Source organism: Geodermatophilus amargosae (assembly GCF_900116515.1).
Lineage (GTDB): Bacteria > Actinomycetota > Actinomycetes > Mycobacteriales > Geodermatophilaceae > Geodermatophilus > Geodermatophilus amargosae.
Window position 1 is genome coordinate 1 of the sequence record NZ_FPBA01000025.1, and the last position, 57671, is coordinate 57671.

48 protein-coding genes, 1 tRNA gene, 1 other RNA gene, 2 pseudogenes and 1 riboswitch (1 of these 53 running past the window's edge) are annotated in these 57671 nt (G+C 73.2%); of the genes and pseudogenes, 24 read left to right on the forward strand and 28 right to left on the reverse strand.

The features are described from left to right. The first annotated feature begins 167 nt into the window (after window positions 1–167). From BM414_RS23270 to BM414_RS23285, 4 genes and pseudogenes are all read left to right on the forward strand, one after another. On the forward strand, window positions 168–992 hold the full coding sequence (locus tag BM414_RS23270) for a transposase family protein (protein ID WP_175551767.1): 825 nt from the start codon (window positions 168–170) through the stop codon (window positions 990–992). A gap of 54 nt (window positions 993–1046) precedes the next feature. Next, window positions 1047–1370 (forward strand): annotated as a pseudogene (locus BM414_RS23275) (ABC-three component system protein); the annotation flags it as partial. Beyond that, complete coding sequence (locus tag BM414_RS23280; protein WP_139246009.1) at window positions 1367–1840, forward strand: ABC-three component system middle component 2; 474 nt, start codon at window positions 1367–1369, stop codon at window positions 1838–1840. The pseudogene BM414_RS23275 and the gene BM414_RS23280, both read left to right, overlap by 4 nt. Window positions 1841–1842: 2 nt before the next feature. Next, the gene (locus BM414_RS23285) at window positions 1843–3675 is read left to right on the forward strand and encodes an AAA family ATPase (RefSeq protein WP_093583460.1); all 1833 of its coding nucleotides are present in this window, start codon (window positions 1843–1845) and stop codon (window positions 3673–3675) included. Window positions 3676–3885: 210 nt separating this feature from the next. Here the strand turns inward: BM414_RS23285 and BM414_RS23290 are convergent, their stop codons facing one another. From BM414_RS23290 to BM414_RS23315, 6 genes and pseudogenes are all read right to left on the reverse strand, one after another. Further along, a complete protein-coding gene (locus tag BM414_RS23290) occupies window positions 3886–4851 on the reverse strand; it encodes a toll/interleukin-1 receptor domain-containing protein (RefSeq protein ID WP_175551763.1) in 966 nt (321 codons plus the stop codon). Between the two features lie 299 nt (window positions 4852–5150). Beyond that, window positions 5151–5498 (reverse strand): hypothetical protein, encoded by a 348-nt coding sequence (locus tag BM414_RS23295; RefSeq protein ID WP_093583464.1) that lies wholly within the window; start codon window positions 5496–5498, stop codon window positions 5151–5153. Further along, on the reverse strand, window positions 5495–5911 hold the full coding sequence (locus tag BM414_RS23300; protein ID WP_093583466.1) for a hypothetical protein: 417 nt from the start codon (window positions 5909–5911) through the stop codon (window positions 5495–5497). Before BM414_RS23300 ends, BM414_RS23295 begins: the two co-directional genes overlap by 4 nt. Window positions 5912–6024: 113 nt before the next feature. Next, a complete protein-coding gene (locus BM414_RS23305) occupies window positions 6025–6234 on the reverse strand; it encodes a hypothetical protein (protein ID WP_139246011.1) in 210 nt (69 codons plus the stop codon). A gap of 197 nt (window positions 6235–6431) precedes the next feature. Continuing rightward, window positions 6432–6661: pseudogene (locus BM414_RS23310) on the reverse strand (IS5/IS1182 family transposase); the annotation flags it as partial. Between the two features lie 335 nt (window positions 6662–6996). After that, complete coding sequence (locus tag BM414_RS23315; protein WP_175551764.1) at window positions 6997–7668, reverse strand: nuclease-related domain-containing protein; 672 nt, start codon at window positions 7666–7668, stop codon at window positions 6997–6999. Between the two features lie 369 nt (window positions 7669–8037). On the opposite strand from BM414_RS23315, the gene BM414_RS23320 reads away from it, so the two are divergent. Continuing rightward, the gene (locus BM414_RS23320; RefSeq protein WP_093583472.1) at window positions 8038–9147 is read left to right on the forward strand and encodes a tyrosine-type recombinase/integrase; all 1110 of its coding nucleotides are present in this window, start codon (window positions 8038–8040) and stop codon (window positions 9145–9147) included. A 24-nt stretch (window positions 9148–9171) separates the two neighbouring features. On the opposite strand, the gene rnpB is transcribed toward BM414_RS23320, so the two are convergent. Then, an RNA gene (gene rnpB / locus BM414_RS23325) (RNase P RNA component class A) lies at window positions 9172–9583 on the reverse strand. Window positions 9584–9784: 201 nt separating this feature from the next. Further along, window positions 9785–9946, forward strand: a riboswitch (cyclic di-AMP (ydaO/yuaA leader). Between the two features lie 268 nt (window positions 9947–10214). On the opposite strand from rnpB, the gene BM414_RS23330 reads away from it, so the two are divergent. Beyond that, complete coding sequence (locus BM414_RS23330; RefSeq protein WP_093583474.1) at window positions 10215–10829, forward strand: VldE C-terminal domain-containing protein; 615 nt, start codon at window positions 10215–10217, stop codon at window positions 10827–10829. A gap of 101 nt (window positions 10830–10930) precedes the next feature. On the opposite strand, the gene BM414_RS23335 is transcribed toward BM414_RS23330, so the two are convergent. After that, the gene (locus BM414_RS23335) at window positions 10931–11650 is read right to left on the reverse strand and encodes a PIG-L deacetylase family protein (protein ID WP_093583568.1); all 720 of its coding nucleotides are present in this window, start codon (window positions 11648–11650) and stop codon (window positions 10931–10933) included. Window positions 11651–11728: 78 nt separating this feature from the next. Next, window positions 11729–12088 carry a DoxX family protein gene (locus BM414_RS23340; protein WP_093583476.1) on the reverse strand — a complete coding sequence of 120 codons (360 nt, stop codon included), beginning with the start codon at window positions 12086–12088 and terminating at the stop codon, window positions 11729–11731. 24 nt (window positions 12089–12112) lie between these two features. On the opposite strand from BM414_RS23340, the gene BM414_RS23345 reads away from it, so the two are divergent. Beyond that, complete coding sequence (locus BM414_RS23345) at window positions 12113–12865, forward strand: sulfite exporter TauE/SafE family protein (RefSeq protein ID WP_093583478.1); 753 nt, start codon at window positions 12113–12115, stop codon at window positions 12863–12865. A gap of 27 nt (window positions 12866–12892) precedes the next feature. Here BM414_RS23345 and nadA read toward each other — a convergent pair whose 3' ends face one another. Together nadA and BM414_RS23355 are read right to left on the reverse strand one after the other, a co-directional pair. After that, window positions 12893–13924: a quinolinate synthase NadA gene (gene nadA, locus BM414_RS23350; protein ID WP_217644903.1), complete on the reverse strand. Its 1032-nt coding sequence runs from the start codon at window positions 13922–13924 to the stop codon at window positions 12893–12895. Window positions 13925–14061: 137 nt separating this feature from the next. Continuing rightward, window positions 14062–14652, reverse strand: a complete 591-nt coding sequence (locus tag BM414_RS23355; RefSeq protein WP_093583480.1) for a dihydrofolate reductase family protein — start codon at window positions 14650–14652, stop codon at window positions 14062–14064. A gap of 159 nt (window positions 14653–14811) precedes the next feature. On the opposite strand from BM414_RS23355, the gene BM414_RS23360 reads away from it, so the two are divergent. Genes BM414_RS23360 through BM414_RS23370 form a run of 3 tightly spaced genes read left to right on the forward strand, consistent with a single transcriptional unit; the run spans window position 14812 to window position 17305 of the window. Continuing rightward, window positions 14812–15687: an ABC transporter substrate-binding protein gene (locus BM414_RS23360; RefSeq protein ID WP_093583482.1), complete on the forward strand. Its 876-nt coding sequence runs from the start codon at window positions 14812–14814 to the stop codon at window positions 15685–15687. Next, window positions 15648–16565, forward strand: coding sequence for an amino acid ABC transporter permease (locus BM414_RS23365; RefSeq protein WP_217644904.1), 918 nt, complete (start codon window positions 15648–15650; stop codon window positions 16563–16565). Before BM414_RS23360 ends, BM414_RS23365 begins: the two co-directional genes overlap by 40 nt. Further along, window positions 16562–17305 carry an amino acid ABC transporter ATP-binding protein gene (locus tag BM414_RS23370; protein ID WP_093583484.1) on the forward strand — a complete coding sequence of 248 codons (744 nt, stop codon included), beginning with the start codon at window positions 16562–16564 and terminating at the stop codon, window positions 17303–17305. Before BM414_RS23365 ends, BM414_RS23370 begins: the two co-directional genes overlap by 4 nt. An 84-nt stretch (window positions 17306–17389) precedes the next feature. Here BM414_RS23370 and BM414_RS23375 read toward each other — a convergent pair whose 3' ends face one another. The 6 genes from BM414_RS23375 to BM414_RS31065 form a co-directional block, all read right to left on the reverse strand. Next, the gene (locus BM414_RS23375) at window positions 17390–18484 is read right to left on the reverse strand and encodes a bifunctional RNase H/acid phosphatase (protein ID WP_093583485.1); all 1095 of its coding nucleotides are present in this window, start codon (window positions 18482–18484) and stop codon (window positions 17390–17392) included. Further along, a complete protein-coding gene (locus tag BM414_RS23380) occupies window positions 18481–19221 on the reverse strand; it encodes a zinc ribbon domain-containing protein (protein ID WP_093583574.1) in 741 nt (246 codons plus the stop codon). The genes BM414_RS23375 and BM414_RS23380 overlap by 4 nt, the downstream gene beginning before the upstream one ends. A gap of 157 nt (window positions 19222–19378) precedes the next feature. Then, window positions 19379–21031 carry a monocarboxylate uptake permease MctP gene (gene mctP, locus BM414_RS23385; protein ID WP_245784931.1) on the reverse strand — a complete coding sequence of 551 codons (1653 nt, stop codon included), beginning with the start codon at window positions 21029–21031 and terminating at the stop codon, window positions 19379–19381. A gap of 3 nt (window positions 21032–21034) precedes the next feature. Next, window positions 21035–21316 (reverse strand): DUF3311 domain-containing protein, encoded by a 282-nt coding sequence (locus BM414_RS23390; RefSeq protein ID WP_217644905.1) that lies wholly within the window; start codon window positions 21314–21316, stop codon window positions 21035–21037. A 71-nt stretch (window positions 21317–21387) separates the two neighbouring features. After that, window positions 21388–22236: a Nif3-like dinuclear metal center hexameric protein gene (locus BM414_RS23395; protein WP_093583489.1), complete on the reverse strand. Its 849-nt coding sequence runs from the start codon at window positions 22234–22236 to the stop codon at window positions 21388–21390. Between the two features lie 11 nt (window positions 22237–22247). Beyond that, window positions 22248–22394, reverse strand: coding sequence for a hypothetical protein (locus tag BM414_RS31065; protein WP_245784932.1), 147 nt, complete (start codon window positions 22392–22394; stop codon window positions 22248–22250). 13 nt (window positions 22395–22407) lie between these two features. Between BM414_RS31065 and BM414_RS31070 the strand changes: the two genes are divergently transcribed. From BM414_RS31070 to BM414_RS23435, 8 genes are all read left to right on the forward strand, one after another. Continuing rightward, on the forward strand, window positions 22408–22611 hold the full coding sequence (locus BM414_RS31070) for a hypothetical protein (protein WP_245784933.1): 204 nt from the start codon (window positions 22408–22410) through the stop codon (window positions 22609–22611). Window positions 22612–22710: 99 nt separating this feature from the next. Further along, window positions 22711–24663, forward strand: a complete 1953-nt coding sequence (locus BM414_RS23405) for an FUSC family protein (protein WP_093583491.1) — start codon at window positions 22711–22713, stop codon at window positions 24661–24663. Between the two features lie 63 nt (window positions 24664–24726). Continuing rightward, complete coding sequence (locus BM414_RS23410; RefSeq protein ID WP_245784934.1) at window positions 24727–25698, forward strand: alpha/beta fold hydrolase; 972 nt, start codon at window positions 24727–24729, stop codon at window positions 25696–25698. A 103-nt stretch (window positions 25699–25801) separates the two neighbouring features. Beyond that, the gene (locus tag BM414_RS23415) at window positions 25802–27208 is read left to right on the forward strand and encodes a WS/DGAT/MGAT family O-acyltransferase (protein ID WP_093583493.1); all 1407 of its coding nucleotides are present in this window, start codon (window positions 25802–25804) and stop codon (window positions 27206–27208) included. A 59-nt stretch (window positions 27209–27267) separates the two neighbouring features. Next, window positions 27268–28275 (forward strand): NAD-dependent epimerase/dehydratase family protein, encoded by a 1008-nt coding sequence (locus BM414_RS23420; RefSeq protein WP_093583495.1) that lies wholly within the window; start codon window positions 27268–27270, stop codon window positions 28273–28275. 133 nt (window positions 28276–28408) lie between these two features. Further along, window positions 28409–30661: a glycerol-3-phosphate 1-O-acyltransferase gene (locus tag BM414_RS23425; RefSeq protein ID WP_093583497.1), complete on the forward strand. Its 2253-nt coding sequence runs from the start codon at window positions 28409–28411 to the stop codon at window positions 30659–30661. Continuing rightward, window positions 30658–33612, forward strand: a complete 2955-nt coding sequence (locus tag BM414_RS23430) for an HAD-IB family hydrolase (RefSeq protein WP_093583499.1) — start codon at window positions 30658–30660, stop codon at window positions 33610–33612. Before BM414_RS23425 ends, BM414_RS23430 begins: the two co-directional genes overlap by 4 nt. A gap of 70 nt (window positions 33613–33682) precedes the next feature. After that, window positions 33683–35212: a long-chain-fatty-acid--CoA ligase gene (locus BM414_RS23435; RefSeq protein ID WP_093583501.1), complete on the forward strand. Its 1530-nt coding sequence runs from the start codon at window positions 33683–33685 to the stop codon at window positions 35210–35212. Here BM414_RS23435 and BM414_RS23440 read toward each other — a convergent pair. Next, the gene (locus BM414_RS23440) at window positions 35187–36107 is read right to left on the reverse strand and encodes an alpha/beta fold hydrolase (protein WP_245784935.1); all 921 of its coding nucleotides are present in this window, start codon (window positions 36105–36107) and stop codon (window positions 35187–35189) included. The genes BM414_RS23435 and BM414_RS23440 overlap by 26 nt on opposite strands. Window positions 36108–36342: 235 nt before the next feature. Between BM414_RS23440 and BM414_RS23445 the strand changes: the two genes are divergently transcribed. Next, on the forward strand, window positions 36343–37143 hold the full coding sequence (locus BM414_RS23445) for an esterase/lipase family protein (RefSeq protein WP_093583503.1): 801 nt from the start codon (window positions 36343–36345) through the stop codon (window positions 37141–37143). 115 nt (window positions 37144–37258) lie between these two features. Here BM414_RS23445 and BM414_RS28685 read toward each other — a convergent pair whose 3' ends face one another. After that, window positions 37259–38185 carry a hypothetical protein gene (locus BM414_RS28685; RefSeq protein ID WP_139246012.1) on the reverse strand — a complete coding sequence of 309 codons (927 nt, stop codon included), beginning with the start codon at window positions 38183–38185 and terminating at the stop codon, window positions 37259–37261. 541 nt (window positions 38186–38726) lie between these two features. On the opposite strand from BM414_RS28685, the gene BM414_RS23455 reads away from it, so the two are divergent. Then, complete coding sequence (locus BM414_RS23455) at window positions 38727–41225, forward strand: Hsp70 family protein (RefSeq protein WP_093583505.1); 2499 nt, start codon at window positions 38727–38729, stop codon at window positions 41223–41225. Between the two features lie 18 nt (window positions 41226–41243). On the opposite strand, the gene BM414_RS23460 is transcribed toward BM414_RS23455, so the two are convergent. The 5 genes from BM414_RS23460 to BM414_RS23485 form a co-directional block, all read right to left on the reverse strand. Beyond that, window positions 41244–41450: a hypothetical protein gene (locus tag BM414_RS23460; protein WP_139246013.1), complete on the reverse strand. Its 207-nt coding sequence runs from the start codon at window positions 41448–41450 to the stop codon at window positions 41244–41246. A 398-nt stretch (window positions 41451–41848) separates the two neighbouring features. After that, window positions 41849–45004: a glutaminyl-peptide cyclotransferase gene (locus BM414_RS31075; protein WP_245784936.1), complete on the reverse strand. Its 3156-nt coding sequence runs from the start codon at window positions 45002–45004 to the stop codon at window positions 41849–41851. 166 nt (window positions 45005–45170) lie between these two features. Further along, the gene (locus BM414_RS23475) at window positions 45171–45461 is read right to left on the reverse strand and encodes a hypothetical protein (RefSeq protein ID WP_093583509.1); all 291 of its coding nucleotides are present in this window, start codon (window positions 45459–45461) and stop codon (window positions 45171–45173) included. A 110-nt stretch (window positions 45462–45571) separates the two neighbouring features. Then, window positions 45572–45871 carry a hypothetical protein gene (locus tag BM414_RS23480; RefSeq protein WP_093583511.1) on the reverse strand — a complete coding sequence of 100 codons (300 nt, stop codon included), beginning with the start codon at window positions 45869–45871 and terminating at the stop codon, window positions 45572–45574. A gap of 124 nt (window positions 45872–45995) precedes the next feature. Further along, complete coding sequence (locus BM414_RS23485) at window positions 45996–46292, reverse strand: hypothetical protein (RefSeq protein WP_093583513.1); 297 nt, start codon at window positions 46290–46292, stop codon at window positions 45996–45998. Between the two features lie 760 nt (window positions 46293–47052). Here BM414_RS23485 and BM414_RS23490 point away from each other — a divergent pair. Both BM414_RS23490 and BM414_RS23495 read left to right on the forward strand, forming a co-directional pair. Further along, window positions 47053–49827: a helix-turn-helix transcriptional regulator gene (locus BM414_RS23490; protein WP_093583515.1), complete on the forward strand. Its 2775-nt coding sequence runs from the start codon at window positions 47053–47055 to the stop codon at window positions 49825–49827. Window positions 49828–50471: 644 nt separating this feature from the next. After that, a complete protein-coding gene (locus tag BM414_RS23495) occupies window positions 50472–52043 on the forward strand; it encodes a hypothetical protein (RefSeq protein WP_093583517.1) in 1572 nt (523 codons plus the stop codon). Between the two features lie 193 nt (window positions 52044–52236). Here BM414_RS23495 and BM414_RS29680 read toward each other — a convergent pair whose 3' ends face one another. From BM414_RS29680 to BM414_RS23510, 4 genes are all read right to left on the reverse strand, one after another. Further along, window positions 52237–52380 (reverse strand): hypothetical protein, encoded by a 144-nt coding sequence (locus tag BM414_RS29680; RefSeq protein ID WP_175551765.1) that lies wholly within the window; start codon window positions 52378–52380, stop codon window positions 52237–52239. 154 nt (window positions 52381–52534) lie between these two features. After that, window positions 52535–52606, reverse strand: a tRNA-Val gene (locus BM414_RS23500). 67 nt (window positions 52607–52673) lie between these two features. Beyond that, window positions 52674–53135 carry a peroxiredoxin gene (locus BM414_RS23505; RefSeq protein WP_093583518.1) on the reverse strand — a complete coding sequence of 154 codons (462 nt, stop codon included), beginning with the start codon at window positions 53133–53135 and terminating at the stop codon, window positions 52674–52676. 49 nt (window positions 53136–53184) lie between these two features. Then, complete coding sequence (locus BM414_RS23510) at window positions 53185–53610, reverse strand: DUF3052 domain-containing protein (RefSeq protein ID WP_093583520.1); 426 nt, start codon at window positions 53608–53610, stop codon at window positions 53185–53187. 316 nt (window positions 53611–53926) lie between these two features. Here BM414_RS23510 and aceE point away from each other — a divergent pair, with 316 nt between their 5' ends. Next, window positions 53927–56725 carry a pyruvate dehydrogenase (acetyl-transferring), homodimeric type gene (gene aceE / locus BM414_RS23515; protein WP_093583522.1) on the forward strand — a complete coding sequence of 933 codons (2799 nt, stop codon included), beginning with the start codon at window positions 53927–53929 and terminating at the stop codon, window positions 56723–56725. Between the two features lie 13 nt (window positions 56726–56738). Continuing rightward, on the forward strand, window positions 56739–57671 hold the 5' portion of the coding sequence (locus tag BM414_RS23520; RefSeq protein WP_245784937.1) for an FAD-dependent oxidoreductase. 78 nt of this gene lie beyond the right edge of the window; the window shows 933 of its 1011 coding nt (coding positions 1–933); it begins with the start codon at window positions 56739–56741; the stop codon falls past the right edge of the window.

Below are 57671 nucleotides of genomic sequence, written 5' to 3' on the forward strand. Positions count from 1 at the left end.
ACAGTGAGCCTTTCCCGGTAGCGGGTGATCCGCAGGTCAGAAGCGACACGCCGACGGCGGCCAGATGACCGGAGACGACGCAGGACCTCGGTAGGAGGGACGTCCTCTCACAGATCGTCTTCCTCACCCGAGGTCCTGCTGTGTCTGATCCTGTCATCTACACCGCCGTGCTCCCGGTCGATGAGGACACCGTGCAGTTCGTGTCGGCGCTGCTGGCCGCCGACCGGCGCCGACGTCGCACCCGGCCCAAGCGCCGAGCGCTGGGCTGCTACCGGCAGGCGGTGCTGGTGCTGCGCTGGTTGCTCGACGGCACCCGGCTGGCGCAGCTGGCCGCCGACAACGCCATCGGCCGCTCGACGGCCTACCGCTACCTGCACGAAGGCATCGACGTGCTCGCCGAGCGCGCACCCGGGCTGCGCGGAGCGCTGCTGGCCGCCCGCGCCGCCGGGTATGCGCATGTCACCGTGGACGGCACGCTTATCCGCACCGACCGTTGCCACGTTCCCGGCCCGACCGCCCGGACCGACCGATCCGGCCGCCAGGTGGATCTGTGGTGGTCGGGCAAGCACGCCGCCCACGGCGGCAACGTGCAGGTCATCGCCGCGCCCGACGGCTGGCCGATCTGGACCTCGCCGGTGCGGCCCGGCCGCGAGCACGACACCACCGCGCTACGCACCCATCCCGAGGCGTTACCGCTGCTGGCCGAGTGGACCGACGCCGAGCACGCCGCCCTGGCCGACCTGGGCTACGAAGGCGAGCGGGAGGCGCTGACCACCCCGATCAAGCACTCCGCCGAGCGCCGGCTGACTGCGGACGAGCGCTGCGTCAACCTGCTGCACGCCGCGGTCCGGGCTCCCGCCGAACGCGGCAACTCCCTGCTCAAGACCAGCTTCAAGGCGCTGCGCCGGGTCAGTCTCTGCCCCTGGCGCATCGGCGCCATCACCGCCGCCGCTCTGGTCCTGCTCCACCACATGCACGACCGCACGACATGATCAACACGCCGTGGAGACCGTTACTGGGAATGGCTCAGTGGCACGCTCTCTGCGCATCCAAAGTTCGGTGGGCACTTCAGGCGGCAGCGGTTCAGCTTCTACTCGGCCGAAGCACTGCGCATGGACGTGCGTGACGCCGTCCCGGAAGGGACGTTTGAGCGTCTCCAGGACGATATTCACGCGGGCGTCATCGAAACGGTCGAAAGCGAGCACGCCTCCGGCATGTTGCGGCTGACCGCAGCCTTGAACCACGCAACCCTACTCGACCTCAGCGCCCATCCACTGGTGTCTCTTGCCCGTCCCGACGACCGCAAGGGAATTTGCCACCAACTCGCGAACGACCACAAGATCGCGTGGACGTCAGGCGCGACGACATGAAACCGCTCAACAGCTCGCTCGAAGTTGGCCTTCGTGTGCTGCTGATTTTGCAGAATGCATTCCCCGAGCACCTCGATCTCAATCAGCTCGTCCTGCTCGATCACAGCGTCTTGCACAGCGCTGACCTTGGAGGCCCGGAAAGCCTGCATCCACCGGTGCCGGTCCGCGCGAGCGAGCTCGGCGTGAAACGTCAGGCAATCGAAGCGGGATTAGAGGTCATGATTCGCGCGCACTTGGCCCACGTCGGCGTCGGCGACGGCGGCATCGAGTTTTGGGCCGGCGAAGCAGCCGACGGCTTCATCAAGCTGCTGGAGACGGAGTACGCGGCTCAGCTAAGCACCCGCGCCGCCTGGGTAGTGCAACACTTCGGCACCCTAGACGAGCAGACGCTGCGTGCAGCTCTCTCCACCGTCGCTCAACACTGGTCGGAGGAGTTCGCCACGGCAGCTGCCCCAGAAGAGTTGCACTGACCATGGCCCAACTTAAGCTCACCCACCTAACGTTTATTGGCACGTCAGTTGAGCCCGCCCAGGTGGAGTTTGGTCCGTCGGTGACCATCGTGCGCGGCCCCTCCGACACAGGAAAGTCCTTCATAGTTGACGCACTGGACTTCATGCTCGGCGCTAACGCGTTGAAGGAGATCCCTGAGCGCGAGGCGTACTCGACGGTGCTGCTTGGTCTGGAGATGCCTGACGGCGAAGCGGTGACCTTGACGCGGTCGGTCAACGGTGGAAATCTCGGGTTGTATCTGAGCGATATCCGGGACGGTCCGCTCACCATCCCTGACCAAACGCTCACACCCAAGCACAATGCTGCCTCAGTCACGAACATCTCGCGATATCTGCTCGGTGCCATCGGCATGGACGGAAGGCAGGTCCGAAAAAACGTCCGGAACGCCACGGATAGCCTGAGTTTCCGGAATGTGGCGCACTTGTGCGTCGTCGACGAAACTCAAATGCAGGCTGAAACGCCGCCCGCGCTCACTGGCAACTACGTGACGAAGACTAAGGAGGTCTCGGTCCTGAAAATGTTTCTTCAGGACGAGGATGACTCAGGGTTGGTTGAAGTAGAATCACAGTCGGAACTTGTAAAGCTCAGCAAGGCCAAGATTGACGTCGTCGAGCGCCTTCTGCGGGAGCTAGAGGCTCGGCTCGCGGATGAACCGGAAGCCTCCGAGCTTCGAGACCAGCTTCGACGACTCACTGCCACGATTGAGGAGCAGAGCAGCCCCATCAGCGATCTTGTTGAGTCTCGTACTGCGCTCAGCGCTGCGCTTCAGGACCGACAACGCGAGTTAGCGCAGCTTGAGACCGAATGGGGCGACACCGGCGCCCTCCAGAACCGGTTCGATATCTTGCGACGAAAGTATGACTCTGACCTAGCTCGCCTCGACACCGTGCGCGAAGCTGGCAACCTGCTCGGGTACTTCACCGCTGGCACCTGCGCATTCTGCGGCGCCGAGCCGGAAAATCAACACAACAACACCGAATGCGATGGCGATACCACAAGCTTCGGCGCTGCTATCGACGAGCAGGTGCGCCGCACACGTGCATTGGCAGACGACTTGCAGTCGACTATTGCCGACGTGGCCGAGCGCCGCCAAGAGGTCCGACGGCTAGCGACATTGTCGATCGGCGAGCGCGAGCGGCTGATACGAAACCTGGCCGAGGTCGAAAAAACCTTGACTCGGAGCAACACCGCTCTCAAGGACCTGCTCAGCAAGCGAGCTTCCATCGAGCGTTCCTTGGGACTTTATGACCAGATCGAGGCCCTTGAGAAGATGAAGCGAGTTGTGGTCGACGAGGCCACCGCAGAGACCGCGGCCGTGGCGGCCTCTGTAAACCTTCGGGCGCAGCGGGAATTCTCTCGCGAGCTAGTCGAACGGCTAGCGGCCTGGGGCTTCCCAAATCCTAACGACGTCCGCTACGACGCCTCTGCCCAAGACATTGTGGCCGGCGATCAGCTCAGGTCCGCCCATGGCAAAGGTGTGCGGGCAATCTTGCATGGCGCGTTCACTCTTGGGTTAGCGAAGTACTGCTCCGACCGGGATATTCCGCACCCCGGTTTCGTAGTTCTCGACAGCCCGCTTGTCACCTATCGGCCGCCTGATCAAATGCAGGCCGAGGACGGAGAACCGCCAGCAGACGTAGTCACGGCGTTCTACCAAGACATCCAGCGCCACGCCATCGGCCAGGTGATCGTCATGGAGAACACGGATCCCACTGAAGCGCTCGACGCACAGACAACCGACATTATCTTTACCGCCAGTGGCTTCGGACGATACGGTTTCTTCCCAGTCGAGTGAGGTGCGAGCCGCTCCGTGGTTCAACACGCGCATCTACATCTTTGACCCACTGTCCTTCTAACGCATGCGCCTCCCTCGGGCGTCACTCACCCATCTGTCAGGGCGTCGACGGTTGGCAGCAGTCTTCTAACAGTTCTCATCGCGCGGCGGAGTAAACAAGATCACGGACCCTGTGCACGGGACCCGGCGGCCCTCTTGCCAGCGACTGCGCTAGGAAGCGGCCGCCTTGTCCTTGCCTTGGTTGCCCCCGAGAGCACGAAGCGCGCTGTCCAGCATCTCGACTAACTTGGGATCAAAGTCGGATGCCGACGTGTCGACGAAAGCGGAAGGGCGATCGATGTTCCAGTTCGCGAACGCCTCCTTAAGTTCAGGCCAGGTCGCGCGCTGCCCGTAGACTCGGAGGTAGAACCGACCAAAAGCGATGGCATGAAGGCGGTCGGCGCACTTCAGAGCCTCGACCGTGAAGGACCTGCCCAGGGAGAATGTGTACTTCGCGCAAGCCCCTAGAAGTGCGATGACAACCACCGCACGAAGGGTGGTGTAGGCAAATTCTACCCACCCGCTCGTGGCGGCTGGCGTTCGCCCCAGAACAGTCACGACGAATCCGAGTGCGCCGATCAAGGCCAGTAAACCAAGGATGTACCAAGTCATGCCGAGGACTCGGTAGCGGCGTTCGGACCGTTCTTGAGCCGCAATGGCCTCACCAACGTACTCTGCTGCATTATCCTCGATAAACTTTCGGGTCTCTTCTTCCTTCTCTTCTGCCGCCGCCCTGTTGCCGAGGAAGGTAGCAACGGCGCTCGCAACCTTCAGAGCGGTTCCCTCGGCGTCGTCGCTAAGGTCCCTGATCACCTGCACGGTTTGAATCGGCGGTGGGATTCGGATGTCGCCAAGAATGATTGGGACGACAAGCATCCGACCCGAGTCGCGTGCGTAGGCTAGGGCGGCTCCAAGTTCCGTCATCACGAACGGAGACTGAGTGGAGTTTGTCGAGAGAACCGAGACCAGCACTTCCGCCGAGCGCAGCGCCTCGTTTAACACCTCCTGCCAATCCTGACCAGGTGTAAGGATAGCGTCATCAGTAAGGACGGTGTGCCCCAATGTCTGCAAGGACGAGGCCAGCGTCTCGACATACGAGACATCGGAACGGCTGTAAGAGATGAAGATTTTCGCCATAACCCTACTCATTCGCAGAAGCCACGCGTCTCTGGGCGCGGCGCGCGTAGCCTAGCGACTTGAGCTGAGACTCCCGCTAAACGATCTCCGCCCGGCTCGATTGCCAGTCCCCCAAGATGTTCTCTTGGCCAGGCGGGGCAACCTGGCCTTGATGTTCCGTCGGTCAAGATGCAAGGCGTGACGGGGACGATCCACGCTGTCCCGCAGGTCGTCGGGGTGCTTCCTCGATGCCGCCATGCCTCTCATCCTCACGTGCATTGGGAGCCTCCATCGGACCCGGGGCGGGACAGACTTGCGGATTACCGGAGCTCCAGGACGTCGGGGTTCGGTCCCAGGCACCACTGCCACAGCGGGACGATGTAGCGGCCGGGGGTCGTCTGGTGGCGCCGCCAGTAGCCGTGCAGAGCGCAGATGCGCCACTGGTAGGCCGGCGGCGTCTCGTCCCACTCGTCGGCGGTCAGACGGGTGTAGCAGCGCGGGCAGCGGTCCTCCAGCAGCGCGGCGATGACGTGCAGGCTGTACATCTCCTCGGCGTCGACCCATGCGGGCACGTACACCGTCACCACCGGCCGGGCCGGGGAGCGCACGGGCGGGTCCGGTGGGGACGTGGGCAAGTCGACCCACGGGCTCGGGGACCAGGTGGTCATCGGGGCGGCTCCTCGCGGATAGCGGCGGTCACGGCGTCGGGGTCCGGGGCGAGCAGGTGCCGGTTCCGGGTGAGCACGTCGGCGTAGGCGGCGTCGTCGGGCCGGTAGTCCGCGACCCGCGTCGCCCAGGGCATGAGTTCCGCGGGGTCGTTGGCGCACCAGTCGCTGAACGCCCCGTCGGACGAGTCGGCGTAGATCGCGAGCAGCACGTCGGCGGGGATGGTGTGGCAGGCGGCGGTGCGCTCGTCGAGGTGGGCGAACAGCTTCCCCAGGTCGGTGAACTGGATGCTGACCGAGCTGGAAGGGAGCGCGCAGCCGCAGCACTCGATGCAGCCGGCGACGTGCTCGTACACGTACACGTCCTCGTACACGTACACGTCGGAGCCGTCCCAGCCGAACCGGGCGTAGCTCATGCGATCACCTTGACCGCGGACGGCGGGATGCCCCGAGCGCGTATGTCGGGTTCTGACGCATGCGGACTAGGAGAGCAGGCCTAATGGGCTTACGTCGCGCCCTGTAGCTCGTATCAGTCGTGGAAGCGCAGCACTGGCTCGCGGAAGCCGCCCTGCGGGCCGCGGTCCAGGCGCAGTGACGTCGACGCGCCGGAGCGCAGCTTCTCGACATGCTCGTCGCACAGCGCGAGCTCGACCTCCCGGGCGACGAAGTTCAGAGACCCAATTTGCGTCGCCGGCTGGTCGCAGGCGTCGGCGTTGCACGTGCGCCCGAGGTCGGTCATGAAGCCCAGCATGCAGGAGGGCGAAGTCAGGGGCGCGCTGCGCGGACGGTCACAGCGTGTCGAGGAGGGTCGCCCGGTGAGCGGGCACCCAGTGCAGCCGATCTTGCCACCGGCCGGGCGCTCACTCGACCTCGAGGAGGCACAGCCCCCACCAGCCGTCCTCCGGCGCGGCGGCGACCGACCAAGGAGACGTTGCATTAGTCGGTGGGGAGCCTGCGAGCGCAGATGAGGGTGACTGCCAGACGGACCAGCGCGGCGATAGCCATGGCGGAGCGGGTCGTAGCGCAGCGCCAGGCGTTTGTAGGACAGCAGCCAGCCCCAGCGTGTGCTCGACGACCCAGCAACGACCAAGCTGAGTGCTGGAGTCCCGGCCGATGCGAGAGATCCGCTCAGTGATGCCGCTCTGGCGCAGGTAGAGGCGGACTCTTCCGACGCCTCGGCATACCCAACGCCGCTCCCCCCTCAGCCAACGAACCTTCCCGCGCCTGGAGAAGCCAAGATTGCGAGCCGACACCTCTTGCATCTCGGCGACACGGCGCCGACCCAGGCAGGGCTTCTTCATCCGCGGGCACCAACCTCACTCGCACGTCATGGCTGCCTCGATTCACTCGTCACAACGAGTTGCTGGCCCGACAGTGCATGAGGTGTGTCGCCTCGTGATCATGAATGCTCCAGTTGAGTTGGAACGGCGACTCCGGTCAGGCGGAGCCGCCAGCGCTGCAGCCTCAGGACACGAGCGGACGCGGCAGCCCTACGGCTGGCTCACGAGCGACGAACGGAGATCTGCAACAGGTCGTCGTCCGCCGCTGCCGCCAACTGAGCCACCTGATCGCGGTGCAGCCTCTGCGGCCGGCTGATGAGCCAGTCGGCCAGGTGCTCTCCCTCGACGTAGGTCACCCCGCCGGCGCTCTCGACGCGCTGCGGGAACCGAGCCCACACCACGACCACTGGTTCGGGCTGAGGGACGGCCAGGCCGCTCCGGAGCGCAAGGGCACGGGCTACCGCAGTCCCGGCGCGTGCCTGCCTTCCGCGCTGTCCACGGGCGGTCCACGCCGCGTCCGGGTTGTCCCTCGGCGTGATGGTCGCTCCGGCGTCGTCGACGTTCACCACGCCGCTCCACGCCTTGCTGTCGAGCACGAAGACACCGGCGGGCCCGACCACCAGGTGGTCGACGTTGCCGGCTCGAGGCCAATCGAGGTCGTGCACCACATGCCAGCCCGACCGCAGGAGGGGCCTGAGCGCCCGCGCGGTGTGCCGCTCCCCTTCTGCGCCTGTCCCCCATCGCTCGATGTGCTGGGGCGGCGACTTCCAGGCGACGACGAAGAGCGCCAGGCCTGCACCGAGCACGACGCCACCGTTCCAACGCAGCCAGCCGTCCGTGAACGCGGTGAGGGCGATCGCCGCAACCAGGAAGGGCGACACGATCAGGAGCAACGGTCCGAGGACCCGTTGCCGCCACCGACGGCGCAGCCGTCGGTAGTGCTGCTCGGCGTACCGACCGGCTCGGGACGAGCGCTTCCACGAGCTCACGACGTCACCATCGGCCAAGCGGCGCCCGACAGCAGTCGGGTGGCCTCGTACCTCACCACTGCAGGGGAACTGGAGGCTTTCTGCAGTCCCGTCTTGAGGCTGACAAGGCGGCCTTGAGCCACCGGTCCGGCTGCGGTGCACGGAACTCCGTCCGTCCACAGGCGCCGCCCGCTCCACAAATCCCGCCGGACGCGTCCACTGCCTGCGGCTCCGCGCTAGTCCGTGGGATTAGCGGCTGGAGATCCCGCCCGCTCGGTCTGGCGAGGAGACGGCATGGCCAGCATCTCGAGGCGACCCAACGGCACTTGGCAGGCCCGCTACCGCGCCGCCCCCGGCGGCCCGCAGCGGTCCCGCGTCTTCACGCGGAAGGTCGACGCCCAGCGCTGGCTCGACGAGGTCCGCGCCAGCATCGTCACCGGCCAGTACGTCGATCCCCGCGCCGGCCGCCAAACCGTCCGCGAGTACGCCGAGCAGTGGCGCGCTGCCCAGGTGCACCGGCCGACCACGGCCGCCCACGTGGAGACGATGCTCCGCCGGCACGTCTACCCGAGCCTCGGCGACAAGCAGCTGTCCGCCGTCCTGCCGAGCGACGTCCAGGCCCTCGTCAAGCGCCTGTCGAAGACGCTGGCGCCGGGCACGGTCGGCGTCGTCCACCGCATCCTGTCCGCGGTCTTCAAGGCCGCGGTCCGGGACCGCCGCATCATCGCGTCGCCCTGCACGGGAACACGACTGCCGAAGGTCCACAAGCAGCGCATCGAGCCGCTGCCCATCGAGGCCGTCCGCGCGCTCACCGAAACCGTCCCCGAGCGCTACCGGGCGCTGATCACCCTCGCCGCCGGCACGGGTCTGCGGCAAGGCGAAGCCCTCGGGCTGACCGTCGACCGGATCGACTTCCTCCGCCGGCAGCTGACCGTCGACCGGCAGCTGGTCACCATGCCCGACCGCCCGCCCTATCTGGCGCCGCCCAAGACCCAGGCCTCGGTCCGGGTGGTGCCGCTCCCCCAGGTCGTCGTCGACGCCCTCGCCGCCCACCTCGCGCGGTGGCCGAGCGACGGCTTCGTCTTCACCACCGACCTCGGCAACCCGATCCGCCGGACCGCCTTCTCCGCCACGGTGTGGCGCCCGGCCGTCCGCGCGGCCGGCCTGGACGACACCGTGACCTTCCACGGCCTCCGGCACTTCTACGCCAGCCTGCTCATCCGGCACGGGGAGTCGATCAAGACCGTCCAGGCCCGACTGGGCCACGCGAGCGCCTCCGAGACCCTCGACACCTACAGCCACCTGTGGCCGGACTCCGACGACCGCACACGGGCCGCGGTGGACGCCGTGCTGGCTCCCGCGGCTGAGGAACATCTGAGGAACGGGGACGCCCGCCGGACCTGAAACCGCAGGTCAGGCGGAGGGCGACGGACGAGTCGGCCTGTACGCCGGGTTCTGTCCTCGGGCGCCTCGCGGCCTCCCGATGGGCGGTCATCCATCTAGGCCCGCCGTTGCCGGCGGGCTCGAGCGGTCCACCCGCAGGCTCGGGCGGGCAGCCCTCGAACGCCTGCGCAGGACGACGTCCGGTTGCCCAGCCGCCGTCCCTTCTCGACCTTGCTCCGGGTGGGGTTTACCGAGCCGCACCGGTCACCCGGTGCGCTGGTGGTCTCTTACACCACCGTTTCACCCTCACCAGCGGCGAGCCGCTGGCGGTCTGTTCTCTGTGGCACTGTCCCGCGGGTCACCCCGGGTCGCTGTTGGCGACCACCCTGCCCTGTGGAGCCCGGACGTTCCTCGGCGACGGGGTCTCCCCCGCCGACGCGACCGCCCAGCCGACTCGTCCGTCGTGCCGGTCATCCTACGGCCCCGCCGAGGCTGCCGGACGTAGCCCACGGCCCGTCGACACGCTGCCGTCCGAAACGACACGCCGGGGATGACCAGGCAGATAACCAAGAGGACCGGCTTCGGATTGTCACAAGCCGATAACACCCCTACGGTTTCGGCGTCCGGCAGGTCGTCACCGCCCCACCCGGGGAAGCCGTGCCGGACGCCGCCGAGTCGTGATCCACCTCGTGGACGCGAGCCGGGGACCCACCGAACCACTGGGGTGAGTCCCGCCTCCGAGTTCGCTCGGAGGTGGGTAGGGCGCAACCTCCCGCCCGAACCCGTCAGCTGACCCGGTAGGCGGCACAGGAGAGAACGGAGATCCGCACACGGGGTGCGCCGCCGGCGCCCTTCCCGGCGTGCCCGCACCCCCACGAACCTCCGCCGCGACCCGCCCTGCACATCTGCCGGTCGCCGCGTGGACGGGAACGGACCTCGACGGCCTCCGCGTCGGCCTGCCACCCAGCGGGTCCTCCGCCTGGCCCTGTGTCCGGCTGCCCGTCTCGGCCTCGTGCCGCCCCTCGATCACGACAGGCCCCGCCGATCCACGGCGGCCTCGGAAACACTCGTCAGGAGCTCTCTTCGTCATGCCCTCGAACACCCACCGGCGCACCCTGCGCCGCTCGCTCACCGCCGGCGCCCTCGCCGTCACCTTCGGCCTGGCCGGGCAGTCCGCCGCCCAGGCCGATCCCGGCCGCGACTGGGACCGCGGCGGGGACCGCTGGGACCGGACCGCCAACACGGCGCCCGCCCAGGAGGCCGCCCCCGCGGCGGCTCCGGCAGCAGCGGCTCCGGCGGCAGCGGCTCCGGCGGCGGCAGCCGCCACCGCGGTGGTCGCCGTGTCGGCCGACCTCACCGGCAAGCCCACGCCGACGTCGACCGCCTACAGCGCCTGGGCTGCGCACGTCCGCCCGGTCGTCGCGGAGGTCACCCAGACCTTCGGGGTGTCCACGGTCCTCACCCGACCCGGGCACTCCCCGACCCAGCAGCTCGCCGCGGACTTCATGGTCTACGCCGACTCGGCGAAGGGCGACGCCGTCGCGCAGTACGTCATCGACAACGCGGCGCGGTTCAACGTGGAGTACGTCATCTGGAAGCAGCGGATCTTCATGATCGGCGGCTCCGGCTGGCGGGCGATGGAGGACCGCGGGTCCGTCACCGCCAACCACTACGACCACGTGCACGTGAGCTTCAACCCCTGATCGGCCGGGACGCGGCCCCGGGTCCTCCGGGGCCGCGTCCCCTCGACCCACGCCCCCTCGACGCACGCCCCCTCGACGCACGACCCTCGACCCGCGCCCCCTCAACCGGCGTAGAGGGCGAACCCGGCCACCCGCCGGCCGTCCACCTCGGGGGTCGCCATGTCGACCTGCCGGCGCGCCTGCTCCTCGACCGGGTCGTCCGACAGCGCCTCGAGGTAACGCCGGTGCTCGGCGAGTGAGGCCACCGCACGGTCGACGACGCCCGTGACGTCGACGGTGTGCGTCACCTCGAACGGCGTCGAGACGGCCGTCCAGCGCACGCCGCGCCACGGCTCCTGGGCGGAGATCTCGGGGAAGATCCACTCGTTGGCCGCGTCGCCGACCGCGTCGAGCGCGCAGCGGCCCAGCGCCCGGTGGTCGGCGCTGTTCCAGTACGCCGGCGCGATCCCCGGCGGCGTCCACGTGTCACCGGGGTGCATCGTCACCACCAGGTGCGGCCGGTGCCGCCGGATCGCCGCGGCGAGCGACCGGCGCAGGTCCAGGCCCTCGGTCAGCCGGCCGTCGGGGTGCCCGAGGAACTCGACCACCGACACACCCACCACCGCGGCCGCGGCCCGCTGCTCGCGTTCGCGCAACGGCCCGGCCTCCTCCGGCGGCAGCCCGGCGATGCCGGCCTCGCCGCTGGTGGCCAGCACGTACCGGACGTCGCGTCCGGTCGCCGTCCACGCGGCGACGGCGGCAGCGCACCCGTACTCGACGTCGTCGGGGTGGGCGACGACGACGAGCGCGCGCTCCCAGTCGTCGGGCAGTGGTTCGGCCATGCGGGCAGTGTGCCCGGGCCAGCGCGCCGCGGCGGGCTCGGGACGCGCGGCGGCGACGACCCCGACCTCCACCGCTCCTCAGCGCCCGCGGGCCACCCGCAACGCGGCGGCGATCATCGGCGCCTGCAGCGGCAGCCGCACCGCCGCGGCCGCCAGGAGCGCCGGCCGGCCGCGCGCCACGCGGAAGTGGTGCAGGTGCGCCGGCAGGAACGAGGCCAGCAGCCCGGCCGCCGCCCATCCCCCGGCCCGCCGGGTCGCCGGTGCCGCCAGCAGCGCTGCGGTGCCGACCTCGGCCACGCCGCTGCCGAACACCCAGGCGCGCGCGTCGCCGAGCTCGGGCGGGACCAGCCACTGGTAGGTCCGCGGCCGCACCAGGTGCAGCACGCCGGAGCCGCCGAGGGCGGCGGCCAGCCAGGTCGCCGGGGCGGGGAGGCGCATGGCGTCACCGTAGGCTGCCGCTCCGTGCCAGCCGCCGACCTGCTCGTCGCGGCCGCGGTGTCCCTGGCCGCCGGTGTCATCAACTCGATCGCCGGCGGCGGGTCGCTCATCCTCTTCCCCACCCTGGTCGCGCTGGGGCTGCCGACGGTGGCGGCCAACGTCACCAACTCGGTGGCGCAGTGGCCCGGCTACCTCGGCGGCATGGCCGGGTTCCGCCGCGAGTACGTCGGTCAGGGCGGCCGGATGGTGCGCCTCGGCGCCGTGTCGGTCCTCGGCGGCACGGCCGGCAGCGTGCTGCTGCTGACCACGCCGAGCGAGGCCTTCGACGTCGTCGTCCCGGTGCTCGTGCTGCTCGCCAGCCTGCTGCTCGCGCTCCAGCCCCTGCTGACCCGCCGGCTGCGCGACCGTGACGACGGCACCACCCGCGACCCCTGGTGGCTCTACCTCGCGCTGTTCCTCGCCACCGTCTACGGCGGCTACTTCGGCGGGGCGCTGGGGGTGATCCTGGTCGGCGTCCTGGGGACCGCGCTGCACCGGCTGCAGCTGGCGAACGCGCTCAAGTCGGCGTTGTCCGCGGTGACGGCGAGCGTGACGCTCGTCGTCTTCGGCCTCTTCGGACCGGTGGCCTGGCAGGTGGTCGCCGTCGCGGCGCCGGCCAGCCTGGTGGGTGGCTTCGTCGGCGCCCGGATCGCCGGCCGGATCCCCGTGACGCCGCTGCGAGTGTTCATCGTCGTCTTCGGCGTCGCGGTGTCGGTCTACCTGTTCACCCGGATCTGAGCCGTCGGCCGCTGTCCGCCCGGCGGCTCACTCCCCGCCGCGGCCGGGCTCGCCGATGGCGACCATCGCCTCCACGGCGCGGCGCGCGCGGGCCGCGGTCTCCGGGTCGACGTCGATGGCGCCCTCGCCGGTGCGCAGCGTGTGCAGCAGCTTCGCCGGGGTGATCATCTTCATGTAGCGGCAGGCCGCCCGCTCGTTCATCGGGATGAACGCCGTCCCGGAGTTGAGCGAGCGCAGCTGGTGCAGGATGCCGACCTCGGTGGCCACCAGCACCTGCGAGGCGCGCGTGGTCGCGGCCTCCTCGACCATCCCGCCGGTGGACAGCACGCGGGTGCGGTCGGCGGGCAGGTCGCCGTGGCTGACCAGGTCGAGCACCGAGGTGGTGCAGCCGCACTCGGGGTGCACGAGGATCTCCGCGTCCGGGTGCGCGGCCACCTGCGCGCGGACGTCGGCCGGGCTGATGCCGGCGTGCACGTGGCACTCCCCCGCCCACACGTGGATGTCCTCGCGCCCGGTCACCCGCTTGACGTGCGCGCCGAGGAACTGGTCGGGGCAGAAGAGGATCTCCCGGTCGGCCGGGATGGAGCGGATGACGTCGGCGGCGTTCGACGATGTGCAGCAGATGTCGGTCTCGGCCTTCACCGCGGCGGTGGTGTTCACGTAGCTGACGACGACGGCGCCGGGGTGCTCGGCCTTCCACTCGCGCAACTGCTCGGCGGTGATCGAGTCGGCCAGCGAGCACCCGGCGGCGTGGTCGGGCAGCAGCACCGTCTTGTCCGGCGAGAGGATCTTCGCCGTCTCGGCCATGAAGTGGACGCCGCAGAAGACGATCTCGCGGGCGTCGGTCTGCGCGGCGACCCGCGACAGGTAGAGGGAGTCGCCGGTGAAGTGGGCGACGTCCTGGATCTCGGGCACCTGGTAGTTGTGCGCGAGGACCACCGCGCCGCGCTCCTCGGCCAGCCGGCGGACCTCGGCCGCCCAGGTCTCGTACTCGGCGGGCGACAGGGTGCGCTCGTCGCCGACGACGGCGGAGGTGGCGGGCGCGATGGTCGCGGTCACGGGGGCTCCTCGTGGGATGGCGCGGGGGGCTCATCGTCCCCGTCCTCCCACCGGCGGCGGGAGCGGGGTGCTCCGTGCAACGCTCCCCCGCCCCTGCCGCATCCCGGGGCCCCGGCGCCGGACGTCACCGCCGGACGTCACCGCCGGATGTCGTAGACCAGGTGGGTCACCCTGCTCCCCTGGACGACCTGCGGGTCCTCGAACTGGAGCTCCGGCGGCCCCCCGGCGCCGAAGAACGGCCGGCCCGACCCGAGGACGACCGGGACGAGGCAGAGCGCCAGCCGGTCGACCAGGCCCTCGCGCAGCGCCTGTCCGCCGACGTCCCCGGCCGAGACCGTCACGTCCCGGTCGCCGGCGAGCTCCCTCGCCCGCTCCATCCCGGTCCGCACGTCGGGCACGAAGCTGAACGGCGCCGTCCCGAGGTGCGCCCAGTCGTCGGCGGGCCGGTGGGTCACGACGACGACGTGCTCACCGTTCGGGGGGACGCCTCCCCAGCCGTCGGTGATGTCGAACAGCCGGCGACCGCAGACCATGACGGCCATCCGCGACCTCGTCGCGCGCAGGAACTCCGCCGTCTGCGGGGTCACGTGGAAGCGCCGGTCCTCGTCGCTGAAGGTCGTCTCGACGTCGCCGTTCTCGTACCAGTCGAACAGCGGCCCCGGCATGTCGTCGTCCCGGGCCACGTACCCGTCCAGCGACACCGCCGCGAACACCACGACAGCACCCATGGCGCACCTCCTCGATGCCGGCTCCCCGGTGGAGCCGTCTACCAGGGGAGACGGGTCCCGCGTCTTCAACTCATCGGTTGAACATGCCAGGTGAGGCCGGACACACGGGACCCGGTCCTACGATCTGCGCGCCGATCCCACCCAGCAAGGGACTCCCCGATGCACCGTCGTCCGCTCCCCCTCGTCCTCGCCGCCACCGCCGCCCTGGCCCTCGTCGCCTGCGCGCCGCAGGAGGAGTCGACCGACGCCGGCTCCACGAGCGGCGGCTCCTCGGCCACCGGCGCCTGCACGCCCGACGAGCTCGACACCCTCGAGCCGGGCACGCTCACCATCGCCACCGACGAGCCGGCCTACGAGCCGTGGTTCGTCGACGACGCCCCGGAGAACGGGGAGGGCTTCGAGTCCGCCGTCGCCTACGCCGTCGCCGAGCAGCTGGGCTACGCCGAGGACGACGTCACCTGGACGCGGGTGCCGTTCAACGCCGCCATCCAGCCCGGCGCCCGGCCGTTCGACTTCGACGTCAACCAGTTCTCCATCACCGAGGAGCGGCGGCAGGCCGTCGACTTCTCCTCGCCCTACTACACGGTCAGCCAGGCGGTGATCACGACCGCCGGCTCGGCGGCCGAGGGCGCGAGCAGCCTCGACGACCTGCGCGGCCTGCGCCTGGGTGCCCAGGTGGCGACGACGAGCCTCGACGTCCTCACGGACGTGATCGCCCCCGAGAACGACCCGGTCGTGTTCAACACCAACGACGACGCCAAGCTCGCCCTGCAGAACGGCCAGGTGGACGCGATCGTGGTCGACCTGCCGACCGCCTTCTACATCACCGCCGCGGAGCTGGACGACGGCGTGATCGTGGGCCAGCTGGAGGACTCCGGCGAGGGTGGCGACCAGTTCGGCCTGCTGCTGGCCAAGGACAGCCCGCTCACCGACTGCGTCAGCCAGGCCGTCGACGCGCTGCGCGAGGACGGCACGCTCGACGAGCTCGAGCAGCAGTGGCTCTCCGACGTCGCCGACGCTCCCGTCCTGTCCTGAGCACCGTCCTCTCCGGCGGCGGGAGCCCCGCGCTCCCGCCGCCCAGCGAGCTCGAGCTCGGCCGCCGGGCCTGGCGCCGCAGCCGGGCCCGGCGCTCGACGCTCGTGGCACTGGCCTCCACGCTGCTGTTCGCCGCCGTCGCCTACCTGGCGGTCACCAGCTCACCGGGCTGGCCGCGGGTGCAGGCCACGTTCTTCTCCCCGTCGGTGGCCCTGGAGTCGCTGCCCGACATCGCCCGCGGGCTGCTGGTCAACCTGCAGGTGCTCGTCGTCGGCGGGTTGCTCGTGCTGCTCGTCGGCCTGGGCACCGCGGCCCTGCGGACGCTGCGCGGGCCGGCGTTCGCCCCGCTGCGGCTCCTGGCCACGGCCTACGTCGACCTGTTCCGCGGGATGCCGCTGATCATCGTGCTGTACCTGGTCGGCTTCGGGTTCCCGGCGCTCGGCCTGCAGGGCGTGCCGACGTCGCCGTTCGTCCTGGGGACGGCGGCGATCGTGCTGGTCTACTCCGCGTACGTGGCCGAGGTCTTCCGCGCCGGCATCGAGTCGGTGCACCCGAGCCAGCGCGCCGCGGCCCGCTCGCTGGGGCTCACGCACCGGCAGACCATGCGGATCGTGGTGCTGCCGCAGGCGCTGCGCACGGTCACCCCGGCGCTGCTCAACGACTTCGTCGCGCTGCAGAAGGACGTCGGGCTGATCTCGGTGCTGGGCGCGGTCGACGCGGTCCGCTCGGCGCAGATCCAGGTCGGGCAGAGCTTCAACTTCACGCCCTACGTCGTCGCCGGGCTGCTGTTCGTCCTGCTCGCCGTCCCCTCGGCCCGGCTCGCCGACGCCGTCACCGCGCGCGCCCGCCGCCGCCAGCAGAGCGGGAGCCTGCTGTGACCGTGCTGGAGCTGCGCGGGATCGTGAAGGCGTTCGGCGACGACGTCGTGCTGCGCGGGGTGGACCTCGCCGTCGACGAGCACCGGGTGGTCGCGCTGATCGGCGGCTCCGGGTCGGGCAAGTCGACGCTGCTGCGCTGCGCGTCGCTGCTGGAGACCGTCGACGACGGGCAGGTGCTCCTCGACGGCGAGGACGTCACCGACCCGCGGGTCGACGCCGACCAGGTGCGCCGCCGGATGGGCGTCGTCTTCCAGGCCTACAACCTCTTCCCGCACCTGTCCGTGCTCGACAACGTGACGCTCGCGCCGACGGTCGTGCACGGGCGCTCGAGGGCCGAGGCGGTCGAGGAGGCGCGGGCGCTGCTGGACCGGATCGGGCTGGCCGACAAGGCGGCCGAGTACCCCGACCGGCTCTCCGGCGGGCAGCAGCAGCGCGTGGCGATCGTCCGCGCCCTCGCCGTCCGCCCGCGGGTGCTGCTGCTCGACGAGGTGACCAGCGCCCTGGACCCCGAGCTGGTCGGTGAGGTGCTCTCGCTGGTGCGCGAGGTGGCCGCGCAGGGCATGACGATCGTGATGGCCACCCACGAGATGGGCTTCGCCCGACAGGTGGCCGACACGGTGGCGTTCCTCGACGGCGGGGTGCTGCTGGAGTCCGGCCCGCCGGCGCAGGTGCTCGGCGAGCCGCAGCACCCGCGCACGCGCCAGTTCCTCGCCCGCGTGATCGACGCCGGCCGGCTCTAGAGGGCCCCTCCCCATCGGCGAGATCGGCGATCTCGTACGCCCTGGGCCGTCCAGCCGTGCGAGACCGCCGATCTCGCCGGGCCGCTACCTCAGGTGCGACGTGTCGTTGACGACGCGGACGGAGGTGCGGCCGTCGGAGCTCCACGCGACCGTCGACAGCGACGCCGCCTCGAGGAACACCCGGTGCACGACCTCGTCGCCGACGCCGAGCCCCGCGGCCAGGAGCAGCTTGATCGGCGTCACGTGGCTGACCACGAGCACCGTCTGCCCGGCGTACCGGTCGAGCAGCCGCTCGCGCGCCCGGGCCACGCGCTTAGACACGTCGGCGATCGACTCGCCGTTCGGCGCGGCCACGGTGACGTCGGCCATGAACCGGCGGGCGGCCAGCGGGTGCTTCTCGCGGGCCTCGGTGGCGGTCAGCCCCTCGAGGTCGCCGAAGTCGAGCTCCACCAGGTCGTCGTCGAGCTCGACCTGCAGCCCCAGGGCGGCGGCCACGGCCTCGGCGGTCTCCCGCGTGCGGCGCAGCGGCGAGGCGACGACGACGTCGATGCCCAGCTCCTTGGCACGCGCGGCGGCGGCCTCCGCCTCCGCCCGCCCCGTGGCCGACAGCGGCAGGTCGTTGCGGCCGCTGTAACGGCGCTCGGGGGTGTGCTCGGTCCGCCCGTGCCGCAGCAGGTGCGTGACCGTGGTGACGACGGGTGCCGGCTCGGCGGTGGGCTGGACGTCGTCCTCGGTGACCGACGGCTCCGCGGCCACGTCCCGGTGCACCGGCCGGCCGTCCATCGCGCTGTTGGCCAGCGCGTCGGCGGCGCCGTTCTGCGCGCGCGGCACCCAGGTGTAGCGGACGCTGCCCAGCTGCCGGGCGATGGCGCGGGCCTGGACGGCGAGCTTCTGCATGTCCGGGTGCTTGATCTTCCAGCGGCCCGACATCTGCTCGACGACGAGCTTGGAGTCCATCCGCACCTCGACGTCGGCGCTCGCGTCGAGGTCCAACGCCGCCTGCAGCCCGGCCACCAGCCCGCCGTACTCGGCCACGTTGTTGGTGGCCCGGCCGACCGAGGCGGCCCGCTCGGCGAGCACCTTCCCGGTCCGCGCGTCGCGGACCAGCGCGCCGTACCCGGCCGGGCCCGGGTTGCCTCGCGATCCCCCGTCCGCCTCGACGACGAACCGGCCGCTCACAGCCCGGACTCAGCGGTGCGCACCAGGATCCGGCCGCAGTTCTCGCAGCGGACCACCTCGTGCGGGTCGGCGTTGCGGACGGCGGCGAGCTCCCGGCCGTTGAGCTCGATGCGGCAGCCCTGGCACGCGCGCGCCCGCAGCATCGCCGCGCCGGTGGTGCCGGTCTGGGTGCGGATGCGGTCGTACAGCGCCAGCAGCGGAGCCGAGAGGCCGGCGGCGACCTCGTCGCGCTTGGCCCGGTGCCGGGAGGTGGAGTCGGCGATGTCGGCCAGGGCGTCGTCGCGCAGCTGCTCGGCCCGCTCCCGGTCGGCGACGGCCGAGGCCTTGCCCGTCTGGGCGTCGGCCAGCGCGGCGTCGGCGGTCTCCCGGCGCTCCATGAGCTCGAGCACCTGGTCCTCGAGGTCGGACTGCCGCCGCGCCAGCGACTGCAGCTCCGACTGTAGCGAGGTGATCTCCTTCGGCGTCGCCGCCCCGGAGTCGATCCTCGACTGGTCGCGGGTGGCCCGCTGCCGGACGGTGTCGACGTCGGCCTCGAGCCGCTTCTGCTCCCGGTCGAGGTCACGCACCTCGGTCCCGGCGCGGACCTCGGCCTCCGCGAAGGTGCGCTCGGCCTCCGCCGCGGCCTCGACGGCGGCCACCTCGGGCAGCGTGCGCTGACGGTGGGCGAGCTGGGTGAGCGCGACGTCCTCGTCGGCCAGGGCCAGGAGCTTCTGCTGCTCGAAGTGGTCGGCCTTCACCACCTCAACCTACCGGGGCACCGCCCCGACCTCTGGTCCTCGGCCCCCGTGCAGGGCCCCGTCGCGAGCCTGCGAGCGGTGGGGGGCACGGGGGTCCTCCGGCTACCGGGACACCGCCCGACCCCCGGCCCACGGCCGGGGACCGGGGGTCCTCCCGCTACCGCCGACCGCCGGACTCCCCCACCGTCTTCTCCAGACCCGGAGGCGTCGACTGCAGCGGGTCGGGCAGGTCGCGGAAGGTGGGGTCCTCCCGCTCGGCGGTGTAGTCGGACTGCGCCGTCGCGTCGACGCCGTCGGGCACCTTCATCGCCCGCAGCAGCAGCGTGACCAGCACGGCCACCACCAGGTTGGCCAGCAGCGCGAGCAGGCCGGTGTAGACGCTGGAGGCGACGTCGAGGCCGAGCTTCGACAGCGCGAACGACGAGCCGCCGAAGTGCTCGCGGACGACGGTGCCGTCCGGACCGATGCGCGGGATGTTGTAGAGCATCACCAGGCCCGCGAGCATGCCGGCGAACCAGCCGGCGATGAGCCCGCCGCGGTGCAGCCAGCGGGTGTAGAGGCCGAGCGCGACGGCGGGCAGCGTCTGCAGGATGATCACGCCGCCGATGAGCTGCAGGTCGATGGAGAACTGCGGGTCGATGAAGAGGATCGCCGCGACCGCGCCGAACTTGACCACCAGCGAGACGATCTTGGCGACCTGCGCCTCCTGCCGCGGGGTGGCGTCCTTCTTCAGGAACTCCTTGTAGATGTTGCGGGTGAACAGGTTGGCCGCGGCGATCGACATGATCGCGGCCGGCACCAGCGCGCCGATGCCGATGGCGGCGAAGGCGACGCCGGCGAACCAGCTCGGGAACATTTCCTGGAACAGGACCGGGACGACCGTGTTGCCGTCGCCGCCGATCGGCGTGACCCCGGCGGCGATCGCCATGAAGCCCAGCAGCGCGATGAAGCCCAGCGCCAGGCTGTAGACCGGCAGGGCGCTCATGTTGCGCTTGAGCACGTCGCGGTTGCTGGCGGCCAGCACGCCGGTGAGGGAGTGCGGGTAGAGGAACAGCGCCAGCGCCGAGCCCAGCGCGAGGGTGGCGTAGCCCAGCTGCCCGGTGGCCGGCAGCAGCACGCCGGCCCCCGTCCCGGCGGAGAACTTCTCCTCGGCCGCCCCGAAGATCGCGTCCCAGCCGCCGAGCTTCACCGGGATGACGATCACCGCGACGATGATCGTCAGGTAGATCAGGGTGTCCTTGACGAAGGCGATCAGCGCCGGCGCCCGCAGCCCCGAGTTGTACGTGTACAGCGCCAGGATGACGAAGGCGACGATGAGCGGGAGCTCGCCCTCGACGCCCATCGCCTTGAGGATCGCCTCGATGCCGACCAGCTGGAGGGCGATGTAGGGCATCGTCGCGACGATGCCGGTGAGCGCGACGAGCAGCGCCATCCCCGGGGAGTCGAACCGGGCGCGCACGAAGTCGGCCGGGGTGACGTAGCCGCGCACGTGGCTGACCGACCACAGCCGGATCACCACGAGGAACACCAGCGGGTAGATCACCACGGTGTACGGGACGGCGAAGAAGCCCGCGGCGCCGGCACCGAACATCAGCGCCGGGACGGCGACGAACGTGTAGGCGGTGTAGAGGTCACCGCCGAGCAGGAACCAGGTGATCCAGGTGCCGAAGTTGCGCCCGCCCAGGCCCCACTCGTCGAGGTGCATGAGGTTCTCCGCGCGCCGCCAGCGCGAGGCGACGAACCCCATCACCGTCACGACGATGAAGAAGAAGATGACGATCGACAGCTCGACGACGTCGACCCCGTCCACGGCTCAGTGCCCCCCGTCCCGGTCGTGGGTCCTGCGGGCCGCCGCGTCCCGGGCGTCCCGGCTGATGGCGTCGCGGGCGGCGGCCTGGTCGGCCGGGCTGCGCCGCGTGGCGCGGTACACGATCACGGTGGTCAGCACGCCGAGCCCGACGAACACCAGCTGCACCCAGTAGAAGAACGGCCAGCCGAAGAGCGTCGGCTCGACGCGGTTGAACAGCGGGACCAGCAGCGGCACCACGATCGGCACCAGCAGCAGCCAGTTCCACGGGCTGCGGTCGCTGCGCACGGGCGCTCCGTCGGTCCTCCCCGGCGTGCCCGCGGGCGGTGTCGCTGCGCTGGCCATCCCCGTCCCCCTCCTCAGCCGGCCCGTCCGGCCGGGTCCTCCGCCGTCGAGCGGCCCCGGTGCACCGTCCACGGATCGGTGCGCACCCGCGAGGCGGAGGCCGCGACCCGCCCGGACAGGTCCGCGGTCAGCACGTCGGCGACCACGGGCACCCAGGGCCACTCGGACGCGAAGTGTGTCACGTCGCACAAGGCCGGACCGGACACCTCCTGCGACTCCGACACCGGGTGGTGGCGCAGGTCGCTGGTGAGGAACACGTCGGCACCGGCGGCCGCGGCCTCGGGCAGCAGCGAGCCGCCGCTGCCCCCGCAGACGGCGACCGTGCGCACGGGCCGGCCGGGGTCGCCGGCCGCCCGGACGCCGACCTCGGTGGCCGGCAGCACCGCGGCGGCGTGCGCGGCGAAGGCGGCCAGCGTCGTCGGCTCCGCCAGCTCCCCCACCCGGCCGAGCCCCTCGCGGGAGCCGGGGGCGGCCGGCTGCAGCGGGCGGGTGCCGGTCAGCCCGAGGACGGCGGCCAGCGCGTCGTTGACGCCCACCCCGGCGGCGCGGTCGGCATTGGTGTGCGCGACGAACAGCCCGCAGCCGGCCCGCACCAGCCGGTGCACCAGGCGCCCCTTCGGGTCGTCGGCGGGGACGCCGTGCACCGCGGTGAGGAAGAGCGGGTGGTGGGTGACCAGCAGCCCGGCGCCGGTCTCGACCGCCTCGTCGACGACGGCGGCGACCGGGTCGACGGCGACCAGCACGCGGTCCACCGGATCGGCCGGGTCGCCGCAGACCAGCCCGACGGCGTCCCAGCCCTCGGCGAGCGCGGGGTCGTAGCGGGCCTCCAGCGCGGCGACGACCTCGCCCAGGGTGGCGGTCACGGCCGCCGACCCTAGGGCGTGCGCCCCATCAGGACGCGGCGGTCGTGGACCTCGAGCCCCAGGGCCGCCTCCCGGGCGGCGAGCGTGGTGAGCTCCGAGCCGGGGTCGGTGACCGGGGTGGAGCCTCGGGCGGCGTACCAGGGCCCGTTCCACGGCACGTCGGCGTAGGTGGTGGGCGCGACCCGGTGGGCCCCGGCGGCGCGGGCGACGCCGACGACGGCGTCGGCGGGGCGGCAGGTCGGTGGTCCCGAGCGGCGCGAGGAGCGTGTCGGCGGCGGACTCGACGTCCGGCAGCCGGTCGAGGTCGGCCGGCTCGGCGTCGCGCACGTCGGCGTCCACACCGTCGTGCTGCCGCGGCGTCCCGGCTCACCGTGACGCGTCCTGGCTCGCCGTCGACGGTGAGCCAGGACGCGGCACGATCAGGTCAGCTGGTCATCCGCACCCTCCCGCGCGCCGGGTGGCAGGCTGCGGGGCGTGGCGGACAGGTCGCTGCGCGCACCGGCGTGGCTCGAGGAACTGGTCCGCACCACTCCCCCGCCGGTGCCGTGGCGCGACGTCGCCCGCTTCGCCGTCACCGTGCCCGCGCCGCTGGCGGTCGCCCTCGTCGTCGGCGGCTCACCGGCCCTCGGCGCGGGCGTCTTCGCCACCACCGGGGCGCTCGCGGCCACCCTCGCTCCCCAGGGCGGACCGCTGCGGGACCGGCTGCGGCGCACCGCGGCCGCCGTCGGCTTCGGCGCGGTCGGCCTGGTCGCCGGTCAGTTCGCCAGCGGCGGCGGGGTGCTGCCGGTGGTCCTGGTGGCGGTCCTGTCGGCGGCCGCGGCGGTGATCAGCTCGGTCAACTCGGCGATGTCGCTGGGCGCGCTGCAGCTGCTCGTCTACACCGCACTGGCCTCCGGGCTGGTCACGCCGCTGCCACAGTGGGCAGAGGTGTCCTTCTTCGCCGCCGGCGCGGCCTGGGCGGCGCTCACGACGCTGGTCCAGGCCGCCACCGAGCCCAGCGACCCCGACCGGACGGCGGTCGCGGCGGTGTTCACCCGCATCGCGGAGCTGCTCACCGCCGTCGGCACGGAACACACCGACGACGCCCGCCGCGACCTGACCACCGCGCTCAACGCCGCCTACGACCGCGTGATCCGCACCCGCAGCCTCGCCGCCGGCCGCAACCGGCAGCTGTCGGAGCTCGCCGGGGTCCTCAACGCCGCGGCGCCGCTGGTGGAGGCGGCGGTCGCCTCGGCCCGCGCCGGGGTGCACGCCGACCCGCACGACGTGACGGCGGTGCACGCGCTGGCCGCCGCCGTCCCGGGGGGGCGGGAGCTGCCCGCCGAGCGGCCGCCGGCGTTGGAGGACGGCCCCGCCGCGCGCCGCGCGGTGCGCCACGGCGTGCGGCTGGTCTGGTCCGTCGTCGGCGACCCCGAGGAGCGGGCGGGCGCGGCGGTCGCGCTCCCCCGGCCGCCGCTGGGGCAGCGGCTGCGCGACCTGGCCGACCGCACCCTCGGCAGCGCCGACACCCGCGACTTCGTCCTCCGGCTGACGCTGTGCATGACCGTCGCGGAGATCGCCCGCCAGCTGCTGCCCATCGAGCGGCCCTACTGGGTGCTGCTCACGGTCGCGATCGTGCTCAAGCCCGACTTCGGCTCGGTGTTCACCCGGGCGGTGCAGCGCGGCGCGGGCACGCTGCTCGGCGTCCTCATCGGCTCGCTGCTGCTGTCGTTCCTGCCGCGCGACGGCTGGGTGGTCGTGGCCATGGCGATCGCCGCGGGGCTGCTGCCGTGGGCCCGCGGCGCCAACTTCGGCCTGTTCTCGGTGTTCCAGACGCCGGTGATCATCCTGCTGCTCGACCTCGCGGTCCCCGGCGGTCCGGGACTGGTCGGTGCCCGGCTGGCCGACACCCTCATCGGCTGCGCGATCGTGCTGGTGTTCGGCTACCTGCTGTGGCCGCAGACCTGGCGGGCGCCGCTGGAGGACGCCCTGCGCGCGGCCGCCCTCGCCCTCGACGGCTTCGTCGGCGCCGCCTTCGACGGGGACCCGACCGCGCGCCGCCGCGCCCGCCGGGCCACCTACCGCGCGCTCACCGAGCTGACCACCCAGCTGCAGCGCCGGCTAGCCGAGCCACCGCCGATCAGCACCCGCGCCGTGGCCTGGTGGCCGGTGATCGTGCAGCTGGAGCGCACCGCCGACGCCGTCACCGAGGCGGTCATCGCCGTCCGGCACGGCGGAGAGACCCCCGAGCCGGGCCAGGTGGCGGTGCTGCGCCGGGCGCTGCGCGAGCTGGAGGACGACGTCCGCGCGCACCGGCTCCCCGACGACGCCGAGATCCACGCCGAGGGCGTGCTCGCCCCCGTCGCCCGGGAGGTCGACGCCGCCCGCCGGCTGGTCCGCGACGCCGCGCCGGGACGGCGCCCCGAGCCAGCGGCTCCGGGGAGCTGAGTCGCCGGTACCCGGGAGCTGCGCTGTCATGGACGGGTGCCGCTCCGACGACGTCCCGCCCCCGTGCCACCCCGCATCCCGGTCGTGCCGGGCATCGACGGCCCCCCGCCGCCGGGCTCGCGCACCGTCCGCACCGACGACGGCGTGGACCTGCACGTCGAGTTCGACGGACCCGAGGACGCCCCGGTGACCGTGGTCTTCTGCCACGGCTTCACCGCCCGGCTCGGCGAGTTCGAGCTGCAGCGCGCGGCGATCCGTGACCGCGCCCGGATCGTCCTGTGGGACCAGCGCGGCCACGGCCGGTCCCGCTGGGTCGACCCGCGGACGGCGACCATCGACCGCACCGGCCGCGACCTGGGCCAGGTGCTCGACGCCGTCGTCCCCACCGGTCCGGTGGTCCTGGCCGGGCACTCGATGGGCGGCATGACGATCATGGCGCTGGCGCGGCAGCGGCCGGAGCTGTTCGGCACCCGCGTCGTCGGCGCCTTCCTGCTGGCCACCTCGGCCGGCGGCCTGGTCGCGAGCGGGCTGCTCGGCAGGGCGGTCGAGCTGATGCGCAAGCTCCACCTGCTGCGGCTCTACCTGTGGTGGCTGCGGCTGCTGGCGCCGGGGCTGGAGCGGCTGCGCCGCCGCGGCACCTGGCTCGGCCACCGGTTCACCCGCCGCTTCCTGTTCGGCCGCGACGACGCCACGCGCGAGGCGGTCCGGGTCGTGCAGGCGATGCTCGAGGAGACGCCGCTGACGGTGACGCTGGCCTTCTACGGCACGTTCCTCGACCACGACGAGACGGCGTCGCTGGCGGTGCTGGGCCAGGTGCCGTGCACCGTCGTCGCCGGGCAGTACGACCGGCTGACGCCCGCCGCCCACGGCCGCCGGCTGGCCGAGGGCATCGGCGAGCGCGCGGAGCTGGTCGTCGTCCCCGGTGCCGGGCACAGCGTCAACATGACCCGCACCGCCGTCGTCGACCGGGCGCTCGCCGACCTGCTCGACCGGGTGGCGGCCGCTGGCCCCGAGTCGGCCCTGCGGGCAGGCTGACCACGGGCGCCTACTGTGTCCGGGACCACACGACCGCGTTCCGTCGGCCGGGTCGCTGGATACAGAACCGGCCGTCACCGAATCGATGAGCAGAGGAGCGACCGTGGACCGCCTGAGTGCGACCGACGCCGGGTTCTACTACGCGGAGACCGAGAACGCGCCGCTGCACGTGGGCTCGGTGGCGGTGTTCGAGGGGCCGGCGCCGTCCTACGGCGACCTGGTGCGGCTGCTGCTGAGCAAGCTGCCGCAGGTGCCGCGCTACCGGCAGCGGGTGCGCGAGGTGCCGTTGAACCTGGGCCGCCCGCTGTGGGTCGACGACCCGCACTTCCAGATCCTGTACCACGTGCGGCACACCGCGGTGCCCAAGCCCGGCGGCCCCGAGCAGCTGCGCAACCTCGCCGGGCGGGTGCTCGGCCAGCGCCTGGACATGGCCAAGCCGCTGTGGGAGGTCTGGCTGGTCGAGGGCCTGGAGAACGACCGGTGGGCGATCATCTCCAAGGTCCACCACTGCATGGTCGACGGCGTGGCCGGCACCGACCTGATGCAGATCATGTTCGACCTCGACCCGAACGCCGAGCAGACGGCGCCGCCCGACTGGTCGCCGCAGCGCACCCCGTCGGGCCTGGCGATGGTGGCCGGCGCGCTCACCGAGACCGCCACCGCTCCCCTCCGCCAGCTCGTGCACAGCCCCGACGCCCTCGCCACCGGCGCGAAGGGCCTGGTGGGCAGTGCCCGGGCGGCGGTCAACACGGTCCCGCAGCTGGCCCGCCAGGCGCTCACGCCCCTGGCCCGCACGCTGACCGGGCCGATCGGCCCGCACCGCCGGTGGGCGTGGTCGGACGCCCAGTTCGAGGACCTGCGCACCGCCCGGACCGCGCTGGGCGGCACGGTCAACGACATCGTCCTCACCGCGATCACCCGCGGGTTCCGCGAGCTGCTCACGGGCCGCGGCGCCCTCGGCGCCGACACGGTCGTGCGCACCATGGTGCCGATCTCGGTGCGCAAGGAGGGCGAGCGCGGGTCGCTGGACAACCGGGTGACCGCGGTCTTCGTCGACCTGCCCGTCGGGGAGCCCGACCCGCTGGCCCGGCTGGCGTCCATCCGCAGCCAGATGGACGAGTACAAGCGGACGATGCAGGCGGTCGACGCCCGCTCGATCATCAGCATGGGCGACTACGTCGCGCCGAACCTGCTGGCCATGGGCGTCCGGGCGGCCATGCAGACCGGGCAGATGTGGTGCCAGGCGGTGACGACGAACGTGCCCGGCCCGCGGGTGCCGCTGTACGTGCTCGGCAAGCGCATGGTGTCGGCGCACCCCTACGTGCCGATCGCCGGCGGCACGCGGATCTCGATCGGGATCTTCAGCTACCTCAACGAGATGACCTTCGGCATCAACGCCGACTTCGACGCCTTCCCCGACATCGACGTCCTGTCTGCGGGCATCTGCCGCGGCATCGCCGAGCTCGGGGAGCTGGCCGCCGCAAAGCAGCCGGCCGCGGCCTCGCGGTGACCCTCCGGCCGCCGGGCGTGACCCGGTTCACGTCCGGCGGCCGGGGGTAGCGGTCCGGGGTGACCGCTCCCGATGCTGACCTGACCGTCGCCGTCACCGGCCCCACCGGCACCTTCGGCGAGGGCCTGGTCCCGCTGCTGCAGGCCGACGAGCGGATCGGCCGCGTCGTCGGCATCGCCCGCCGCCCCTTCGACCCGGCCGCCCGCGGCTGGACGAAGATGGAGTACCGGCGGGGCGACGTCCGCGACGCCGACGCGCTGCGCGAGGCCTTCGCCGGCGCCGACGTCGTCGTCCACCTGGCCTTCCTGATCACCGGCAACGCCTCGCGGCAGACGACCCGCGCGATCAACGTCGACGGCACGCTCAACGCCTTCCGGGCCGCGGCCGCCGCCGGAGCGCGCCGCTTCGTCTACGCCTCCTCCGTCGCCGCCTACGGGTTCCACCCGGACAACCCGGTCGGCATGACCGAGGAGTGGCCGGTGCGCCCGGCGGCGAAGCTCTTCTACGCGCAGGAGAAGGCCGAGCTCGAGCAGCTGCTGCAGGCCGAGGCGCAGGCCCACCCGGAGATCGACCTGTACCTGCTGCGCCCGCCGGTGGTGCTCGGTCCGCACACCGTGGGCGCCAAGGACGTGCTGCCCGGCCCGCTGGCCCCGCTGGGGCGGCGGCTGGCCGAGCAGAGCACCCGGCGGCTGCCGGTCCCCGTGCCGGCGTTCGTCCCCGCCCTGCCCCTGCAGTTCATCCACGAGGACGACGTCGGCCAGGCGCTGGTCCAGTGCATCGTCGCCGCCGGCCCGCCCGGTGCCTACAACATCGCCGGCGACGGCGTCCTGACCGCTGCCGACGTCGCCCGGGAGTACGGCGCCATCCCGCTGCCCCTGCCGGCCGCACCGGCCCAGCTCGCCGCCCGCGCGGTGTCCCGGCTGCCGTTCCTGCCGCCGGTCGCCGAGTGGGTGGAGGCCGCCAGCCACCCGGCGATCATGGACACCACCAAGGCCAAGCGGGAGCTGGGCTGGCAGCCGCGCTACACCGGCCTCGAGGCGCTGCGCGCCACCCTCGACCACCGCTGAGACCGGCACCGGCGCCGCGCCGCGCCGCGAGGGGGCAGGATCTGTCCCCCGCGGCGCGTGCCCGTGACCAGCAGGGGCTCCCCCTCGCCGGACCCGGCGCCGACGAGCCGACGAGTGCCTGAGAGGAACGCGCATGAGCCCCGGAGCGGACACCGACGTCCCCCGCATCGTGCTGGTCGACGTCTCGAGCGAGGTGGAGCGCCGGCTGGTGGCCGGCGCCCTGCCGCCCGGCGGCACGGTCCTGCCGCTGAGGGGCTCCGCGCTGGCCCGCCCGCTGGCCGACGCCGACCCCGCCACGGTGGTGACCGCCACCCGCGTGGCCTGGGCGCCCGGCGGCGGGTCCGAGGTGACCCGGCAGGGCACCGGCCGGCGGCGCCGGCGGGAGCGGTGGTCGGCCGCCCGGCCCGCGCTCAAGCGGCGCCCGCCGCGCCCGTTGCAGGCCGCCGCGGTACGCCGTGACCCCGACCGGGCCCGCGTGGTGGTGGCCGAGCCGGCCACCGTGGCCGAGCTGACCGCGCGCTGGGACGGCACCGGCACGCTGGCCGGCTTCGTCGCCCACCAGGCGGCGCTGGCACTCGACCGGGCCGAGCGGCAGGTCGTCGGCGACCGGGCGAAGGTGCCGCGGCACGTGGCCGAGGCGATCCGCTACAGCCCCGAGTGGCGCGCGGAGGTCGCCGCGCTGGCCGAGCGGCTGGAGGCCCCCGAGGCGGAGGTGGCCGCCGAGGCCGCCGCCGACCTCGACGAGCTGGTCGCGGCCATGGACCCGGCCGCCGTCGAGGTGTTCACCGGCCTGCTGCGGCCGGTGCACTCCCGCGCCTGGGACGTGCAGGCCGACACCGCGCGGCTCACCGACCTGCGCGAGCTCAACCGCACCCACCCGCTGGTGTTCCTGCCCAGCCACCGCTCCTACGTCGACCCACTGGTGCTCGCCGACGTGCTCGCCCGGCACGACTTCCCGCGCAACCACGTGCTCGGCGGGGAGAACCTGCGCTTCTGGCCGGTCGGGCCGATCGCCAAGCGGGCCGGCCTGGTGTTCATCCGCCGCACCTTCGGCGACGACCAGGTCTACAAGACCGCCGTCCGGGAGTACCTGGCGTTCCTGCTGGCCAAGCGGTTCAACCTGGAGTGGTACATGGAGGGCGGCCGCTCCCGCACCGGCAAGCTGCGCCCGCCGCGGCACGGGCTGCTGCGCTTCGTCGCCGACGCCGTGGAGCGCAAGCGCGTGGAGGACGTCTACCTCGTCCCGGTCTCGATCACCTACGACCAGCTCCGCGAGGTCTCCGGGATGGCCGCCGAGCAGGGCGGCGCGGCCAAGCGCGGCGAGGGCCTGTCGTGGATGGCGTCCTACATCCGCGAGCAGGTGCGCACCCCCCTGGGCACGGTGCACGTCGGCTTCGCCGCGCCGCTGTCGCTGGCCACCGCGCTGCGCAACGGCGCCGACCCGGCCGACCCCGACGCCCGCCGGCTCACCTTGCAGAAGGTGGCCTTCCAGGTCGCCGTGGGCATCAACTCCGTCACCCCGGCGACGGCGACGGCGCTGGTGACCACGGCGCTGCTCGGCGTGCGGGACCGGGCACTGACGCTGGCGCAGGTGCAGCGGGTGCTCGAGCCGCTGCTGCGCTACCTCACCGAGCGGGACCTGCCGCACTCCGGCGCGGCCCTGCGGAGCGCCCGCGGTGTGCGCTTGGTGCTCGGCGCGCTGGCCGCGCAGGGCGTGGTGACCGTCTACGAGGGCGGCGAGGAGCCGGTCCACGCCATCGAGCGCGGCCAGCACCTGGTGGCCGCCTTCTACCGCAACAACGCCATCCACCACTTCGTGGACCGGGCGATCGCCGAACTCGTCATGCTCCGCGACCCGGCCGACCGCTGGGAGGAGGCACACCGCCTCCGCGACCTGTTGAAGTTCGAGTTCTTCTTCCCCGAGCGGGATTCCTACCGAGAGCGGCTGGCGGCCGAGCTCGAGCGGCTGGACCCACAGTGGGAGACGTCCGACGGCCGCGAGGTCCTCTGCCGGGCCGACCTCCTGGTGGCCCACCGGGTGCTGCGGTCCTTCGTCGACGCGCAGCTCGTCGTCGCCGAGCGGCTCGCCGCCCGCGACCCCCGCACGCCGGTGACGGAGCCGGAGTTCCTCGCCGAGTGCAGTGGGGTCGGCCAGCAGATGCTGCTGCAGGGCCGGCTGCACGGGCCGGAGTCGCTGTCCCGGGAGCTGTTCTCCGGGGCGCTGCGGCTGGCCGCGAACCTCGACCTGGTCGACCCCGGCCGCGAGGAGCTGGCCCGGCGGCGGCAGGAGTGGGCCGCTCGAGTCAGGGACGTCGTCGGCCGAGTAGTGGTGATCGACGAGTTGGACGCCGCGGCGCGGCGGGAGAACGTGGGGGTGGAACCGTGACGGCCGAGACGCCGCCCGGTGGTGGACTGCGCGAGCAGGCGGCCGCGATGGCCCGGTCGAACGTCTGGACCGAGGAGCAGCTGATCGCCGACGTCGACGCGGCGCCGCCCGGCCGGCGGGTGGGCGCGTTCTTCGACTTCGACGGCACGGTGATCGACGGCTACTCGCTGGCCGCCTTCGCCCGCCACCACCTGCGCTCGCTGGAGGTCACGCCGACCGACCTGGGCCAGCTGCTGCTGACCGGCCTGCGCGGGGTCACCACCGAGGACGACTTCGAGCGGTTCACCGTCTCGGGCATGCGCGCCTGGGCCGGCCGCAGCGAGGACGAGCTGGCCGAGCTCGGCGAGCGGCTGTTCGTCCAGGGCATCGCCGGGTCGCTGTACCCCGAGGCCTGGCGGCTGGTGACGGCCCACCTGCAGGCCGGGCACACGGTCGTCCTGGCCTCCTCGGCCACCCGGTTCCAGGTGGAGCCCGCCGCCCGCGCCCTCGGCGTGGAGCACGTGCTGGTCTCCCCCGTCGAGATCGTCGACGGCGTCTGCACCGGGCGCCCCGGCGGCCCCCTGCTGTGGCGGGCGGGCAAGGCCGCGGCCGTGCGCGCCTTCGCCGAGGAGCACGGCATCGACCTGCTGCAGAGCTACGCCTACTCCAACGGCGACGAGGACGTCCCCTTCCTGCGCACCGTGGGTCGCGCCCGCGCGCTCAACCCGGGCCGGGGGCTGACCGCCGCGGCCCGGCACTACTCGTGGCCGGTCGCCCGGTTCCGGCGGCGCGGCCGCACCGGGGCCGCCGACCTCGCCCGCACCGTCGCCGGCATCGGCGGCATGTTCGGCGGCTTCACCACCGGCCTGGCGGTCGGCGCGCTGGGCGGCTCGCGGCGGGAGGCGGTCGACCTCGGCCTGACCCTCGCGGGTGAACTCGGCAGCGCGCTGGCCGGCGTCCGGCTCGACGTCCAGGGCGCCGAGCACCTGGCCACCCGGCCGGCGGTCTTCCTGTTCAACCACCAGAGCCAGCTCGACGTCCTGATCCTCGCCAAGCTGCTGCGCGGCGGGTTCACCGGCGTGGCCAAGAAGGAGCTGGCCAGGACGCCGGGGTTCGGGCTGGCGTTCCGGCTGGCCGACGTCGCTTTCGTGGACCGCAGCGACCCGGCGCAGGCCCGCCGCGCCCTCGAGCCGGCCGTCCAGCGGCTGCAGGAGGGCATCTCGCTGGTCATCGCCCCCGAGGGCACCCGCTCGGCCACCCCGACCCTCGGCCCGTTCAAGAAGGGTGCCTTCCACGTCGCGATGCAGGCCGGCGTGCCGATCGTGCCGGTGGTCATCCGCAACGCCGGCGAGCTGATGTGGCGCGGCGCCACGGTGGTCACCGCCGGCACCGTGCAGGTGAGGGTGCTCCCGCCGGTGCCGACGACGGGCTGGCGCGCCGAGGACGTCGACCGGCACGTGACCGACGTCCGCGACTCCTTCCTCGCCACCCTGGCCAACTGGTCGGGCCGCACGCAGCGCCCGGTCGTCGCCGAGTCGCCGACCGCTGACGACGGCGTGCCCGCCCCCGCGGTCCCGGCCGCACCGCTGGACTGGGGCACCTCTCCGGAGATGAACCCCATCGAGACGGCGATGTGGCGCGCCGAGGCCGCCGACCCGCGGCTGCGGGCCAACGTCACGCTGCTCGAGATCCTGGAGACCGCGCCCGGTTGGGACCGCTTCCGCGGCGCGCACGAGTGGGCCTCGCGGATGGTGCCGCGGATGCGCCAGCGGGTGGTCGAGCCCGCGCTCGGCGTCGGCGCGCCGCGCTGGGTGACCATCGAGGACCTCGACCTGGACCGGCACGTGCACCGCGTCCGGCTGGAGGAGCCCGGGTCGATGCGCCAGCTGCTCGCCATCGTCGGGGAGTTCTCCTCCGCCCTGCTCGACCGCGACCGGCCGCTGTGGGAGGTCATGCTCGTCGAGGGGCTGGCCGACGGGCGCGCCGCTTACGTCGTCAAGACCCACCACAGCACCACCGACGGGCTGGGCGCTGTCCAGCTCATGGGCCTCCTGCACCGCCGCGGACCCGAGACCGACCCCGCCCGCCCCGAGCCGCCGGCCCCCGTGCCCGGGGAGGTCTCCCGCGTGGGCGCGCTCACCGAGCAGCTCGTGGGGACGGCGCGGTCGGTGCCCCTGGCGGCGCTGCGCCGCGGCGTGGAGGCGCTGGGCGCCCTCCGCCACCCGCGTGAGGTGGCGGCGCAGGCGCTCGACGCCGCCCGTGCGGCCACGAAGACCCTCGCGCCGCCGCGCGGGAGCTCGCCGCTGCTGGCGCCCCGCGGCGGGGACTGGCGCTTCGAGGTGCTCGAGGTGCCCCTCGCCGACCTCAAGGCGGGTTCCAAGGCGGCCGGCGGGAGCCTCAACGACGGCTTCCTCGCCGCGGTGCTCGGCGGTTTCCGCCGGTACCACGAGCGCTCCGGCGCGCCGCTGGGGACGATGACCATCGGCATCCCGATCAGCCTGCGCGCCCGCGACGACGCCCAGGGCGGCAACCGCTTCACCGGCGCCCGGTTCACCGCGCCGCTGGACGAGGCGGACGCGGCGGCGCGGGTGTCCACCATCCGCGAGTTCGTCCTGTCGGCGCGCGAGACCAGCACCAGCGGCGTCACCGACGACCTGCTCGGCCCGGCGCTGCACTGGATCCCCGCCTCCGTCGTCGGGGCGGTCTCGGGCCGGCTGACCGGCGCGAACGACGTCCAGGTGAGCAACATGCCCGGCGTGACGCACCCGGTCTGGATCGCCGGGTCGCGGATCCTGCGGATGTTCCCGTTCGGGCCGCTGCCCGGGTGCGCGGCGATGGTCACGCTGCTCTCGCACGAGGACACGTGCTGCATCGGCGTCAACCTCGACGCCGCCGCGGTCACCGACCCGGCAGGCCTGGTGGCCGACCTGCAGGCCGGCCTGGACGAGGTGGTCGCACTGGGCCGCCGGTGAGGTGTAGCGGGTCCCCGGTGCGGTACTGCCGGGTTGTTACCCGCGTCACAGCCGAGCCCAGGGAGCGGCCATGAGCTTCAACCTCGCCACCATCCTGCGTGAGTCCGCCTCCGCACACCCCGACAAGCCGATGCTCCGGCTCGGCCCGCTCACCCTGACCTACGGCCAGGTCGACCAGCTGTCGGGGCAGGTCGCGGCCGGTCTGCGGGAGGCGGGGCTGCAGCGTGGCGACAGCGTGGCCCTGCAGCTGCCCAACGTGCCGCAGTTCGTGCTCGCCTACTTCGGCGCGCTCAAGGCCGGCATGACCCTGGTGCCGCTCAACCCGCTACTCAAGGCGCCCGAGGTGAGCTACCACCTGTCCGACAGCGGCGCGCGCGTCCTGATCACCTTCGACGCCTTCGCCGAGGAGGCGGTCAAGGGTGCCGCCGGCGCCGGCGACGTGCGGGTGTACGTGGTGCCCTCGCCCGGCGGCCCGGAGGCGCCGCCGGACACCACGCCGTTCGACGCGCTGCTCGCCGCCGGACAGGGCGCCGACCCCTCCGAGGTCGAGCAGATGTCGTCGGAGGACACCGCGGTGGTCATCTACACCAGCGGCACGACCGGCAAGCCGAAGGGCGCCGAGCTCACCCACTTCCAGGCCTACATGGCGGCCTCCGTCGCGGCCGAGACCTTCCGGTACCAGGACGACGACGTCGCCATGGCGGTGCTGCCGCTGTTCCACGTCTTCGGCCTGTCCAGCGTCATGAACTGCGCCGTCCGCGCGGGGGCGACCCTGGTGCTGGTGCCCCGCTTCGACGTCGGCGCGGTCCTCGACGCCATGGAGCAGCACAGGGTCACGGTCTTCTGCGGCGTCCCGACGATGTTCGTGGCGCTCATGCACGCCGACCTGACCGGCCGCGACGTCTCCTCGCTGCGGATCTGCGTGTCCGGCGGCGCCTCGATCCCCGGCGAGGTGATCAAGGGCTTCGAGGCCGCGTACGACGCGACGGTCCTCGAGGGCTACGGGCTGTCGGAGACCTGCGCGGTGGCCACGTTCAACCGCAGCGCCGAGGAGCGCCGGGTCATGTCGATCGGCAAGCGCCTCTGGGGCTGCGAGGTGCGCGTGGTCGACACCGACGACCGCGAGCTGCCGTACGGCCCGGACAACGTCGGCGAGATCGTGCTGCGCGGGCACAACCTCATGAAGGGCTACCTCGGCCGGCCCGAGGCCACCGCCGAGGCGATGAAGGGCGGCTGGTTCCACACCGGCGACCTCGGCTACCAGGACGAGGACGGGTTCTTTTACATCGTCGACCGGAAGAAGGACCTGGTCATCCGCGGCGGCTTCAACGTCTACCCGCGGGAGATCGAGGAGGTCCTGCACGCCCACCCGGCGGTGCTCGAGGCCGCCGTCATCGGCCGGCCCGACGAGCGGCTCGGCGAGGAGGTCGTCGCCTACGTCAGCCTGCGCCCCGGCGCCTCGGCCGAGCCGGCCGAGGTCATCGACTTCTGCAAGGAGCGGCTCGCGGCCTACAAGTACCCGCGCGACGTCGTGGTGATCGACGAGCTGCCGAAGGGGCCCAGCGGCAAGGTGCTCAAGACCGAGCTGCGCGCCCGCTGACGCTCTCCCTCATCCAGGAGAGCACCAGAGCGGCCAGGCGGTCGGGCACCTGCAGTTGCGGCACGTGCCCGACCGCCGACAGCTCCTCGTAGCGCCAGGCGGGGCGCGCCTGCGCGACCTCGCGCGCCGCGCTGACGGGGACCAGCCGGTCGCGGTCGCCGTGCACCAGCAGCACCGGCGCGGCCACCCGGTCCATGGCCGACCGGTACCGGCGCGGGTCGAGGAGGATCCGCAGCAGCGAGCGAGCGGCGGTGAGGAACGCGCGGTCCATCCCGGCGACGTCCTCGCGCTGCTCGAGCAGGGTCACCGCACGGTCGACCACCGGGGCGGGCAGCTCGTCGGGGTCGACGCCGACCAGCTCGAGCATCGCCCGCACGCGGGTCAGCGGCGTCGAGCGCGCCCGCCGCAGCGCGAGGAACCGCTCCCCCAGCCCGGGCAGCGCGTAGAGCGCGAAGGTGGCCGCGACGAGCGGGTCCAGCCGGCGCCGGCCACCGGGGAGCGCCGGATCCAGCAGGACCAGGCCGTGCACCAGGTCGGGTGCGGCCGCGGCGGTGAACAGCGAGATCATCCCGCCCATCGAGTTGCCGACCAGGACCACCGGCTCGCCCACGACCTCGCGCAGAAACCGCTGCACGACCTCGACGTTCGCCGGCACGGTGGCGCGGCGCTCCCCCGGCTCGCTGCGGCCGAACCCGGGCAGGTCGACCGCCCACACCCGGCACGTCGGCGTCAGCAGCGGCGCGAGGAGGTCCCAGTTGCCGTGCGAGCCGCCGAGGCCGTGCACCAGGACGACCGCCGGGCCGCCGTCGGCACCGCCGTAGTCGACGACGTGCACCGGGCCCCCCAGGTCGAGGGTCCTGCTCGTCCCCGGTGTCTGTGCCTCGTCCACGTCCACCCCGCGGTCCCTCCTGCCGTCCGGACGGCGCCCGTCGTGCCGCCGTCCGTACGGTTCCACGGCCCCCGGGAGCCCGCTCGCGGTGCCCCTGGGACCCCTGCGACGGCTGTGGTCTGCACCACATCTGGCACAGCGCGCCGCCGCAGTCAGGTGTGACCGGAGCTCCAGAGTGGTATCCAGCCGGTCGGCGGTCACGGGTCAGGCAGAGGCCCCGCCGCGAGCGAGGAGGACGAACGTGGCACGACAGCAGTTCCAGGGTCCGGGTCTGCCCCTGTACGTCACCGAGGTGAGCAGGGCATTCGCCGACTACGGCCTCTATCTCGCGGCCCGGCCGCTGCTGCCCCGCCTCCCGGCCGGTGACGGGCACCCGGTGCTGGTGCTCCCCGGTCTGATGGCCGACGACAGGTCCACGGTGACGCTGCGCCGCGTGCTGCGGCGGCTCGGCTATCGGGTGCACGGCTGGCGCCTGGGCCGCAACATCGGCCCGACCGCCCAGTGCGTCGAGGGCATGGCCCAGCGGATCGAGGACCTCAGCGACCGCTACGGCCGGCCGATCAGCCTCATCGGGCAGAGCCTGGGCGGCATCTTCGCCCGCGACCTGGCGCGGAAGGCGCCCGACGCGGTGCGCCAGGTCATCACCCTCGGCAGTCCCTTCGGCCTGCAGTCGGACAGCCAGACCCGCGCCCACAAGGCGTTCGAGCGCTACTCCCACCTGCACGTGGAGAAGCGCACGCTGCCGCTGGAGAGCGAGTGCGCGCCGCTGCAGATGCCGTCGACGTCGATCTACTCCCAGCACGACGGGATCGTCGCCTGGCAGGCCTGCCTCGACCGGCTGGGGCCGCAGGCGGAGAACATCGCCGTCTACGCCAGCCACCTGGGCATGGGCCACAACCCGGCGGTCATCTACGCGGTCGCCGACCGGCTCGCGCAGCCCGAGGGCACCTGGCGGCCGTTCCGCGCCCCCTTGGCCCTGCGCCCGGCCTTCCCGCGCCCCGACGTCCCGCGGCACGACTTCCGCCCCGCCGCGGCTGCCTGACAGACGCCTCTTGTCGACCTGGGGTCGTCTCGACCTCTTCGAGACGACCCCAGGTCGGCACCCGGCACGGCACACGCCACAGCAGCCGGAGACGGCGTCGGCCCAGTCCGCTTCGTCAGCGGCAGGGCCTCCACCCAGAGCCACCCCAGGCTGCGCCGTGTCCCTCCGAGCTGCCCCCGTGCCCGTGACCGCCGGCGTCACCATCACCGGGCTCCGGTCCGGTGGCCACCGGCGTGACCTCCTCGCCGGGAACGACCGGAGCCGCCTCGACAGGGGTGGCCGCGGAGGCAGCCTCGGCACCGGTGGCTGCGGGGGCGACCTCCTCACCCGGGCCGACCGGCGTGGCCTCGGCACCGGAGACCGCGGGGGCGACCTCCCCGCCGGCGACCGCCGGGATGGCCTCCTCGCCGGACACGACCGGCGCGGCCTCGGCACCGGAGACCGCCGGGACGGCCCCCGCACCGGTGGCGACGGACGCGGTCTCACCGCCGGAGGCGACCGGGACGACCTCGGCACCGGTAGCCACAGGGGCGACCTCGGCACCGACAGCCACGGGAGCGGCCTCCTCGCCGGAGACGGTCGGCGCCACCTCAGCGCCCTCGGTCACCGGCGCCACCTCGGCGCCCTCGGTCACCGGGGCGACCTCCAAGCCCTCGGTCACCGGCGCCACCTCGGCGCCGGAGACGACCGGCGCCACCTCCTCACCGGCGGGAACCAGGACGACCTGCGCACCGGCGGGCACCACGACGACCTCCCCACCGGAGAGAGTCTCCGGTGCAGCCGGCTCGACGCCGACTCCCGCACCACCCGTGCCCCCGGTGCCTCCGTCGCCGCCTGATGCGTCGGCCGTCACGGCGCCGGTCCCCATGGTGACGATGGTCAGCGTGTCGACGGTGGAGTTGTTGAGGACCAGCACGGTGCCGGAGATGGCGGTGGCGACCGCCTGTCCGCCCGCTCCACCGTCCCCGCCGAGTCCTCCGAGACCGAGGGACTGCATGGTGGTGCGCGCCGGCAGCAGTTCCACGTACTGATCCTCGAACACGAGCGCCTCCTGGTGGCCGGTCTCGACGATTGCCGCGGGCGCGGGAAACGCTCCGTGCAGGAGCGCAGAAATCAACGACGGGCGTTCTCCCGCCATTTCGGTCCCCCGTCCCCGCTTCGGTGGACCGACATTCTCAGGCGGTATGGCAATCGGCAAGTCACGCTTCGGTGAAGGGACGAGCTCGCGCAGTGCGCGGACCGACTCAGGGGACCGGCGGCGCGTTCCGACACGCATTCGGCCGATCGACCACCGGAGCCTCGAGTTCACTGTGCGGGGTCGGACCTGCACTTCTCGTGCTGGAAATTCCTGGTCAATCTGCCGCGACACGGTCTAGGGCTGGCCCCGAGAATGGGACTCGGACGATTCTCGCGCACCGTCGGGAGAGCGTGACCTCATACCTGCGTATGGGTCGACGTCGATACACGACGTCGTTGTCGGCACGTTCTCCTGGCCGGCAGGGCTTCCCGGTGCCGAGGGGCCGTGGTCTGTCGCTAGGGTCTGGGCCCTCTCAGGGGCACCCGCCCCCGCAGGAGGGAGTCCGGTGGGTCACAGCCTCGGGATCGACCTCGGGACGACGTTCGTCGCCGCCGCCGTAGCGGACGACGACCGCCTCGAGACAGTCCCCCTGGGGGACACGTCGGCGGTGGCGCACGCCGCGGTGCGCGTCGGCGAGGACGGCTCGATCGCCAGTGGGGACGCCGCCGCCCGCCGGGCCGTCAGTGACCCGGACCGGGTCGCCCGCGACCTCAAACGCCGCCTCGGGGACCCGACACCGGTGGTGCTCGGCGGCGTGTCGTTCCCGGTGACCACGCTCCTGGGCGCGCTGCTGCGCGACGTGCTCGCCCGGGCCGTCGAGGTCTCCAAGGGTGGACCCGACACCGTCGTGCTCACCCACCCCGCCCACTGGGGGCCGCTGCAGTGCCGGGCCCTGGCCGACGTCGCCGCCGCCGCCGACCTGACCCGGTACTCGACCGCCACCGAGCCGGAGGCCGCCGCGGCGTACCACGGGACCAACCGCCCCCCCGAGGACGGCGGGATCCTCGCCGTCTACGACCTCGGCGGGGGCACCTTCGATGCGACCGTCCTGCGCCACACACCGGACGGGACCGAGGTGCTGGGGGTCCCGGACGGCATCGAACGCCTCGGCGGCCGCGACTTCGACGACGCCGTCCTCGGGTACGTGGACGCCGTCGCCGGCGGGGTCCTGCACCGGCTCGACCTGAGCGACGCCCGGACCCGCGTGGCCCTGGCCCGGTTGCGCCAGGACTGCACCGATGCGAAGGAGGCCCTCTCGTTCGACACGGAGGCGACCATCCCCGTGTTCCTCCCCGGCCAGCACCTGCAGGTCCGGCTCACCCGCGAGGAGTTCGAGGGCCTGATCCGGGTCCCGGTGGAGTCCACGCTCCATGCTCTGGGCCGGACGCTGCGGACGGCGGACGTGACGCCGGACAGGCTCTCCGCGGTGCTGCTGACCGGCGGCTCCGCGCAGATCCCGCTGATCGCCGAGATGGTGTCCCAGGAGTTCGGCTGCCCCGCCGTCGTGGCCGCCCACCCGAGACACGCCGTGGCGCTCGGGGCCGCCGTCCTCGCCCGACGCCGGGCCGGGACGGGCCCGGAGGGGCCCACCGGGATCCTCGCTGCGCGCCCGGAGGAGACCCGCACGGCCACCGTCGCTGCTCCGGCCGCGCAGCGCAGCCGGCCGGTGGTGGCGGGCTCCTCGCCGGTGGGGTCGTCGCCGGCGGGGTCGTCGCCGGTCGAGGCCGCGCCCGCGGCACCGGGACCCGGGACCCCGCCGGCCGAGCCGGGCCCTCCGTCCCCGTCGGCTGCGCCGTACCCCACGGCCGGCGCCACGACGTCCGGCCTCCCGGGAGGAGGGACCACCCCCACCGGTGCGGACCCCGCCTCGCCGGCGTCGAAGGCGGAGGCGGGACCGGCGGAGGAGCCGAAGGGGCCACCCGCCCTGCTGGCGGTCGTGGTCCTGGTCCTGGTGAGCCTGCTCGGGATCGCGGTGCTGATGACGGGCCGCGACGCGGCGAGCGGTCGGGACGACGCCGGCGCGACTCCGACGGCCTCGGACACGGCCGGGGTCACGCTCCCGGAGCCGGCCGCCTTCGCCCCGGTGGCAGCGAGCGCGTCGGTGCCGTCGACGGCCGGCACCGTCCCGGTCGGTGAGACGCCGGGCTACGCCGTCGCCTCGCCCGACGGCCGCCGGCTCTACGTCGCCCAGCGCGCGGCCGGGACCATCGCGGTGGTCGACACCGCGGTCGACCGGGTGGTCACGACCATCGACGTCCCGTCCGGCCCGCCGCAGTACCTGACCCTCTCGCCGGACGGCACCCGCGCCTACGTGAGCGTCTGGGACGACGACCGGACCGTTGCGGCGGTCAGCGTGCTGGACACGATCACCGGCGAGGTCGTGGCCACCGTTCCGATGCGCAGCCGCCCGTACGTGTCGGCGGTCAGCCCGGACGGGGCCGAGCTGTACGTCCCCAACCACGACTCCGCCGTCCTCTCGGTCGTCGACACGCGGACGGCGTCGCTGGTCGCCGAGGTCGACGTCCCGCCCAACCCGCACTGGGTGGAGCTGACGCCCGACGGCGCGCGCGCCTACGTCGCCGACCACGACTCGAACGTCGTCGCGGTCGTGGACACGGCAACCGACACCGTCGTCGACGAGGTGCCGGTCGGGACCAGCCCGCACAGCGTGGCCGTGCACCGGTCCCGGCCGCTGGTGGCCACCGTCAACTTCGACGCGGCCTCGGTCTCGGTGATCGACACCGACCGCGACGAGGTCGTGGCCACCGTCCCGGTCGGCGAGGGGCCGCAGGACGTCACCTGGTCGGTCGACGGCCGCTTCGCCTACGTCACCAACGTCCGCGACAGCACGCTGTCGGTCGTGAGCGCCGAGGACTTCAGCGTCACCGCGACCATCCCGACCGGGATGTCGCCGACGTCGGTCACCGTGCTCCCCGACGGCCGCAAGGGGTACGTCAGCGACCTCGACAGCGGCACGCTGACCGTCCTCGACCTCACCGGGTGACCTGCTCCCCCGTCCCGTTCAGCGGAGCGAGGCGGTGAAGTCCACGCTGTCGCTGCCGACGGTCCGGCACTCGAGGTCCAGCGGGCCCGACGAGACGCGCTGCCCGGGCGCACAGGAGACGTCCACCTCCCCCACGCGCAGGCGTGCCCGGCCGTCCTGCACCCCGAGGTAGGAGATCGTCGTCCCGAGCACGGTCGCGCTCGAACCGCTGCCCGCCAGCGTCACGGAGCACGTGTTGCCGGAGCAGGACACGCGGCTCACCGAGGAGGATCCGGCCGAGGCGGTCGCGGTGGCTGCGGCCGAGGCACTCGCCCCGGGAGAGCCCGGCGCGCCAGGAGAACCGGAGGCGCCAGGAGAACCGGAGGCGCCGGCAGACCCAGAGGCGTCGGCAGACCCGGGAGAGCCGGAACCCCCGGAGGCGGCCGCACCGGTGGACGCCCGGGAGTTGCCGGAGTCGGCGGAGCCCGAGCAGGCGGTCAGCAGGACGAGCAGCAGCACCCCGGCGAGGGCGCCGGAGCAGGGCGGCGCGACGCGGCGTCCCCGCGGCCGCCGGCGGTACGGCAGGCACCCGGGGTCGGAGATCACACGCTCCACCTCCAGTCGGTCAGGTGACGATCCCGCGGTCACATGGGGGTGAGCCGGACCCGGAAGGAGACCGGCCAGAGCTTGCCGGTGAGCAGGTACTCGTCGTCCCCGAGCGCCGCCATCCCGTTGAGCACGGCATCGGGGTCGGTGCGTCGCTGCGGGTCCAGCAGGCCGGCCGCGTTGACCACCGCGGTCACCGCTCCGGTGTCCGGGTCGATGCGGACCAGCTCGTCGGTCTGCCACACGTTGGCCCACACCTCACCACCGATGCACTCGAGCTCGTTGAGCCGGGTCACCGGGGTCCCCCGCAGTGTCACGGCGACACTGCCCGTCTCGGCGAAGGTGTCCGGGTCGTGGAAGTACAGCCGGTCACTGCCGTCGCTGCGCACCAGCCGCGCGCCGTCGGCGCACAGTCCCCATCCCTCACCGACCAGCGGCAGCTGCCGACGCAGCGTGAGGGTGGCGCGGTCCCACTCGAGCACCACGCCGTCGCGCCAGGTGAGCTGCCAGACGCTGTCCCCCGCCACCGTGACGCCCTCGCCGAACACCTGCCCGGGCAGCGGGACGGCCCGCAGCACCTCGCCGGTCTCCGGATCGAGCTCGCGCAGCTCGGACCGGCCCTCGAGGCCCGTGCCCTCGTAGAGCACGTCGCCGTCCAGCTCCAGACCCTGGGTGAAGGCCGCCGGGTCGTGCGGCACCTCGGCCAGCACCTCCGCCCGCAGCACCGGCACCTCGGGGTCGGAGGCCGACGCCACCGTCGACCGGCTGGTCAGGTACTGCTCCGCGGCCTGTGGGGAGGCCGCGGGCACGAAGAGCGCGCCGACGAGCACCAGGAGGAAGGCAGGCGCCACGAGAGCCGTCCGCACCAGCGGGTGCGGACGCTCCGCCGCGCGCCGCCGTACCAGCGCGTGGACGGCCAGGGCGGCGAGCACGGCCGCGGCACAGACGGCCAGCGGGAGGACCGCCACGGCACCCCGCGCCGGGAGGAGCGCCACCACGACCAGCGACCCCAGCACCACCGCCGCCCACCGCAGCTCGCGCATGGTCGCCACCGCGGCGACGACGAGCAGCGCGGCGACCACGAGCACCTGCTGCTCGGGGAGGGAGAGCACGGTCCCTGCGCGCGTGCGCAGCAGCACCGGGGCGACCAGTGCGGTCAGGACGGTAACCCCGAACGCCGCGACGGCCAGCGGCGTCCACCAGCGCACGGGCGCCGGACCCGCTCCCCGGCGGACCACCACCAGGACGGCGGCCACGGACAGGGGGATGCCCAGCAACGGTGCCGTCGCGATGCCCACCGCCACCGCCACCGCGCCCACCCCGCCCAGGAGCCGGTGCAGGAGCTGCACCCGCCCGTCGCGGTCGTCGTCCCGGTCGCGAGCGGCCAGCGCCAGGGCGGTGCCGCCCGCGGCCACCCAGGCGGCCCCGACCACGGCCGGCCCCAGGGTGGCCAGGGTGGTCACGGCCGGGCCCATGGCGGTCACCGCCGCCAGCGGGACGGCGACGGCCACGGGCCGCCAGTGGTGGACGACGGAGACCAGCAGCAGGCAGGTGACCAGGACGAGGACGGACAGGACGGCCAGCTCGCGGCCGCCGCTGAGGACGTCGGGGTGCCGGTCGAAGGCACCGGTCAGTCCGGCGTAGGCGGCCAGCTGGTCCCGCACGACCGCCTCGCCCGGGCCCACGTCCGACGCGGCCGCGCGCCCCACGTCCAGCGCACCCGCCGCGCTGGCACTGATCCGGGCCTCGGCCGGGGACAGCGGCGCCGACAGGGCCACCGCGGTCACGCGCAGGACCAGCGCTGCCCCGAGCAGGCCGAGCCCCACGGGCACGGCCCAGCGGCGAGCCGCCGTCCACCGGCCGGGTGCAGCCCACGTCCACCCCCAGGACACGACGATGCCGCGCAGGAGTGTCCAGAACATGCCGAGGATCAGGACCATGCCCACCCAGGGCACGAGGAACAGGACCAGCTGGAACACGCTCAGGACGACCCTGGGGAGGTCCCCCTGACCCAGGGCGCGCTGCATCTCGTCGCCGTACGCGAGCGCGGCCTGCCACACCACCGGGAGCACCCGGGGGAGGACGAGGAGGAGGACGACCAGGTAGTACGCGAGCACCGGGACGGCGACCGCCACCCACAGGACGATCAGCCGGCGCGCCCGGGGCCGCAGCGCCTTCAACCGCGGGTCCGCCGGCCGGCCGGGCACCAGGCTCTTGAGCACCGGCCCGACGTAGCCGAACAGGTCCGGCACCCCGACGAGGTCGGCGAGCATGTAGTAGCCGTCGAACCGGAGCAGGGGCAGGAACTGGCGGGTCGTCTCCAGGTGCATGGCGAAGACCGCCAGCAGCAACCAGGCCTGCCCGGTGCCGAGGTAGGCCAGGCCCACCGCGGTCATGACGATGGCGTTGAAGTAGACGCCGCCCAGGTCGGTGCGCAGGCGCCCGACCCGGCTGAGGCGGTAGGAGTCGGTGACCGTGCTGTAGAAGGCCGGCCAGACCAGGTAGATCCCGACCCCCATGGCGCCCGGGCGCGCGCCGCCGAACCGGCAGGCAGCGGTGTGGCCGCACTCATGGAACCCCCCGGAGAGGAGGACGAGCGCGAGCAGCAGGAGGGTGAGGCCGGGGTGGTGGACGAACTGCGTCACGCTCGCCGTGAGCCGGCCCACGAGGTCGCCCTGGGCGAGGATCGCGACGTCGACGGCCACGAACGCGGCCACCGCCGCCATCCACACCGGACGCAGGAAGAGGGGGCGGAACAGCACGGCGATGCGCCGGGCGATCCGTTCCGGGACGAGGTCCACGCGGTACCGCAGCCCCAGCAGCGGGTCGGCACGCACCGGAGGGGGAGCCGCGCCCTCGTTGCCGGCCCCAGTGGGCTCCGGGGCGACGAGCCCGACGGGGCGGAGGCGCTCGTCGACGAGGTACAGGACCTGCTCGGCGGTGAGCTCCCGGCCCAGCCGCGCGCTCAGGTCGGCTGCGACCTGCCCGACGGTGTGCCCGTCCAGGGACTCCGCCACCCGGTACAGGAGCTCGGGCAGCTGCATGACCTGGCCGTCGGCGCGGCACGCGATGTACCTGGGCTCCTGGTACCCGGAGTCGGCGTACGCCCCGAGCAGTTCGGTGCCCTCGGCGAGGCGACGGACGTGGTGGTCGACCGGAGGCGCCGGCTCGTCAGCCAGGGTGCTCGGTTGCACGGTCTGCGTCACCTGGTGCTCTCGTCCCCTCTCGGGCCGTGCCTTCGTGCGTCACCGGCCGGTGTCTGACGGAAGGGGGGCGACCGGTGTCCGGTCGCCCCCCTCCTCGTCAGTGCGGTCCCGTCCCGTCGGGCCGTGGCCCGGGACCGCCGTCCAGACGTGCAGGTCAGCCGATGCCGGCGCCGCCGGCGCCACCATCGCCACCGGCGCCGCCGGTGGCCTCGGCAGCACCGGAGGTGGCGTTGCCCGTGGTGACCTCGTTGAACGCGGCGGCGTCGCCGAACACCGAGACGGCGGTTGCCGTCTGCGTGGCCACCGCCACGTTGGCGGCGAGCGAGAGCGCCAGGGCGGGGCCGCCCGCCCCGCCGGCGCCGCCGGCTCCGCCCAGACCACCGATGTTGATGGTCTGCATCGTGGTGCGCGCGGGCAGCAGGTCGACGTACTGGTCCTCGAACATGGGTCCTCCTGGGTGATCGGGGTGGTCGGTCATGCCGGGACGGCCGGGGGGCACCAGGACGACGTCACGCACGCCACCTGCGCGGTGCTCCCCCGGCCGGCCGCGTCAGGTCACTCGCCGCCGGCGATACCGGCGCCACCGGCGCCGCCTGCGCCGCCTGCGCCGCCGGTGGCGGTGGCGTCACCGGCGGTGGCGTCGCCAGTGGCGGCGATGTTCGCGGCGGTGGCGTCGCCGAAGCCCGAGACGGCGGTCGCCGTCTGGTTGGCCTCCACGAGGTTGAGCGCAGCCGACAGCGCCGCGGCGAAACCGCCGGCGCCGCCGTTACCACCGGTGCCGCCCACTCCCACCACCGTGACGGTCTGCATCGTGGTGCGGGCCGGCAGCAGCTCGACGTACTGGTCCTCGAACATGGGTCCTCCTGGTTGCTCTGTGTGGTCCGTGCTCAGGTCCGTGCAGGGACAGCCGGCGGGCGCCGCGGAGACGTCAAGGAGATCACCCACCCGGCGCCACACCGACCGACCACGTCAGGTCAGCTCAGCCGCTGATACCGGCGCCACCGGCACCACCGGCACCGCCGGCACCGCCCTCGGCGGTCGCGTCACCGGCGGTGGCGTCGCCGGTCACCGCGGCGTTCGCGGCGGTGGCGTCACCGAACACCGAAGCGGCCTCCGCCGTCTGGTCGGCGAACACGACGTTCGCGGCGGCCGACAGCGCGGCGGCGAAACCGCCGGCACCGCCGGCGCCACCCGCGCCACCCTCACCGAAGATGTCGATCGCCACCTGCATGGTGGTGCGTGCGGGCAGCAGCTCGACGTACTGGTCCTCGAACATGGGTCCTCCTGGTCGTCCGGTATGGCGGTCTTCGGACAGCAGTCGGGAGCATGGAAAACGGCCGCGAAATGGCCCGCCCGACGTTCCCCCAGCCCCGACCGGTCGCCGATCACCATCTGGCGTCGGCGGGCCCGACCATTTCACCGGACGCCTGCGGGGCGCAACCCGGGAATGACACATAGTCAAAGTCGATACCGACGAGCATGCCCGCGCACGCCCACGTCGAAAGGGCGCTCCACTGAGATCCCGGCAGTGGACTACGTAGAACAGCCGAGCACTCCACTGACACCGGGCAATCGGCGGCGGCTGTCGAGCAGGACGTGTGACCGCGCTGTGTCCCTGACGCTGCCACCACGTGAGCGGCTGCAGTCGGCGAATGGCTTGGAGACGGCGCCATGATCACAATCTACCGCTCTCACCAGCGACTATGACTGTACGTGCGGTTACCGCTACGTACGCGGGCACGCCACGCGGCCAGCGCACGAACATGCGGGACACGGCACGGACACGAACGACCCCTGTGTCGTCACCCGGTGATCCACCCCCGTGGCCGGCCGGCCCCTCCGGAGGCGCCCCCGACAGCGGCGGGACGGCAGGCCGACGCGGTGACCTGCATGTTTCCGGAAAGTGATCGGCCGACTCTCCGAGTTGAGGGGCAATGAGCGTCGCAACTCGTGGTGCTGAACTGTTGAACCGCCTCGGCGAGCCAGCTGCGAACAGCTCCCCGCCGAGACTCGTGCGGGCCATAAAGTGCTGCCCCGTGGGGGAGACGACGCGATTCCACGGGAACGGGCCGCCGAACGACGATCCCGGCTCCGGAAACGTCGATCCCCCCGGTCCCCCGCCCGGGCGGGGGACGCACCCCGGGGCGGAATGGGTCTTCGTCGAACGGGGCGGGGAGCTGCGCAGGCTCCTCGAGGGCGTCGACGGCGCCGAGCCCGCCGCCGTGGTGATCTCCGGCCGACAGGGGGCGGGGCGGACCCGGCTGGCCCAGGAGGCCATCCGGGTGCTCCGTGCCCGGCGACGCGGCACCGAGTGGGTCACCTGCGCCCGGAGCACGGAGACCATCCCGCTCGGGGCACTTACCCACCTGGTGCCGGTCGGGGGGGTGTCATCGGATCCGACGGCGGCGTGGCTGGCCCTGGCCGCCACCCTCGACGCCTGCACGGAGCGGCACGGGCGCGTGGTCGTGGGGATCGACGACGCGCACCTGCTCGACGACCTGTCGGCCACCCTGGTGCACAAGCTGGTCCTCACACGCAAGGCCAGTGTGGTCCTCACCGTCCGCAGCGGCGCCCGGTCACCGGACGTCATCGCCGCCCTCTGGAAGGACGGGCTGGCCACGAGGGTCGAGCTCCCGCCGTGGTCTCGCGGCCAGGTCGACCGGCTGCTCACCTCCGTGCTGCACGGGACGGTGACCAGTCGCACGACGGAGTTCCTCTGGCACACCAGCCACGGGAGCGTCGCCCACCTGCGCGAGCTGCTGGCGGCCGGCGCCGAGACCGGTCGCCTGCACGAGGTGGGCGGTGTCTGGCGCTGGGAGGGCGACCTCGAGCCGACGCAGCGGCTCCTCGACGTACTGCAGGTGGAGACCGGGGAGTTGGAACCCGACGGGCGAGCGGCGGCGGAGCTGCTGGCCGTCGGCGGTCCGCTGGACCTCACCGATCTCGTCGATCTCACCTCGTCGGAGGCGGTCGCCTCCCTGGAACGCCGGGGGATGGTGTCCGTCGAGGAGACGCCACACGGGCCGACCGCGCGCTTGACCGAACCCCTGCACGCGATCGGGCTCCGCGCCCAGCTGCCCCACGCGACCGCCCGACGCTTCCAGCTCCGCCTGGTCGGGACCGCCTCGGCGCGACGATGGACCGAGGAGGACCCCGTGCGGGCCGCGGAGCTCCTCCTGCAGACCGATGGCTCGACGGTCGCGGCCGACGTACTGCTCCGCGGCGCTCAGCAGGCCAGCGCGTCGGCGGACCACCGCACCGCCGAACGGCTGGCCCGGGTCGCGTTGGAGCGAGGGGCGGGCACCGCGGCCTCGGTCGTCCTCGCGGAGTCGCTCCGGTGGCAGGGACGCCCGGTGGAGGCCGAGTCCGCCGTGCGGCAGGCCCAGGTGGGCGCGGCCACCGATCAGGAGCAGCTCACCGTCACGAGGAGCCTCAACCGGTTCTACGGCCTCGGGTCGACCGAGGAGGTCGACGTCGCTGCTCCAGCAACCGAGCAGGACCTGGTGTCCGCGGTGCGGGCCCTGCTGCTGGTCTCCGCCGGACGACCGCGGGAGTCGCTCGACCTGACCGAGGGCGCCCGGAGCGATCCGCCCTCCCGGCTGTGGGCGTGTGCCGCGCGGACCGGCGCCCTCGCCGTCCTCGGCCGCGCCGACGAGGCGCTCGCCACCGCCGACCACGGGTGGACGGCGCTCGACGGGTGCGCGACGACGGTGGAGTCGTCGACCGCGCGGGCCGCGCTCGCCCACGCGGAAGTGGTGGCACTGGAGCTGTCCGGGCGGTTCGGGCAGGCGGTGCAGCGGGCCCACGAGCTGCACCGGGCCGCGCTGTCCCGGTCCGCCTGGGCCGGTGACGCGGTCTCCGCACTCGCCGTCGGCTCGGCGACGCTCGCGGCGGGCCGTCCGGCCGGTGCGGTCCGGTGGCTGGCGGAGGCGGCGACCGGGCTGGCCGACCGCGACCCGCTCGGGCTGCTCGCGTTGTGTCGGGCGCAGCTGGCCCAGGCCCACGCCCTGGCCGGGGACGAGGTCCGCGCCCGGCAGATCCTGGCGGTGCCCAGCCCCTCCGCGGTCACCGCGTTCAGGCCGGAGACCCAGCTCGCCCACGCCTGGACGGCGGCGCTGGGGAACCGCCTGGAGGACGCGCTCGCGGCAGCGCTGGAGGCGGCCTCGTCCGCGGCGGACATGCGGCAGCCGGCGGTGGAGGCTCGTGCCCTGCACGTCGTCGTCCGTCTCGGCGGGACGGGCGAGGCAGCCGGGCGGCTGCAGGAGCTGGCGAGAGAAGTCGGCGGCCCACTGTTCCGCACGTACGCCACTCACGCCGCCGCGCTGGCCGCCGGGCACGGGGACTCACTGGACGAGGTCGCCGGCGAGTTCGACTCGATGGGTGCCGGTGTCCTCGCCGCCGACGCCGCCGCGCAGGCGGCCGAGGCGCACGCGGTCGAGGGCCGGCGACGCCGGGCGGCCACCTCCGCCGCGCGGGCCGGCGCTCTCGCACGAGCGGCAGGTGGGGTGTACTCCCCCGCCCTGCAGCGGGTGGGTCTGCGACCGCTCACCGCGCGGGAACGGCAGGTGGCGGCGTTGGCCGCCGAGGGGCTGAGCAACCTCGGCATCGCGCAGAAGCTGCAGCTGTCGGTCCGTACGGTCGAGACCCACCTCGCGCACGCCTACACCAAGCTCGGGATCAGCACCCGAACCGCGCTCACGGTCCCGTTGGTCACCGCTGCCCGTGGGTGGGTGCCGCTGCCGCGCACCAGTTCCCGACCAGGGATCGTCCAGCAGCCCGGGGAGCCGGGGCCGCCGAGACCACGGCAGTGAGGCGCGCCGAGGCATCCCGGCGGGCGGACGGACAGGTGGGCACGGCGAGGATCGGACCTGCGACCGCTCGCTCGTGAGGCCCCACGGGATCGACTCGGTACTCGACCGCTGGACGAGCCGAGGAGCCGGCCCGGGTCGCCAGGAGCGCTGTCATCGGCACCGGCCCGGTCACCGGTCCTGGTCACTGGTCACTGGTCACTGGTCACTGGTCACTGGTCACACCCTCGACGCTCTCTGAGTCGGGGGGCGTCCTGCCGTCGACGACTGCGGCACCGGCAACCCCGACCTCACCTGTCCGAGACAGCTGCCTCTCGGCGAGGTCGGGCTCGACGGTTCCTCCCTCGCTGGACCGCGCTGCCGTGATCGCTGTCGCGGTCAGCGAGGCACTTCGCCCCGGGCGCTGGAAGCGGCTGCACCGACGGGCAGCCGGCGCAACCCCGGCCGCGGGGCAGCCCTCCAGCGCCTACCAGGCTGTCGGCCAAGCCGAGGGATCCTGCCGGGCCCTTGGTCCCTGTCGGCCTCCTCGGCGTCGCCCCTACGGTCACCGCTACGCGTCACCGGCGCGCTCAGCGAGGGGTTGTCCTGCCGGCCACGCGGTCCGGGGCCTCGTCGCAGCCTGATCTGCACGACGGAGGAAACGGACGATGGCATCCCGGACGGTCACGCGAGCGTCGGCTGCGACAGTTCTCGCCGGTGCGCTGGTCTTCGCCGGCTCGACGCAGGCGCTCGCCGCCCCTCCCGGCGGAGGCACCGCCTCGACGCCGCGCGTCATCCAGCGGGACCTGCCGCACAGCGGGGAGGGCGTCCAGACCGTCGTCGTCGACACCAGCGCCGGGACAGGCAGCACCGGCGGAACGATCAGCCGCAGACCGATCGTGCAACTCGACCTACCGCACAGCGGCGACGGGGACCAGGTCGTCGTCTACGACGCGAGCGCCGGGAACGCCGGAACCGGCGGGGCCGGTGGCACTGCCATCGCCGCATCCCGCGCCGTCAACACGTCCACCATCACGCAGACGGCCCTCGCCGGCGCTGGCACGGGGACTGCGAGCGCCACGAACACCGCCACCACGGGCGAGGCGACCTCCGGTGACGCGACCGCCGTCGGAGGCGACGGGGGGGCCGGGGGAACCGGCGGCACGGGGAGCACCGGCGGCACGATCACCACCGGCCCGACGATGCAGCAGGACCTGCCGCACAGCGGCAACGGCGACCAGAGCATCGTGCTGGACGCCAGCGCCGGGAACGGCGGGGACGGCGGCGACGGCGGCGACGCGACCGCCGTCTCCGCGGCGGTGAACACCTCCACGGTCACCCAGACCGCCGGTGCTGTGGCTGTCACGGGGACCGCGAGCGCCACGAACACCGCCACCACGGGTGACGCGACCGCCGCTGGTGTGCTCGCCGTCGGAGGCGACGGAGGCGACGGAGGCGACGGCGGCGCGAACAGCACCGGCGGCACGATCACCACCGGCCCGACAGCTCAGCGGGACCGGCCGCACAGCGGCGACGGCGACCAGAGCATCGTGCTGGACGCCAGCGCCGGGAACGGCGGGGACGGCGGCGACGGCGGCGACGCGACCGCCGTCTCCGCGGCGGTGAACACCTCCACGGTCACCCAGACCGCCGCGGCCGTCAGTGACGGTGGAGTCGCCACCGCGGCCAACACCGCGGTCACGGGTGACGCCACGTCGGGGAGCGCGGAGGCCACGGGCGGCAACGGCGGAACCGGAGGCGACGGCGGCGCGGGCAGCACGGGCGGCGCGATCGCTCCCGGCTCGATCGTCCAGCAGTCGCCACCGAACAGCGGCGGAGATGCCCAGGGCACGGTCGACGACGTGAGCAGCGGTAACGGCGGAGACGGCGGAGGCGGCGGAGACGCCGTCGCGGCATCGGTCGCGGTGAACGTCACCACCGTCGACCAGGCGGCCGTCGCCGGTGCCGACGACGGCGCCGACGACGGCGCCGCGACGGCCGCGAATGCTGCGACCACCGGCGACGCGACCTCCGGAGCCGCGAGCGCGACCGGCGGCGAGGCAGGTGCCGGGGGCGATGGTGGCGTGGGTGAGGACGGCGGGGACGGCGGGGACGGCGGGGACGGCGGGGACGCTGCCGCGCTGTCGCTGGCGGCCGACACCTCCACCGCGACCCAGACGGCCACCGGGGAGGACGTAGCCCCCGCCGAGCAGCCCACCGGTGACTCCACCGACGGTTGAGGTCACGCGGGAGCCGGTGCCCGTCAGCCACCTGGAGGGGACACACCGGGGCCAGGCGCTCCGCACAGCGCGGCGACAGCCGGTCGGTGCGCCCGGCCCCGGGTCGGTCCGGCGCACCCGTGCGTCGCAGCCCAGCGCCTGGGCAGTCCGGGCGCCGAATGGCACGGTGCGTACCTCGTCCCCGCCGTTGCCGTCACCCTGCCGACGACGGTGATCCCTGCTCGGTCACGTCCACGTCGGCCAGCCGCACCCAGGCCGGTTCGGCGCGGCGGCAGCCGGTGTCGATCAGCAGCCGGATCAGGGCGGCGTCCTGCCGGTCGACCAGCTCGCGACCCACGCACGAGGCCGGCAGCTCAGGGGTGCTGGTCGTCGGTCAGCGGCGTGACCTCCGGCGGGCCTCATGGGCGCCTCCCGACGGGGGCTGTCTGACGGCTACGCCTGCCGACACGCTCCACCGTGAGGGGATCCGCCGCAGGTCGAGTGCGGAGTCGTGGGCGCGGCAGGGATCGAACCTGCGACCGCTCGCTTGTAAGGCGAGAGCTCTCCCGCTGAGCTACGCGCCCCGCGCGCCCAGGGTAGGTGCCCCGGGCGGCGGTACGGGGAGCGCCGCCCGGACGCCCCCCGGAGGGATCAGGCCGCGATCTTGGCGACGGCGTCCTTCCAGCCGGACTGCTCGCGCGCGTCACCGGGCTGGTTGACCTCGGTGAACGCGATCTTCCCCTCGGCGTCGACGAGGAAGGTGCCGCGTACGGCCATGCCGGCCTTGTCGTTGAACACCCCGTAGGCCTGGGCGGTGGCGCCGTGCGGCCAGAAGTCGCTCAGCAGCGGGAAGTCGAAGCCCTCCTGCGCCTTGAACGCCTTGAGGCTGAACGCCGGGTCGGTGCTGATCGCGACCACCTTCACGCCGGCGTCGGTGTAGGTGGCCAGCTCGTCGCGCAGCTGGCACAGCTCGCCGGTGCAGATGCCGGAGAACGCGAACGGGTAGAAGACGACGAGCACCGGCGTCCCCCGCAGGTCGGCGAGGGAGACGACCTGGCGGTCCTGGTCGGGCAGGCTGAACTCGGGCGCGACGTCACCGACGGAGAGGCTCATGCGCCCGATCGTGCCGCACGTGCCGATGTGGCCTCGCAGCGGGACGTCCTCAGCGGCGGGTGCGCGCCGTCTTCGGGGTGACCAGCCGGATCCCCGACCAGTCCTTGGCGGCGGAGATGCTGCTGGTCTGGGCCAGCCCCGCGGTGGGGGCCGCCTCGGTGACGTCACCGGGCTCGACGTGGCCGGGACGCCCGGACTTGGGCACCAGCAGCCACACGACACCGTCGTCGGCGAGGGAGGCGATCGCGTCGACGAGCGCGTCGACGAGGTCGCCGTCGTCCTCGCGCCACCAGAGGAGGACGACGTCGGCGACCTCGTCGGTGTCCTCGTCGACCATCTCGCTGCCCGAGGTGTCGACGATCGAGTCGCGCAGGTCCTCGTCGGCGTCCTCGTCCCAGCCGAGCTCCTGCACGACCATGCCCGGTTTGATGCCCAGGCGGGCCGCCATGCCGGCGCTGCCCGAGTCGACGCTCATCCCTGCTGTTCCTCCGAGGTGTGGCCGGCCGCCCGCGTTGCGCAGGCAGGCACGAGGCGCCGAGTGACGGGCGCGTGGGAGTCGTGGGGGCCGACGGCGGACACGACCGGCGGGGAGTCCACCCGCTGCCTGGTCATGTCACCCCTCTCGTGCCCGGAAAGCGCTGTCCCGACGGCGTCGGTCTGCGTGGGCAGGAGCGTAGGGCATGCCTGGTGACGCGCAAGCGCTCGTCGGCGACGCGCCCGAGGGGCCCCGTCCACCGCTGGCCGGGAGGTCTCACGTGACGCGGACCATCCCGGCGCGCGACGATGGACCCATGAGCGCTCCGCAGCAGAGTGGCGACCCCACCCGCGACGCCGGCCGGCCCCGCGCGGTCATCACCGACGGGCTCCCCAGCCAGCTGGTCGACACCGATCCCGACGAGACCCAGGAGTGGGTCGAGTCGCTCGACAGCGTCGTCGAGCACGCAGGCCGCGGGCGGGCCCGCTACCTCATGCTCAAGATGCTGCAGCGCAGCCGTGAGCAGCAGGTGGGTGTGCCGGCCCTCCGCAGCACCGACTACATCAACACGATCCCGCCCGAGCGGGAGCCGTACTTCCCCGGCGACGAGGACACCGAGCGGCGCATCCGCGCCTACATCCGCTGGAACGCCGCGATCATGGTCCACCGGGCGCAGCGGCCCGGCATCGGCGTCGGCGGCCACATCTCCTCCTACGCCTCCTCCGCCTCGCTCTACGAGGTCGGCTTCAACCACTTCTTCCGCGGCAAGGACCACCCCGGCGGCGGCGACCAGATCTGGTTCCAGGGTCACGCCTCCCCCGGCATCTACGCGCGTGCCTTCCTCGAGGGCCGGCTCAGCGAGCAGCAGCTCGACGGCTTCCGGCAGGAGGTCAGTCACCCCGGCGGCGGGCTGTCGAGCTACCCGCACCCGCGGCTCATGCCGGACTTCTGGGAGTTCCCCAGCGTCTCCATGGGCCTGGGCCCGATGAACGCGATCTACCAGGCCCGGTTCAACCGGTACCTGCACGCCCGCGGCGTCAAGGACACCTCCGACCAGCACGTCTGGGCCTTCCTCGGCGACGGCGAGATGGACGAGCCCGAGTCGCTCGGCATGATCGGTCTCGCTGCCCGCGAGGAGCTGGACAACCTCACCTTCGTCGTCAACTGCAACCTGCAGCGGCTCGACGGCCCGGTGCGCGGCAACGGCAAGGTCATCCAGGAGCTGGAGTCGTTCTTCCGCGGCGCCGGCTGGAACGTGATCAAGGTGATCTGGGGCCGCGAGTGGGACCCGCTGCTGTCGGCCGACCGTGACGGCGCCCTGGTCAACCTGATGAACCAGACGCCCGACGGGGACTACCAGACCTACAAGGCCGAGGACGGCGCGTTCGTCCGCGAGCACTTCTTCGGGCGCGACCCGCGCACCCGCAAGCTCGTGGAGCACATGAGCGACAAGGACGTCTGGGACCTCTCCCGCGGCGGGCACGACTACCGCAAGGTGTACGCGGCGTTCAAGGCGGCCGTGGAGCACAAGGGCCAGCCGACGGTCATCCTCGCCAAGACCATCAAGGGCTGGACGCTGGGCAGCCACTTCGAGGGCCGCAACTCCACGCACCAGATGAAGAAGCTGACCGCGGAGGACCTCGCCGCCTTCCGCGACCGGCTCTACCTGCCGATCCCCGACGAGGCGCTCGACAAGACCCTGCCGCCCTACTACAAGCCCGAGCCGGACTCCGACGAGATGCAGTACATGCTCGAGCGGCGCCGGACCCTGGGTGGCGCGGTGCCGCGCCGCCGAGCGGAGTTCAAGACGCTCAAGGCGCCCGAGGACAAGGCCTTCGACGTCCTGCGGCGCGGCTCGGGCAAGCAGGAGGTGGCGACGACGATGGCGTTCGTCCGCCTGCTCAAGGAGCTGCTGAAGGACGTGGAACTCGGCCCGCGCTTCGTGCCGATCATCCCCGACGAGGCGCGCACGTTCGGCCTGGACAGCCTCTTCTCGTCGCACAAGATCTACAACCCGGCCGGGCAGCGCTACACCTCGGTCGACCGGGAGCTGATGCTGGCCTATAAGGAGTCCGAGCAGGGCGTCATCCTGCACGAGGGCATCAACGAGGCCGGCTCGACGGCGTCGTTCACCGCCGTCGGGACGTCGTACGCCACGCACGGCGAGCCGATGATCCCGATCTACATCTTCTACTCGATGTTCGGGTTCCAGCGGACCGGTGACTCGTTCTGGGCCGCCGCCGACCAGATGACCCGCGGCTTCGTCCTCGGTGCCACCGCCGGCCGGACGACGCTCAACGGCGAGGGCCTGCAGCACGAGGACGGCCACTCATTGCTGCTGGCGCACACCAACCCGGCGGTGGTGTCCTACGACCCGGCCTTCTCCTACGAGGTCGGCCACATCACCCGGGACGCGCTGCTGCGCATGTACGGCGAGGACCCGGGCGCCCCGCTCGGCGGGCACCGCAGCCCCGACGTCATGTACTACCTGACCGTCTACAACGAGCCGTACAAGCAGCCGGCCGAGCCCGAGGACCTCGACGTCCAGGGGCTGCTCGCCGGCATGTACCGCTACGCCCCAGGCCACGGCGAGGGCTCCCGGGCACAGGTCCTGGCCTCGGGCGTGGCGGTGCCGTGGGCACTGCGGGCGCAGGAGCTGCTGCGCGAGGACTGGAGAGTGTCGGCCGACGTGTGGTCCGTGACGTCGTGGACCGAGCTGCGTCGGCAGGCCGACGCGTGCGAGGAGCACAACCTCCTGCACCCGGAGGAGGAGCCGCAGGTGCCGTACGTGACCCAGCGGCTGCAGGACGCCGAGGGGCCCGTCGTGGCGGTGTCGGACTGGATGCGGTCGGTGCCCGACCTGATCGCCCCGTACGTCCCGGGCGGGATGGCGACGCTGGGCACCGACGGGTTCGGCCTGTCCGACACCCGCCCGGCGCTGCGCCGGCACTTCCACGTCGACGCCGAGTCGATCGTCGTCCGGACGCTGGCCTCGCTGGCCGACCGCGGTCAGCTGGACCGCTCGACGGTCCGCGAGGCGGTGGAGAAGTACCGGATCCGCGACGTGCAGGCGGCGCCGGCCGAGGAGCGGACCGACCCCAGCCCGGCGACCTGACGTCAGGACCCCCTTGCCCCCCGCCACTCGCGAGCCCGCGGCGGGACCCTGCACGGGGGCCGCCCTCGCACCCGACTCCGCCGCCGACGACGGCCCACGCGACGTGGCCGTCGTCGGCGGCGGGGTGGTCGGGCTGACCTGTGCGCTCGAGCTGGCACGGTCGGGGCACCGGGTCCGGGTGCACACCGCCGACCCGTGGCCCGCGACGACCTCCGCGGTGGCCGCCGCGATCTGGTTCCCCTACCGGGCAGCGCCCGTGGACGCCGTCCTGCGGTGGGGCGCCACCTCGCTGGAGGTCCTCACCCGGCTCGCCGCCGACCCGGCGACCGGGGTGCGGCTCCGCCCGGGCACCTTCGTGCACCGCACCCCCGAACCGGACCTGTGGTGGACGCCGGGGGTGCCCGGGGTCCGTCCGGCGGCCCCGGAGGAGCTCCCGCCCGGCGCCCGCGCCGGTACCCGCTGCACGCTGCCGGTGGTCGACACGGGGGCGTACCTGCCCTGGCTGGCCGCCGGGTGCGCCTCGGCCGGGGTGGCGACCGTGCCGGGTCGGGTCGCCGCACTCGACGAGGTGGCCGGCGACGTCGTCGTGGTGGCCGCCGGGCTGGGTTCGGGGCACCTCCTCGACGACGACACCGGCGTCCCCGTGCAGGGCCAGGTGGTCCGGCTGGCCGACCCGGGCCTGTCCGGCTGGGTGCTGGACCAGGACGGCCCGGCCGGGCTGACCTACGTCGTCCCCCGCGGCCGGGACGTCGTCTGCGGCGGGACGGCGGTGGAGGGGGCCACGGGCCGCGAGCCCGATCCGCGGGTGGAGGCGGCGATCCTGGAGCGGGCGTGCGCGCTGGTCCCCGAGCTGCGGGGTCAGCCGGTGCTGTCGCGGGCGGTGGGGCTGCGGCCGGCCCGGCCCACCGTCCGGCTGGAACGGCTGGAGATCGGCGGGCGGCCCGTC

What these genes read in the sequence shown, in the direction of transcription:
- BM414_RS23280 (WP_139246009.1), top strand. Translation starts at nt 1,367, where the DNA reads ATGAAACCGCTCAACAGCTCGCTCGAAGTTGGCCTTCGTGTGCTGCTG.
- BM414_RS23285 (WP_093583460.1), top strand. Translation starts at nt 1,843, where the DNA reads ATGGCCCAACTTAAGCTCACCCACCTAACGTTTATTGGCACGTCAGTT.
- BM414_RS23290 (WP_175551763.1), bottom strand. Translation starts at nt 4,851, where the DNA reads ATGGCGAAAATCTTCATCTCTTACAGCCGTTCCGATGTCTCGTATGTC.
- BM414_RS23295 (WP_093583464.1), bottom strand. Translation starts at nt 5,498, where the DNA reads ATGACCACCTGGTCCCCGAGCCCGTGGGTCGACTTGCCCACGTCCCCA.
- BM414_RS23300 (WP_093583466.1), bottom strand. Translation starts at nt 5,911, where the DNA reads ATGAGCTACGCCCGGTTCGGCTGGGACGGCTCCGACGTGTACGTGTAC.
- BM414_RS23305 (WP_139246011.1), bottom strand. Translation starts at nt 6,234, where the DNA reads ATGACCGACCTCGGGCGCACGTGCAACGCCGACGCCTGCGACCAGCCG.
- BM414_RS23320 (WP_093583472.1), top strand. Translation starts at nt 8,038, where the DNA reads ATGGCCAGCATCTCGAGGCGACCCAACGGCACTTGGCAGGCCCGCTAC.
- BM414_RS23330 (WP_093583474.1), top strand. Translation starts at nt 10,215, where the DNA reads ATGCCCTCGAACACCCACCGGCGCACCCTGCGCCGCTCGCTCACCGCC.
- BM414_RS23335 (WP_093583568.1), bottom strand. Translation starts at nt 11,650, where the DNA reads ATGGCCGAACCACTGCCCGACGACTGGGAGCGCGCGCTCGTCGTCGTC.
- BM414_RS23340 (WP_093583476.1), bottom strand. Translation starts at nt 12,088, where the DNA reads ATGCGCCTCCCCGCCCCGGCGACCTGGCTGGCCGCCGCCCTCGGCGGC.
- BM414_RS23355 (WP_093583480.1), bottom strand. Translation starts at nt 14,652, where the DNA reads ATGGGTGCTGTCGTGGTGTTCGCGGCGGTGTCGCTGGACGGGTACGTG.
- BM414_RS23360 (WP_093583482.1), top strand. Translation starts at nt 14,812, where the DNA reads ATGCACCGTCGTCCGCTCCCCCTCGTCCTCGCCGCCACCGCCGCCCTG.
- BM414_RS23425 (WP_093583497.1), top strand. Translation starts at nt 28,409, where the DNA reads ATGAGCCCCGGAGCGGACACCGACGTCCCCCGCATCGTGCTGGTCGAC.
- BM414_RS23435 (WP_093583501.1), top strand. Translation starts at nt 33,683, where the DNA reads ATGAGCTTCAACCTCGCCACCATCCTGCGTGAGTCCGCCTCCGCACAC.
- BM414_RS23475 (WP_093583509.1), bottom strand. Translation starts at nt 45,461, where the DNA reads ATGTTCGAGGACCAGTACGTCGACCTGCTGCCCGCGCGCACCACGATG.
- BM414_RS23480 (WP_093583511.1), bottom strand. Translation starts at nt 45,871, where the DNA reads ATGTTCGAGGACCAGTACGTCGAGCTGCTGCCGGCCCGCACCACGATG.
- BM414_RS23485 (WP_093583513.1), bottom strand. Translation starts at nt 46,292, where the DNA reads ATGTTCGAGGACCAGTACGTCGAGCTGCTGCCCGCACGCACCACCATG.
- BM414_RS23495 (WP_093583517.1), top strand. Translation starts at nt 50,472, where the DNA reads ATGGCATCCCGGACGGTCACGCGAGCGTCGGCTGCGACAGTTCTCGCC.
- BM414_RS23505 (WP_093583518.1), bottom strand. Translation starts at nt 53,135, where the DNA reads ATGAGCCTCTCCGTCGGTGACGTCGCGCCCGAGTTCAGCCTGCCCGAC.
- BM414_RS23510 (WP_093583520.1), bottom strand. Translation starts at nt 53,610, where the DNA reads ATGAGCGTCGACTCGGGCAGCGCCGGCATGGCGGCCCGCCTGGGCATC.
- aceE (WP_093583522.1), top strand. Translation starts at nt 53,927, where the DNA reads ATGAGCGCTCCGCAGCAGAGTGGCGACCCCACCCGCGACGCCGGCCGG.